Here is a 51,931-nt window from a genome sequence, read left to right on the forward strand (position 1 = left end):
GCGGTGTGACAGGCCGGGACTAGTCGTCCGCCTCGGGCAGCGAGTCGGGCCCGGAGGAGGCGGCGGCCGGGTCCTCCGCGGCGCCTCCCGCCTGACGGCCACGGTGGAAGGCGCCGAACCGGCTCCCGGCGTCGCGCGCCGGACCGGAGGCGCCGGGTTCCGGGCGGTCCGGCTCGGCCGCCGACTGCGGCCGCGCGCGTTCCGCCTCGGCCATGGTGCGGCCGGGGGCGCGGACGGGCAGGCCGTTGGGGGTGGCCGCGCCGCGGCTGCGCGGAATCTCCGCCTCCGGCACTACATCCGCCGGCGCGACCACTTGCGGGCGCTGCGGGGGCACCTCCGCGGCCGGGGCGGGCGGGGCAGCCGCGGCCGCCGGAGCGCCGCTGCGAGGAGGCTGTTCCGCGGTGACCGGCTCGCGCTGCTGGGCCACCAGCTGGGGCGGCAGCAGGACGACGACACCGGTGCCCCCGCGGGAGGAGGGCCGGTAGTTCACGCTTATGCCGTACTTGGCGGCGAGGCGACCCACGACGCCCAGACCCAGCCGGGTGCCCTGGAGCGAGGCGAGGTCGGTGGTCCGGCCAGAGACCGACTCCTCCGCACGGCGCATGGCGGCGTCGGACATCTTCAGACCGCTGTCCTCGATGGTGACCACGAGGCCGGCGCTGCGCTCCTCCACGTACACGTGGACCTCGTCGATGGGCGGCGAGAAGTTGGCAGCGTTGTCAATCAGCTCGGCCAGCAGATGCATCACGCCCTCTGCCGCGAAGCCGGCGAGGGCGGCCTTGCTCGAGTTGTGCAGCCGCACCCGCTGGTAGGCCGCGATACGACCGACCGCTCCGCGCAGGATGCTCTCCATGACGATCGGCTTGTTCCAGACGCGGCTGGGACGGCCCCCCATCAGCAGCGCCAGCCGGTCGGTCATCAGACCGAGCTGGGATGTGCTGTGGTCCAGGCGCAGCAGGTCACCGAAGACGTCCGCGCCATGCCGCTCCTGCATGTCGCGCAGGTCGGCGAGCATGCTGACGGTCTTGGCCTGGACCCGGCTGAGCGCCTTGGCGGAGGCGGCCTGGGCGGCGGCCGAGCGGCGCTCGCTGTAGGCGAGTTCGCGGACGAACGATTCGGCGGGAGCCCGCAGCAAGGGATCAGCCGGCCATTCGAGCTTGGCGAGGACGGTCTCGGCGGAACTGCCCTCACGCAGCAGGGCCACCGCGGCGGGCAAGGTCTTGCCGGTGACGTGTTCGAGTTCCCGTGTCCACCCGGCCACTTCGCGCCGCAGTCCGTCGAGCTCCGACCGCGCGCCGTCGGCCCGTCGTACCGAGTCGGAGAGCTCGGTGGCGTAGACGTGCAGCATCCGCCGCATGTACGGGTCGGAAGGCGTGGGCGATCCGGACAGTACGTCGTCGACACTCGCGCCGCTCTTCAGCTGGCGGGCGATCGTCGGCAGGGTCGTGTTGACCAGCTGATCCGTTTCGGCACCGCCTCGCATCCAGGTGCTCCTGGCGGTCTCCAGCTCGCTGCCGAGAGCGTCCGCCCGGCGCTGGGCCCGGCGCAGGCCCAGGGAGTTGGTGACGCCGACGACCGCGAGACAGACCCAGGCGACGACCGCGGTACCGGCCACCCACGTGCGCGCTCTCTCGGGAGCCAGGACGGCGGCCGCGGCAGCCCCCGCGGCCGCGACGACCAGGACCGCGGGGACCACGGCCCCTGAGGAGCGCTTCGCCGGCGCGGATCGGCGCTGGCGGGGGCGAGCAGGCACTGACATTCCGCGATCCCTCGGTCTGTGAGAGCAGGAGTACGTCGACGACTGGCGCATCACCGAGAACCTGGAAGGCGGTAGGGCGTCCTCCGGTTCAAGCGCGCGCCTCATGCTAGCCACCGCGCCAGGCGTGGTGCCCCCGGCGAGGGGGCCAGCCCAGGGGCAAGTTTACTTCGTCGGGAAATGAACACCGTGACGGGCAGCTGTGATATGTGTGCGCCTTCGGTGGTAACCGCCGTCCCCTGCCCTCAGGTTGTCCCTAACGACGGGTTTGCGGCCTGCTCGCCGTCACGAGTTCTTTTCCCTGGCCGGAAGCGACGGTTCATTTCTAGCCATCTATCGACAGTCAAGGCCAGTTGACATGGCGGAAGGAGCGGCGGTGCGCGGCGGGAGTCGTGTGCACCAGCGGGCGAGCGTGCGGGTGGAGACGGCCGCTTGGGACGCGAGGTCGTCGACAGGAGGGGAAGCGTGGCGTATGGGAGCTGCACGCCCTCGCGGTGCGGAGGCATGGCCATGTGCCGGGCGACCTCGGCTGCGCGGGCGGCGCCCTGACGTGGTGTCGGGTGAGTTCATCGACCGCGGCTGGCGTCTTGGAGCGGGCAGCTACGTGGTGTTCGCGCCGGGCAGCACACATCGTCCGCGCACGAGACCGGTGCGTGCGTGATCGGGATCACCATTCTCGGATGACCGGACGGATCAGACCCGGAGCTTCAACGCCGTGCGTGGCGGATTCTCAATCGGCCGAATCCCATGGTCCCGGAGAGTCGGATCCTCGGTGCGCCGGGGCGGGAACGCAGCGGGGCCTTGTAGCGCAGGTCCTTCCACTCGGTGCGCACACCTTCGACGTCGACGACCGCGTCACGCGGCACCCTGATCCTGGCCCCACCGGTGCCGAGTTGCAGCTCGATGTCGACGACCGGGTGGTCGATGATCGCACGGGACAGATCCAGGCGCACCGTTCCGTAAGCGGACTCGATCTTCAGGGTCCGAGGTACCCGCCATGCGCCCCGCCTTCGGATCCGTCCGCCGGCGGCAGTGATCACGGACGTGGTGCCTGGGTGCTCCTCCGGGAGTGAGGCCAGAGCCGACACGAGTTCGCCGTGCGCCCTGGCCGTGAGCGCCTGGTGGAGGCGCTCGTCCAACTCCGCGTGCGAGATGAGCTCTTCGGTGTACGCCTTCTGAAGGCGCCGCACGGCCGTTTCGCGGTCGTCTTCGCCGATCAGCGGCGGCGAGTCTTCCGGTACGGAGGTCACCGTTTCACCCTACAGCCGTGCCGGCGATGCGAACGCGTGCGAGGGGACCGGGCTGTTGCTCACTTTCGGGTGAGTGCCCAGGGCGGACCTTGGTGGAGTGCGGCGGTCCGCGAGCCCGCTGCCCGGGCAGTGCAAGGGTGGGTGCGGGGGCCACGGATGCACGTGGAGGATTCGTACAGGTCCGTGTAGTTAACATTCGACTGTTACTGAAATGTCCATATTTGGCAACACGGGTTGGTGCCTCGTCTCCGGGGCGGGCGATCGCGGCAGTGTGTGGGTCCTCGGCCAACGCCGGCCGAGAAGCTCGCACCCCAGCCTTTCCCGGATCACCGGAGAAGGCCACGGGTCCTGATCTGAAAGGGATCTCGTGTCTGCTTCCCTGACTGCTCGCCGTATGACGGCCGCCGCTCTCGCCGCCGGGGCACTTGCGGCAGTGACCGCGCTGCCGGCTTCCGCCGACCACGGTGATCGCCGCGACGACCGCGACCGGGTCGTCATCAGCGCCGTGCAGTACGACCCGCCGGGACGTGACGACCGCTCCAACCGTTCCCTGAACAAGGAGTGGGTGGAGGTCACCAACACCGGTCGGCGCAGCGTGAACCTGGACGGCTGGACGCTGTCCGACCGGGACGGTCAGACCTACGTCTTCGACCGTTTCCGTCTGGACGGCCGGTCCTCCGTCCGCGTCCACACCGGCGCCGGCCGCGACAGCCGCACCGACGTCTTCCAGGACCGTCGCCACTACATGTGGGACGACCGCTCCGACAGGGCGACCCTCGCCAACCAGCGCGGCCGTGAGATCGACAGCGAGTCCTGGGGTGGTCGCGGACACCACCACCGCCGCTGACGCCCGACCCGCGCGAGGGGCGACGACAGCATGACCGGGTGTCCTGCCACGGCGCCGTGGCAGGACACCCGCATGTTTCGACCGGCACGGCACACCACGCGCCCTCAGTGCGCATCGGCCTACACCGGGCGTAGTGGGCCCGGTCCGCAGTTGTTCGTCAGTGACTGTGTGCGGGCGATGAGCAGGGCCACGTCGTCATGGCTGGCAGGGGCCCGGAGTTCTTGGAGCAGTCGGTCGCAGGTTTCCTCGACGGAGCGGTGCGGCGATGACAGCAGAGCCACGAGGTCGTCGAGGCGTTCGTCGATGGGGTCGTCACGGGTTTCGACCAGTCCGTCGGTGTAGAGGACCAGCTGATCGCCGGGTCGCAGGTCGAGAGTGGTGGTCTCGAACGGGACGCCGCCGACTCCGAGCGGCGTGCCCGTGGGCAGGTCGAGCAGTTCGGGTGGCTCGTCGGCCCGCATCAGTACCGGGGGCAGGTGGCCGGCGGAGGCCACGTGCAGGCGGCAGTCGTGCGGGTCGTAGATCGCGTAGACGCAGGTGGCGAGGTACGGGTCCAGCCCTTGAATGATCTTGTCGAGGTGGGTGAGGATCCGGGCGGGGTCGAGGTCGAGGTCCGCGAGCGTGGAGGTGGCGGTGCGCAGGCGGCCCATGGTGGTGGCTGCCGGGATACCGCTGCCCATGACGTCGCCCACCGCGAGAGCGGTTCGGTCACCGTCGAGGGGGATCACGTCGAACCAGTCGCCGCCCACCTCGCTGAAGGCCTGTGCGGGCCGGTACCGGGCAGCGACCTCCAGACCGGGATGCCGGGGGGAGAGCTGCGGCAGCAGGCTGCGCTGCAGTGTCTCGGCGGCGCTGCGGATGTGCTGGTGCAGAACGGCGTTGTCGATGCTGAGGGCGGCCGACGAGGCCAGTTCGCAGGCGAGGGTGAGGTCGTCCTCGTCGAAGGCCTGTGGGTTGCGCGCACGGGCCATGCCCATGACGCCGATGATCTGGCCACGGGCGATGAGGGGGACCGCCATGTTGGTGTGGACACCCGCCTGCGCGAGGAGCTGGGCAGCATGGTCGTTCTCGGCGACGCGGGTGACATCGCCGCTGTTCAGATCGGTGATCAGGACCGGCTTACGGGTGCGGACGCAGTGCGCCGCCGGGTGGTCGGTGTGGTACGTGGTCAGGCGCCCGGGGGCCACGATCGCCTCGGCGGCGCCGGTGGGGTAGGCCGTCTTCACCGCCAGGGCCCGGAACAGGGCCGGGTCCTCGCCGGAATCCGTACGACCCGTCTGCAGGACGGAATCGAGCAGGTCCACCGCGACCATGTCGGCCAGATCGGGGACGACGACGTCGGCCAGTTCCTGCGCCGTCCGCTCCACCTCCAGGGTCGTCCCGATGCGAGCCGAGCCGCTGGCCATCAACCGCAGGCGCTGCTGTGCCCGGTCGGCCTGCCGGGCTGCCTGATACCGGTCGGTGATGTCCACCACCACGTTGGCGATGCCCAGTACATGGCCGCGGTGGTCCTCCAGCCGGTACAACGACATGGTCCAGGCATGCTCCTGCTCCAGGTCCCCGGCGGGGCGGCCCACCACCTGCCGGTCCACCACCGGGACGCCGGTGGCCAGCACCTCCCGCATGCAGTCCTCCGCACTCAGGAACGGCTCACCGGGCAGGACCTCCCTGAACCTCCGGCCGATGTGGTCGGCCTCGGACATGCCGTGCATCGACGCGAGGGCCGGGTTCACGGCCAGGTACCGCAGGTCGGTGTCCAGGACGGACAGCCCGATCGGCGCCTGGGTGACCAGGCGGTCGGACAGGGCCAGCTTGCGCTCCACCTGAAGCAGCGTGGACCGGTCGGTGGCCAGCCCCAGCGCGTAGTGATCGCCCAGGTTGTCCGTCAGCCGCATGTTGCGGAACTCCACCAGTCGGGTGCTGCCGTCCTTGTGCCGGATGGGAAAGGGCCCGGCCCAGGCCTGGCCTGTCACCATCACCTCGGCGAAGAGCCCGATCGCCGCCTCCCGGTGCTCGGGGTGGAGGAGCAGGTGCGCCGCGTACTGTCCGACCGCCTCGCCACGGGTGTAGCCGAACAGCTCGTCGGCCTGAGGGCTCCACATGTCGATCCGGCCGTCGGCCTCCACCAGCACCGCGGCGACGCCCAGCAGATCCATCAGCGCACTCGGGTCCGACGCCCCGTCCTCCGGACGATCGGCGTGGTCCACGCGCCGCCGCGCTGGGCTCATCGCACTCATTCCTTCCGCCCGCCGACCCGATCCACCGGCGTACCCGCCCCACCACTGAAGGGCGGCGGTCCTCGAGCAGGGCGGCAACCCGTCTACGATGCGGCACGAACCTGAGGCAGCCGGTGGGACCCGCCGAGGCGCGCCCTGGAAGTTGATCCCTGGTCTCGGGCGACCCGCACAAGAGCCATACTGTGCCCCCCACGCCGGTCTGGCCATCGTTGCGCTCCCACCGTCCCACCACCTGGTCGGCGGAGGGGGAGATCGGGTGGGGGCCCTCTCACTCCCGGACGCCTTGCCGGGTGGCGGACGCCGTTGCCGTCACCGTCCAGATCGCCATGCCCCACAGGCTGAGTGCGCAGAGGAGGCCCACCACCAGACGAACCGTCGTGTCCGGGCTGTCCGTCAGCCATACGGCCACCCCCGCTGGTCCGGCCCCCACCAACAGAGCCGCCGGCACCCGCAGCCTGGGTTGCTCGCACACCGCTGCGAGCGGAAGGAAGTGCAGTCCGACGACGACGGCGACCAGCGGGGGAATGAGCCCCGGCACTCCGGCCCGCGCGCACACCACGGCGATGACGACGATCAGCAGCCACTGGAGGCCGTTGATCTGGTTGAACCGCCGGCGTCGGTCGGCGGGGAGCGGGCCCCCTGCCGACGCGGGGAGAAAACGGCGCGGCGAGCATCAGCCCCAATGTGACGGCGCAGCCGCCCATGACCCCGGCCGGCCGGGCCGATCCGTCGAACCCGCTCGTGCCCAGCAGCCACCAACCGAGCCCGAACAACGCGAGGACCCCCCTGACCTGAACATGATCGACACTCTAGGCCCCGAACGGGGCAGTGGACGGTTGTTGTGACGGGTCCGTGATGCGCACCAGGGCAACGAAGGGTGTCTGTCGGATGTCGGACAGGTGAGTGCTCGGTGACGAGCGCCCCCTCGGAGTTTCCTACGTGCGACAAGGAGGCGTTGATGAGACGTCCCGTCCGCAGATCCGTCTTTCGGACGATGCCAGGGCTCGCGGCGGCTGCCGTTCTGGCTGTCGGCTCCGGTGCTGCTGCCCCCGCGCTGGCCGTCGACGGCGACCCGCTTCCGCTGCCGGTGAGGATCACCGGCGAGTCCCGTGTGGATCTGTCGTTGCAGGGCGACAACGGTGATCCGGCCGAGCCACAGATCATGCTGCGGCTCGCGGCGCCCGGCAGCGACGAGCCCGCGGAGGACGGGGAGGTGCCCGTCGTCCACCAGGGCGACTACAAGATCAAGATCGAGATCGGGGGTCTCGCACAGGTCGCGGAGGCCAAGCTGCCCTGCACCCCGAGCCCGTGGGGCGCCACCTGTGAGGGCGATCAGATCCGCGCGGGGGAGCAGGCCAATGTGATCGGCGGGATCCGCCTAGACGTCGGCGCGAACGGTTCACCACGGCGACTGGGCGAGATCACGGTCAGGGGGGAGGGCGAGGGCGTCGAGTTCGCGCCGCTGCGCATCGAGGTGGTGGTGAGCGACTCGCGGATCGTCAGCCGCCAGTTGTCGCCGCCCGGGGTGGGTGTGGGCCACACCTGGAATGCGCCGCTGGGCCTGCGCAACGCCGGCCGCGCGCCCGCCGACGGTGTTGTGCTGCGCTTCCGTGGGACACGAGGGCTGAGCTTCGTGGATCGGCACGGAAACTGTGCCTACCGGCACACCACCGACGGCCCGCTGCAGGGGCAGGGCACCGACGCGATCTGCGCCTTCTCGGACGTCGTCGAGGCGGGCACGGCCTACGCGGTGGCCGAGCCGCTGAAGGTGAGGACTCTCCCGTTCGCGTTGAACGACCGGTTCACCTACAGTTTCGCCCCCGCCGACGCCGAGAAGGCGAAGGCCCTGCTGGCGACCGACGGCTACACACCGGGCACCGGCGCACCGCTGACGCTGGAAGAACTCACCGGCGCTCCGGGCACCTACTGGACCCAGGGATCGGCGTGGCTGCCCTTCGACACCTCCTACGACATCCTGATCACCGGTGACTCCGCACGCGGCGCCGTCGGGGAGACGGTGACGGTGGACGTCGGCTTCCGCAACCTCGGCCCCGCCTGGGTGCGCGGGCTCGAACCGCCGGACGACGATCCGATGCTCACGTACGTCACCGTCCCGCCGGGTGCCACGGCGACGAAGATCCCCGAAGACTGCTGGCCCGACTCCCACACCGAGGGCCTCTACGGATGCTGGGCGCACGCGCCGGTCCTGGAGGACGCGAACCTGACCTTCCCGTTCGAGTTGCGCATCGACAAGGTCGTGAAGAACGCCAAGGGCAAGATCGAGATGCAGCCCTTCGACTACCCGAGCGAGCCCAACCAGGAGAACAACTGGGCATGGATCGTCCTGAACCCCACCGATGACGGCGGTAGCACGCAGGGGTCCTCGGGTGGTCCCTCGTCCACCCCGAGCGCCAGTGCCTCCGGCAGCGGCGGGACGCCCGGCTCCACCGGCACGTCGGGTGGCAGCGGCTCTTCGTCCTCCGATGGTTCCTCCGGCGGCGGGCTAGCCTCGACCGGTGGGGGCGGCGCGCTCCTGGTCGGGGGCGGCGCGCTCCTGACCGTGGGACTGGGTGCGGTGATCGTCTTCGTCATCCGGCGCCGGTCCGCGGGATGACGCCTCACCGCGTCGTTCGCAAGGGTGCGGCCGGCGGGATACTCCGACCGCGCCAGTACCGGGTCATGGGATGCGAAGGCTGTCCACGGCGTGCTTGTGGGTCGTGGTCACGGACCTCTCGTCCGTCTGGGAGCCGACGGTCAGGACCTGGACGACGTGGTCGTCCGTGACGGTCTCCGTGGCGCTGGCCGTGAGGTCGTCCCTCGTGTTGGTCAGCCGCGCCTCCAGGCTGGGGCGGCTGTCCACGGTGCCGGCCTTCTGGCTGGTGATGGTGCCGTCGCCGTACTCCTCGGCGATCCCCTGGCGGGTGCCTTCGACCAGCCCCTTGAGCTCGGCCGGCCCGGCTCCCTTCAGGTCGACGACGAGGAAGTACACGAATCCGTCAGAGGTCGGCACGGTGTAGAGGCGCCCGTGCAAACCGCCGGATTCCAATTTCTCGGGCGTGGACTTTCCGGGCAGTGCGAAGCTGATGCCACTTGAGGCGTCGACGGACTTCACCCACCTCACGGCGGAGGCGGTGCCGTGACCGGCCTGGTCGCCGTGCGGGACGACTGTCGTGGCCGCTGCTTCGAAGTGGGGTGTCGCCGGAGCGGCGAGGGCGCTGGTGGGTATCAGCACACCTCCCGCAGTCAGGACGGTCGGGGCCAGGAGCATCACGAGGCGCTGTGTCAGCGAACGGCGGGCCATGGAAACCAAATCCTTCGTAAGGCGTGTAAAGAACCGGGCTTTCCGGCCGGTGCGGGCGGGCCGTCTGTTCCGTGTGAGCCCTGTCTCGATTAAGGCCGGTGCGGCCCGGTCACGTCATGCCCCTGAATCACGTGACACGGGAATTCGGGACTTGACGCATGGCCGCGGGCCGTTCCACAGGGCGGCCGGGGCCGACCGTCGAAATGCGATCAGGCCCCGGCCGCTGTGCCATGGGACAGCGGCGAGCCGCGCAGCGCCGACCGCCGCCGCGCGCTACTGAGGGGCCTCACCGGGGCCCTCGACCGGCGGCATTGCGCCCCGCCGAACCGCCTCCCTGAAGGAGAGCCCCGTGCCCGTATCCCTCGGCGAGGACGTGGTGGCGCTGCTGCGCCGCCCCAGTACTTGTTACCTCGCCACGACGATGCCCGACGGCTCGCCGCAGCTCACCCAGACATGGGTCGACACCGACGGCGAGCACGTCTTGATCAACAGCGTCGCGTCGCACCAGAAGACGCGCAACATCGCGCGCGACCCGCGAGTGGCGGTCGCGGTCGCCGATCCCTCGCTACCGACCGCTTACGTCCAGATCCGCGGCCGTGTGGTGCGCCTGACCACGGAAGGGGCGGTCGACCACATCGAGGCGCTCTCACGGAAGTACCTCGGCGGGCCGTACCCCTGGTTCGGCGGCCGTGACCAGGTCCGGGTGATCCTCGTGATCGAACCCGTGAGGATCAGCAGCCCTCGTGGCTGAGGGCCACCTCTGCGCCGACCTGATGCGAACGACGCCCTAGGCGTTCTTCCGTCCGGAGCACCAGTCTGGGCCGGTGACGCGTTCGCAGACTTCGATGCCTTCGACTTCGTTCCTGTCGTGGACACGTGAACCGCACCCGCTCGCGGATCCGTTGGTGTCGCTGATCTCCTCGTACCCGGAGCTCAACCAGACTCGGACGTAGACGCCGTTGCCGTCCGCCTCGCGGTCGCACACCTCGGCCACCTCGGCGATGAACACGCCTCCGGAGTAGATGTGGTAGGCCTGCGCGAAGTCGTCTCCTTGGTAGACGCGGGGGATGATGCCCGCGTGTGCGGAACCGGAGGCCAGAGTGGAAAGCCCGGCGACGGCGGCAGCCAGTGCCAGCACCCTTCCCACTCGCCTCGCGACGGTGGCGATCTTACGTCTGTCCGTGTCCATGTCTCTCCTGAGAGTTGGCGACAAGTACTCTGCCGCGTCGGGAACCACCGACGGCTCGACGCTGTGCGTAAGGTACTTGACGATTCCTTGGTTCGCGGCGGTCAGTTTTTTGACGGAGCGTCAGGTTGCTGTTCGGTCGACAACCGCATGCCGCCCGGCGGACCCACATGGGTTCGCCGGGCGGCTGTCGGCGGGCCGGCCTTACCTGGAGAGTCCGGCGGCGCGAACGATCGTCTGAGTGACGGTGTTGCCCCGGCTGTCACCTGCCTGCACGCGCAGGGTCAGGTAACGGGCCGTGGCGGGGGCGTGCAGCGTCACACTCACCCTGCCGTTGCCCTTGCCGCTGAGGCGCGCCGTCGTCCAGTGGGCGCCGTCGTCGTAGGACACCTCCACCTTCTTGGTGTGCACTGCCGCGCTCGGCCCGCCCTCCAGGTGCAGCGGAGTGACGAGCAGCGAGGAGTCGGCGGCCGCCCTGCCGTCGCCGGACGTCGGCAGGCCGTAGTCCAGCTGGATCAGGGGGAGTTGAACGGCATGCTCCGTGCTGCTGGGCGCGGAGGTGAATGTCCACTCGGTGCGCGTGGCGGTCGAGTACGGCAATGCCTCCGTCGCCGTACGGTCGGCCGTGTGCACCAGCCGGTAGGTGCCCTTCTTCGCCGGCACGGTTCCCCAGACCCCGCCACCTCCCTGGGCGATCACGGTGTCGCCCTGGTAAAGCGTGGTCTCCTGCTGGGTTTCGGCGCTGCCGAAGGGCACGTAGTTGGCGTGATCGCCGCCGGAGTCCCCCCAGGAGGGCACGGCGATGTCGACCTGGTTCCCGGTACGCACCGGGGGCTGGACGCTGCTGTTGATACGGGGACGCACCACGGGTCCGAACCAGTCAACGTCCGTGGTCCTGCCCGCCCGGTACGTGACCGGGCCTGACGCGCTGTAGGCGAGGGACTGGAGTTCGGCCTCTTCGGTCCAGGAGAAGCTGTGGTCGGTGCTGACGTAGTCGGTGCGATGCGTACTGGCGGTGCTCAGCCTGTTCGAGCCGACCCGGTACGTGGTCCAGGGGTGGACGTCGTAGCGGTTCTCGTACACCTCGCGGCCGGTGGGGTTGCGCAAGGAGGTCTCGACGCGAGCCAACTGGTTCGTCTTCGGGGCGTAGACGAGGTCCGCCGGTATACGGCCGGTCCAGGTGCGGACCAGGTCGTAGAGATAGGACGTGTCCGGACGCGAGACGGCTCGCAGGGGCACGCCACCGGTGGCGCCGGCCTTCACGCGCGTGATGAGCTTCTCGCCCTCGGTGCGGGAGAGCCCGGCCACCGCGATGGTCGATTTGATGACGGGCACGCGCAGCCGGCCGTCGAGGTCGTTGACGAACAGCAGAAGCCGCACTCCTGCGGCCTGCGCGGCCCTGATCTGGTCGTCCGAGAAGTCCTCGTCCTCGGAGTTCCAGCGCACCACGGCCGCCTTGCCCGCGGCGTCGACACCCTGGTAGTCCTCGCCGAGACCGGCGCCAGGATGGATGACGTCGAGGTCGTAGTCGCCCTGGGGCAGTTTCGTGGAGCCGGGCATGATCCAGAGATCGTCGAAGTCCTGCCCGCCCGAGGTCACGGACAGCAGTGGCTCCTGGTTGCGCCAGCGGGTGGTGAGGTACTGCTTGCCGTCACCGCCGGGTGCGGTGGGTGCCGTCCATATGCTGTCGAAGCCGTCGCCGACGAGGGTGCTGTCGGTGACCGAGGAACCGTCCTGGAAGGTGCGGTGATAGTCCAGGCGCTGGGAGAAGGTCTCCGTCCGGCGCGGAGTGACCGGCGTGATCTGGCGGAGTCGGGTGCCGTCCAGCACGAGGTCGGTGGGGCCGTTCACCTCGACCTGAGGGATGACCATGCGTGCGTACCCGGCCGATGCCGCCCCGTGCGTGCCCTGCACGCGGAAGTCGGCGTAGACGGTGTAGCGGCCCGGAGGCAGTATCTCGTCGGACTCGCCGCCACCGTAGAGGTAGGTGCCCGCGTACTCGTCGCCCTTGCGGTAGAAGGTCAGCGTTCCGTCCGTGGCCTCGCCGGACCGGCCGGTGATCTTCGTGCGCACGTGGAAGTGCCGCTGGCCCGTGCTGACGCCGAGCAATGTGCGGGTCAGCGCTGTTCCGTCGTGGGAGGCCGTCAGGTGCCCGGTCCAACGCTGCCCCTTGCCGGCCTTGTCGAGGTCCGTTGTGACCGTGGCGGTGGCGGTGGAGCGAGCGGGGACCTCGACACGGCTCGGAGCGACGGTGAACACGCCGGCGGGAGCGCCGTTCGTGTCGACGGTGAGGTCCACCGTGACGGGCGTGTCACCCGTGTTGGTGAAGGTGGCCGTGGACTTCACCGTGCCCTTGTCGGCTCCCGCGGAGTGGATGCCCGCGTCGAGCTTCCCGGTCGCGGTGAGTTCTGCCGTTGCCGCGGCGGCGCTGACCCGGCCGTTGCCGCCGTCGTCCGCGCTGATGGCCGGTGTCGGCTTGACGGTGCTGATCAGCGCGTCCTTGATGCGTGCGCCGGTCCAGTGGGGGTGAGCGGCTGCGACGAGTGCCGCGACACCGGCCACATGCGGGGTGGCCATGGATGTGCCGCTGGCGCTCATGTAGAAGCCCGTACCCGAGCTGCGGTACTGCGATCTCGCCGCCAGGACGGCGACGCCGGGCGCGGTGATCTCGGGCTTGAGGGCGTCGTCGCCGTAGCGAGGGCCGCGGCTGGAGAAATCGGCGATCGCGTCGGCGGAGTCCACCGCGCCGACGGTCAGGGCCGCGTCGGCCGTGCCAGGTGACCTGACGGTCCGGGCGCCGGGACCGTCGTTGCCGGCCGCGATGGTGAACAGGGCGCCGGTCTCGGCGCTCAGTTCGTTCACGGCCCGGGCGAGCACCGTCTCGCCGTCGGCGTTCTCGCTGCTGCCCAGGCTCATGCTGATGACTCGGGCGCGTGCGTCCCTGGCGGCCCATTCCATACCGGCCACGATCCAGGAGTCGTAGCCGAACCCCTGGTCGGACAGCACCTTGCCGACGTGCAGGTCCACGCCGGGTGCGACGCCCTTCTCCTTGCCGTCGGAAGCGGCGCCGCTGCCCGCGATCGTGGACGCGACGTGCGTGCCGTGGCCGTCACGGTCGACGACGTCCTCGCCGGGCACGAAGCTGGCGGAGTCCTCGACGGCGTCCCTCAGGTCGGGGTGCCCGGGGTCGTAGCCGGTGTCGAGGACGGCCACGTCGGTTCCGGCGCCAGTGTTCCCGCCGGCCCAGATCCCGGGTGCGCCGATCTGCGCGACCGTGTCGCTGAGCGTGGCTTCGGCGCGGCCGTCGAGCCACACCTTGGCGACGCCCCCGCGCAACGAGCCGTCGCCGCCGTCGGCCGTGGGCGCCAGGCCCGGTTCGGCACCGGTCAGCGCATTCCACAGGCCATGGGTGTCGTCACGGTCGGCGGCAACGGCCACGCCGTTCACGCTGGTGAGGGGACGGACGTCGGTGACGTCACCGGGGAGGGAGTGAGCGCGCCCGCGCAGTGTCGAGGCGGACGCCTCCCCACCCCCATAGGTGATGATCAGAGGCAGGCGTGCGAGTGAGGCGTCGTCGTAGCCGTCGGCCAACAGGCGCGTGACGTTGAACAGTTGGTCGTCGAGGGCCCCTGACGCCAGGTAGGTGCGCGCGGAGTCGGGATAGACGAAGGTGTCACCTCCCACGGTCAGCACCCGGGCGCCGACGGGCTCGCCGTCAGGGCCTTGGACGCTGAGGGTGCCGGGGCCGCCCCCGGCGTCGGGGGTGACGGTGACCTCGTCACCGGTGACCAGGGTGATGGTGGCAACGTTGTCAGAACGGAGGGGGAGGTCGGCCAGGTGTGTGGCCGGCGGACTGTCTGCGGAGGCGGTCACGAGCGGGGTCGCCGCTGTGGCCAGGAGAACGGCCGCCACGACGAGCAGGCGGTGCCCTCTTCCGGACGAGTGGTGTGCCAACGGAGTCCTTCGACTTGAATGGCTGTACAGGTCGACGGGAATCTATGCCTTGATGCGGGATCTCGGGAAGACCCTGGAGCGCAGGTAGCGTCTCGGCAATGACGGTGCAACACATCGAAGTTGAGGTAATCGGGAGCGCGAGCCCGGTCGCTTGGGTGGGAACCTGGCGGAGGCGGGTGCTGCATGCAATCGCCCCCGCCCACCTGCTGGGCGTCGCGGCGTGCACGGACCCCGGGGTCGCCGAAGGGGTGCTGCCGCTCGCCGATCACCCGGATGGGCGGATCAGATCGCCTGGGCGCAGTGGAACAGCCGGGGCAGGACGGCGCTGCCGACGGCGGCGATCGCGTCGATCTCCTCCTCGGAGGGGCGGGAGTGTTCCGGCAGCAGGTGGCCGAAGCCTTCGACGGCTGCCGCGTCCACCTCGATGTGGAACTGCAGGCCCCATGCCCGGGGGCCGAGCCGGAACGCCTGATGCGGGTACCGGTCGCTGGAGGCGAGGAGAAGGGCGCCCTCGGGGAGCGTGAAGGTGTCGTGGTGCCAGTGGAGCACCGGCATCTCTCGGCCGACGCCATGGAGCAGGGGGTCGTTCGCTGCGGCCGGGTCGAGGGTGACGCTTCCCGGGCCGATCTCCGGCTCGGACCCGCGTGTCACGTCCGCCCCCGCCGCCGAGGCCAGCAACTGGGCTCCGAGACACACGCCGAGCACCGGTACCTGTTCCCGCAGAGCCTGCCGCAGCAGGCGGCGTTCGGCGGCTAGGTGCGGGTGGCGGCGGTCGTCCAGGGCGTTCATCGGCCCCCCGAGGACGACGAGTCCGCCGGTGTCACGCAGGCCGGGTACGGGATCGCCGTCCCACAGGTGGTGCACCTGCAACTCCGCACCGGTCTCGGCGGCGGCGCCGGAGAGGAGGCCGGGGCCCTCGAAAGGGACATGCTGCAGGACGTGCCACGGACGGTCGGACATGCGGGTCTCCTCCGGTGTGGGTCAGCGGGGCCCGATCGGGCCGGTGAGGCCGTGAGCGGCACCCGGACGGACGGGGGACCGGGCGCCGCTCGATCCGGGGTGTCCGGATCGCCGGCACTACTTCACGGGGAGGGGGACCGGCGGGAAGTCGACCTCCGTGCGGCCGACGGAGTTGAAGTAGTTGGTGAAAACGTTCAGCGCCACGTTGGCGACGATCTCGCCGATCTCCCCGTCACCGAGCCCGGCGGCGCGGACCGCGTCGAGGTCCTCGTCACTCACGAAACCACGGGTCTCCAGCACCGTCCGGGCGAACTTCAGGGCCGCGGCGGTCTTCGGGTCGGACGCCTCGGCCCCGCCCGCGGTCTCGAGGTCCTTGGTGCTCACGCCCGCCCGCTCACCGAGCACGTGGTGCGCGGCGTAGCAGTACTCGCAGGAGTTCTCGGCGGCGGCGACCAGGGCGATCTGCTCGCGCGTGGCACCCGAGAGGGAGCCCTTGGAAAGCGAGCCGCTGAAGGAGAGGTACGCGTCGAGCACCGCGGGCGAGACGGCCATCGCGCGCATCATGTTCGGCGTCACGCCGAGAGCGCGGTCGACCTTGGCGAGCAGGGCCTTGGCCTCGTTGCCTGCGGTGGCGGGGTCGACGACGGAGAGTCGGGGCATGGGGTGTCCTTCCAGGGAGTGTGCCACGCACACGCACTTATTTGGCACTGCCAACTTAGATTGGCAGTGCCTACAATTGCAAGTACCGATTTCCAGGAGGCTCGCCATGACGGACGTGCCGGGCATGCCGCCCCACGAGCAGCTGATGGTGGGCCTTACGCGCCTCGGCCAGGCGCTGCGCATCAGCAGCTACCGCAACGCCGGTCCGTACCGGCTCTCACCGCTGCAGGCGGACATCCTCACGCTGCTCGCTGGAGACCCCAGGCCGCGCCGCCAGAGTGAACTGACCCGCACCCTGGCCTCCACGGCCCCCACGATCAGCGACGCGGTGAAGACACTCACCGCGAAGGAACTGGTGGAGCGCCGGCGCGACCCGGCCGACGCCCGCGCCGTCACCCTGACCCTCACCGGCGCGGGGCGTGCCGAGGCCGAGCGGCTGGTCCGCCTGCCCGAGGAGTTCGCCGAGGCCATGGACACCCTGACCGCGGACGACCTCGCGGCCATGCTGCGCGGCGCCAGCAGCATGATCAGGTCGCTGCAGGACAGCAAGGCCATCCCCGTGTCGCGGATGTGTCTGACCTGCGACCACTTCCGGCCCGAAGCGCACCCGGGCACGGACCGGCCCCATCACTGCGCCTTCGTGGACAACGCCTTCGGCGACGCGGAGCTGCGCCTGGACTGCCCCGACCACGCAGAGGTCGCTGGACCGGGGCAATGACGGCTGTCGGAGCTCCACGGACCCGCGCGCCCGTACGGCATCGGCCGTACGCGGCGTACGGCATCCTCAAACGTACCTCTGAAGGCGGCCGCGAAGGCTTCGAGCGCCCCTTACGGCGGGCACACTCCGGCGTACATGGGGTTCGCCGGCGCGGGGGTGGCGGGCGCCGGCTGAGGGGGTGTCACGCCATGACGGGTACGGGGAGCGTGCGGGAGACGCCGCACGAGATCGCGCTGTTGTCCGGCGGCCCGCGGGCCGCGGTCACGGTGGCCGTTGTCGCCCTGCATCTGCGGGGCGCGGTGGAGGCGGGGGTACCGGGCACGATAAGGGCGGCCGAAGGCGAGGCGGGGCGGGGCCTGCCCGCGCTTCCGCCGCCGGGCGTGTCGCTGGATGCGCCGGCGGACTGCGTCGGAGGTCAGGCGACGGCCGTTACGGGAGTGATGCGGGCGTCGTACCTGGAGAGTGCGGTGTACCACTGCCTGGACGAGCCCCGGGAGATGGGGGAGTTGGTCCGGCACGCGGATGTCCGGTGGGCGCTGGCGGAGGTGCGGGTCGGTCTCGCGGAGGCGGGGCTCTTGCGGTATCCGCTGCTGGGACCCACCAGGGCCGCCCGGCGGCGGCTGAAGCTGCTGCGGAGTGCGTACCCGTCGCCGACGAGCCGGCGCGGTGTGCCGGACCAGGACAAGCTGATCGCCGTTGCCCTGCACGGTGAGCCGGCCCTGCGTGTACTGGTGCCGCGTTTCGCCTTCCGGGCCGGTCTGACCGACCGGGTCAAGATCACCGACAAGGACTTCTTCCGTGGCTCGCCGAGTGGTGGCACCTACGGCGGCAGCGGAGGTTACCTCTACTGCGGCAGCGGTGGAGGCGGAGGCGGAGGCGGCGGGGAGTGAGCACGCCTGCGCCGGCCCGGACGCGCCGTGGGAGGGGCGGTGAACCGCCGTCTCTCCCACGACCACGCTCTGCGAGCGGTGCCGGTCAGGTGCCGGCCTTGGGGTAGAGCTGGTTGAGCACGGCGAAGTCGTTCGCCGACGGGTGCTGCGGGAACTCCGGTACGGACAGGCAGCTGTTGGTGGATCCGTTGTGGTCGAGTCCGAGGGCGTGACCCATCTCGTGACAGGCCACGCTGCGCCGGGCCGCGTAGGTGTTCGGGGTGACCTGGTCGTTGAGCTTGACCGTGACGGTGCCGTCGACGAAGTAGCCGCCGGACGTGGACGCTTCGGTCACGCCGTACCAGGCGGTCCCGTAGTTGCCGCTGTACACGTGCACGCAGTGCCGCCCGCCGCCGGGGCAGCCGGCGGTGTGCCACCGGTAGTAGGCGTCGATGCCGGGGGCCTGGTACCAGTCGACCCGGGCGTCGGTCACGGGCCAGGAGTCACCGCTGTGGTCGAGGAAGTAGACCTGCGGGTCGTTGAACGGGCCGTAGGCCCACTTGTGGCCGCACCAGGCGGAAGCGGTGCCGACGATGGGCGCGCATCCGGCGATGCCCACGTCGTTGAAGGTGTTCGCGTCCTGCACGCCGCGGACACCCTGGCGACGCAGGGTGCTGCGCAGTTCCTCGGACGTGACGCCCGGAGCGGGTTCGTAGATCGCGGTGTACGTGGTGCCGTCGGAGCGTGGCTGAATCACGTAGACGGCGTCGTCCGCCTCGGCGCGGGCGGGCGTCGACCCCGCCGAGGTGGTCGTGTCCGCCTGCACGGCCGGAGCCGAGAGCGCGACCACCAGAGCGGCCACCGCCACCCCGATCGCGGATCTCGTTCTTCGTAGCATTGGATCCCCCTGTCGCCCGGGGCCGCCTCCCACCGCTTCAGCGCGGCGGGATGCAGGAACGGCCGTGGACAGGGAGCAGACTGGCATGGCCTCGACAACTCAGGAACGGCGTGAATCCGCCAACCACTGGCGTGCCACAAACGCCGGAACGGCCTACCTCCCCTGGTCCACCACCGAGCTGGGGAGTCAGGTGCCGCTGATCACGGCCGCCGTCGCACGGCCGAGGCGCAGCGGTACGAGCTGTTACCCCTTGGCCCCGCTGGTGACGGCATGGCGAAGGGCGTCGCCGCGTTATCGTCGACTGGGTGAACGAAAGAGCGCTCGACGGGCTCCGGGCCTCCGGCGACGGCCACCGTCCCATGGCCGCGGTGGTGGCTCTCGGCCCGACCACCACCACTTCCGGCGCTCCGCCGCCTTCCAGCCGCCCGCGGTCTCCACCCCGGCGGAACAAGTCCTGCCGACCGCATGTTCACCCCACTCACCAGGGACGGCACCACGCCGGTAGCCGCACCGCACAGGCCCCCCACCGGAGCACCGAAGTGAGCACTGCCACCACCGCGACCTTCCCGGTCACGCTGCTTCGCGCCTTCCGGCGGCTGATGCCGCACCCCCCGTGGCTGCTCGGGCCCCTGCTGCTGATCGTGGCCATTCCGGTGGCCGACGCCTTCCTGCCCCCCGACATCCATCTGGCACACCTGCTCACCGTCGCCACCGCGGTCACCGCCGTCGGTGCGGGGCCGCGCGCCACGGCGCTGGTGGGCGCGGCCGCGCTCCTGGCGCTGACCGCCGCCGGCCTGGAGCGGCACACCCTGACGAGCGAAAGCGTGGTGGTCGAGTGGTGCGCGCTGGTCGCGGTCTCCGCCGTCCTGGTGGCGTTCGCCCATCTGCGGGACCGGCACGAGCGGGCGCTGCGGCGGGCGCGCTCGGTATCCGATACGGCACAGCGCGTGGTACTGCGGCCGCTCCCGGAGCGGGCCGGACCCGTGCGGCTCGCCTCGGAGTACCGCAGTGCCGACGCCGACACCCACGTCGGCGGCGACCTGTACGCCTCGGCCCGCACCGTCGGCTCCACCCGACTGATCATCGGCGACGTCCGCGGCAAGGGACTCGCCTCGATCAGCGACACGGCGATCGTGCTGGGTGCCTTCCGTGCCGCCGCCCACCGGGAGATGCCGCTGGCGGAGCTGGTCTCCTACGTCGAGGACGCGGTCCGCTGGGGACTGGCCGAGTTCTCCCCGTCCGAGACGGAACTCGCCGAACGGTTCGTGACCGCCGTCCTTGTGGACATCCCCGACGACGAGCCGGTCGTGCACATGGTCAGCTGTGGGCATCCGCCGCCCCTGCTGGTGCGGTCGGGCGGCACCGTGACGACGCTGCACGTGGCGGATCCCGCGCCGCCGCTCGGTCTGGCCGTCGGCGCGGCGTCCGCGCTCTCGTACGTGCCCGCCAGCTTCCCCTTCCGCGACGGTGACCGCCTGGTCCTCTACACCGATGGGGTCACCGAGGCCCGCGACCCGGGCGGCCGGTTCTATCCGCTCTCCGAACGTGTCGCGATGCGGGCGGACCATCAGCCGGCACCGCTCGTCGACGCCATCACCGCCGACCTGCGGGACCACGTCGGGGGCCGGCTGGGGGACGACATGGCCCTCGTCGTGGCGCAGAGGGGTCCGGGACCGGCCGGCGGCTGACCGGGGCGGTGACTCCGCGCACCGGGCAGCGGTCGTCCGGCGGATCATGTCGATGGTGTCCGGCATCTTCTGGACGTGCCGACCCGTCGCGAGGGATCGGCGTCCGCGCGTCATCGCTCAGCAGCCGGCGGCGCGATCCGCGCGGCCGGAAGCGTCCGTCCCAGCCGTGCCAGCGGGGACAGAGCCATCACGACCGGGGACAGCACCATGCCTGCGGCCGTCGCCAGGAGACTGGTGCGCAATCCCCACTCCTCGGCGAGGAATCCGCCGAAAAGAGAACCGAGCGGGGACATCCCCATCCCGACGAATGTGATCGTCGCGGCCGCGCGGCCTTGCATCCCGTCCGGTGTGACCGTCTGCCGGACGGCCATGATCGCCACGTTCACCAACTGGCCGCCGGCCCCGAACACGAAGTTGACCGCGAGGAGCGCGGGAACGGTCACCGCGGAGGAGCCGTGCAGCGCGGGGACACACAGGAACACGCCGTCGCCGAGTGCCGCCGAGGCCAGGAGTACCGGGCCGTACCCGAACCGGTTCGGCAGGCGGGCGGCCAGCACGGATCCCAGGAGCGCGCCCGGTCCCGTCGCCGCGAGTGCCAGCCCGACGGCGGTGCCGGACAGGTGCAGTTCCCGCGGCAGGAAGAGCAGATAGACGGTCATCACGGCCGCGAAGGAGAACTGGAAGGCGGCCGAGGCGAGGCACACGGCCCGCAGCGCGGTGTCGCCGACGATGAAACGCAGACCCTCGTGGATCCGCCGCCCGACCCCACTGGGGCCTTCCAGGCGCTCCGGAATCGATTCGACCCGGCGGATTCTGCGGATCGACAGGAACGACAGCGCGAAGAACAGAGCGCTGGAGGCGGCGGCGATCGGCGCCGACAGCAGGGACACCAAGGCACCGCCGAGGGCAGGACCGCCGATCTGAGCCGCGGACCGGCTGCCCTCCAGCGCGCTGTTGCCCCGCACCAGCTGATCGCGTCGCACCAGCCGTACGAGAGAGGCCTGGTATGCCACGTCGAAGAACACGGAAAGGGATCCGATGGCGAAGGCGGTCATGAACAGCGCGGGCAGTCCGAGCCAGCCGAAGAGGCCGGCCACGGCGGCGGCACCCAGGGCAAGCGTCCGGCCGACGTCCGTCAGCACCATCACGGTGCGAGTGCGCCACCTGTCCACCCACGCGCCGACGAAGAGCGAGAGCAACAGGATCGGCGCCTGGCCCAGGGCGCGCAGGACGCCCAGCTGGGTGGCACTGGCGTCGAGCGTCACCACGGCGAAGAGCGGAAGGACGACCAGACCTGTGTGTTCACCGAGTTGGGAGGCGGTCTGCCCCAGCCAGAGTCCGCGGAAGTCGCGGTCCCGCCACAGGCCTGCCGGAACGGGGCGACCGGAATCGGATGCAGCGGATGAGGTGGACGGCACAGGGATCCCTCGGGTTGCCGACAACGAAGCCCGCCCCCGGACACATGACAGGTGCGCCGACGGTTCAGGCGGGAGATGGCTCGCTGTGCCGCAACACCTTGGGCAGCACGCGATGACAGGCCGATCGGCCTACGACGTCAACGCGCGCTCGGAAGACCGGGCATGTCCGCAACTCCTCGTGGGTCAACTCGACGCACCCGGACATTAGCGCTCGGCGGCTCGACGTGAAAGGGAAATAAGGGCTCGGCACAGGCGGTCAGGTGAGCCCATATGTCCCGGCGAGTGCAGCGACCGTTTCGGCTATGCCTTGGCGTAGTTCCGCCAGGGCCACGACCTCGACACCGAGCCGTAGCAACTCGCCGCAGGCGTGCGCGGTGCTCTCCGTCGGGATGACCGCCTCGATCCATCCGTCGTCACCGACGGTCGTCGCGGTGGACTCGACCCCCGCACCACCTCCGGGGGAAGGTTGTCGGGCAGGCGTCGGCGGCCTCGTGGAGACAGGCGGATGGTGGCTGTGCCGGTGTAGCGACGCGACTGGAATTTCGTCGAGGTAGGAGGTCCAGTGCGCGCCCAGGTCGAAGTCCCGCGGTCGGTCGAACCGTTCGTCGCCAGGTGGAACACCGCCGTGGTCCGCCTCGTCGCGCAGTGCCGCCGGCAGCGCGGCCAGCAGCTTCAGCCGTGCTGCCGTCACCTCCGCCGAGAGCCCCAGGTCGGCGGCGGGGCCGGGCAGCCCGGCAAAGAACAGTGCCCGTGCCTCTCCCTGGCTCATCCCGGTCAGACGGGTGCGGTAACCGTCGAGGAGTTGGTACCCGCCGGCACGGCCCGGCTCCGCGTAGACCGGAACCCCGGAAGCCTGCAGACCCGCCAGATCGCGGTAGGCGGTCCGGACCGACACCCCCAGTTCGTCGGCGATCCCTCGGGCGGAAACGCGGCCACGGGATTGCGGCAACAGCAGCACCGACAACAGCCGACCAGCAGTCATGCGCGCATTCTCCCGGAAAACACTGACAGCCTCTGGCACACGGCTGCTCTACCGTCTGTCCCCTCCCGCCGCGAGCGACCGCCGGGAACCCGTGCCCGGAAGAGAAACGAACAGGAGCCTGCCGTGACTTCCGACGATCCTGCCGACCCCCCGCCGTGATCGAGCTCCGCCAGTACACCCTGCGTCCCGGCCGCCGCGACGAACTCATCGAGCTGTTCGACCGGGAGTTCATCGAAACCCAGGAGGAGGCCGGGATACTCGTGCGCGGCCAGTTCCGGGATCTCGACGACCCCGACCGCTTAGTCTGGCTGCGCGGGTTCCGGGACATGGCGGCACGGCACAGCGCACTGACGGCCTTCTACGACGAACCCGTCTGGGCAGGCACGGCCCGCAGGCCAACGCAGCCATGATCGACTCGGACGACGTCCTGCTGCTGCGACTTCTGTCGGACCGGAACAGCTTCGCCCTCTCACCGTCCGAGCGTCCCCATGTCGGCGCACCCGCACCGGACCGATACGTCGCCATCGCCGTCTGGTCCTTCCCTCCCGGACGGTCCGACGGCGTGACACTGATCCGGGACGGGCTCCTCCCCGTGCTCCGCGAGACGGACCCCGCGCCGCTCGCGGTCCTCACCACCGAGCCGGCACACAACACGTTCCCGAGGCTGCCCGTCCGCACCGGGGAGAACGTCGCCGCAGTCATCACCTCGTACCCCGGCGAGAGGGCCTGCCGACGGCACTTCGCCGGTCTTCGGGCGCACCCCCTCGTACGGGACGAGGTACTCCCGGGCATCGAGCGCGAACAGACGGCACCACCTCGGACACTGCGGCTGGCGCCCACCGGCCGTTCGCTCCTCTCCTGACCTCTCGCCTCGGGAGGCCAGGGAGGTGGAAGCAGCAGGCCCCTGCGGACGAGTGAACGCTCAGACGAGCCGCCACAGGTGGTCCGCGGTGCCGTTGTCCGCGAACTGGACCACCTGTGCGCTGTCGGCGGTGGACATCCGGTCCACTCCAAGGACCTTGCCACTGTTCTGGTTGCGAAGTCTGAACCAGCCGTCGCCGTCCTCGACGCGGGTCCACAGGTGGTCGGCGGTGCCGTTGTCCTCGAACTGGACGACGATGGCACTGTCGGCGGTGGACATCTGGTCCACCCCCAGAACCTTGCCGCTGTTCCCGTTACGGACGAGGAACCAGCCGTCGCCCCGGTCCACGAACTGCCAGGCGTGATCGGCGGTTCCGGTGTCGGAGAACTGCACCACCCGGGCGCTGTTGGCGAGAGACATGCCGTCCACGGCGAGCACCTTGCCGCTGTGCTTGTTCTGAATGCGACGGAACGGCGGCTCCGGGGTCCACGGTCGACCCTGCGCAGTAGCCACGGGGAAGGCGGTGATCCGTAGCCGGGCGGCGCCCATCGGGACGAGGGTGACCCGTTCGACGGCGGCGGTCGAACGGGCCGGGCCGTCCTGGAGCGGGGCGACGACGTTCTCGCTGTCGGCGATCCATTCCGGGATGCGGCGGGCGTCGGCGGTGATCCGCACGGGCACCGTCTCGTGGGTGAAGGGGTTGTCGGCGACGGGCCCGCCGGTGCGCGTCACGACCGCCCGGATGTCGGAGGCCAGACCGTAGTTCCATGGGGTGGTCGCGTGCACCTCGTACTCGGGGAAGGCCTCGGTGCCGGCGTACCGCACGTACCGCTCGCCGATCAGCAGCGAGTACGTCAGGGGTCCGTGGTCGACGCTGACCGCGCCGTGGTTGCCCGGCCAGGTCCGCAGCGTGGTGCGCTGGGGCAGCCGAAGGGTGACGGTGTCGCCGTCGCGCCAGGTCCGGTCGACACGGGCGAAGGCCGGTCCGTCCGGGGCGGCGACTCGCTGTCCGTTCACCGTGAGCCGCGGCCCCCGGCACCAGCCGGGCACCCGCAGCCGCAACGGGAAGGCCACGGGTGTCGGGGTGGCGACGGTGATCGTGACGGTTTCGCCGAAGGGGTAGTCCGTCTCCATGGTGAGCGTGACCGCCGTACGGGACGCCCCTGCGCCGGCGCGCACCTGGCTGGGCGCGTACATGGCGGCGACCAGACCGTTGTCGGGGCTGCCCAGCCACAGTTCCTCGGTGAAATAGGGCCAGCCCATCCCGTAGTTGTGCGGGCAGCAGCGGTAGTTGTCGACGCCGGGCTGGAACGCCTGCATGGCGAAGCCGTTCTGGAACTGCCCCTGGGTCTTGGCGCGGTTGTCGAGGTCGACGCTGTTGGCGCTGGTGACGTAGTGGATGGCCTTGCCCTGCGGATCGAGCGCCGCCGGCAACGTGTTGAACGCGAGGTCCTCGCACCGGTCCGCCCATACGGGATCACCGGTGATGCGCGTCAGCAGCTCGTGACTGGCCATGAACTCGACGACGCCGCAGGTCTCGAAGCCCTGCCGGGGGTCACCGAAGCCGGGTCGGCAGTTCTCGTCGCCGGCGAAGCCGCCGCCCGGGAAGTGCCCGTAGGCGCGCAGTACGTCCTCGTAGGCCCGGTAGGTGGCGCGGGTGAGGTCGGCGGAACCGGTGAACTGTGCGTACTGGGCCGGTTCACGGAAGCCCTGGGCGATGTTGACGTTGTGCGGACTGGGACTCGCCCCTGTCCAATTAGCGCCCCAGGTATGCATCTTGCCGGCGAGCTCCACCAGGAAGACCTCTCCGGTGCGGCCGTGCAGCCAGTGTGCGATGTCCAGCCCGTCGCCCCAGCGGTAGGAGACCCAGCTGGAGTCGAACGCCGGCTTGCCCTGCGCGTTCATGAAGCGCAGGAAACGGGTCATGAAGGGCACGATCCGGCTGTCGCCCGCGTACTCCTCCCAGGTGCGCAGCGCCATCAGGAGCGGCAGGAAGGGCCAGAAGTCGGGACCGCCGTTGAGTGAGGTGCGCAGGGCGCGCGGGCCGAAGAACCCGTCGCTCGCTTGCGTGGCCACAATGCCGTCGACCCAGCGGCGGGCGTTCGCCAGAGCGGCGGGATCCCTGGTCGCCACCGCGAGAGGAACGTAGCCGCGTAACCAGTAAGTGACTTCCTCCCAGCCCTGCTTGTCAGGGTTCACCCAGCCGGTTTCGGCGAAGTCAAGGAAGTGCGAGCGCTGCTCGAATCGGCCGAACAGGCCCGTCAGCAGCAGCCGGAGCTGGCCGGCCAGCCAGCCGCGCGCGGTGACGCTGCCGACGGGCAGTTTGCGGAAGGCGTCCTCGACGGCGAGCGGCGCGGCGGCCGAAGCAGGCTGGGGGACGCGGACGTCGAGCGTGACGGCACCCAGCGCCAGTGCGCTCGTGGTGAGGAAGGCGCGGCGGTCGACGGTCATGGGGAAGCTCCTGTCCGTGCGGGGGAGAGGGGAGCGTGCCACGGTCGTTTCCAGAGTCGTCCCGGAGGGGACGGGCGTGACCGCACGTGCGGTCACCTGGCTCCGTATATCGTTGTAAAAAATTCGTTGGTGACATGACAACACCTGGAGCGGGGCCTGTCCAGACGCCGGATCGGCCCTCCGCCGAGCCTGCCGAGGTGGCCGGCGGACGGGTGCGCGGGCGAGCGGGGTGCCGAACGGCTGGATGACGCCGCGTCAGCGCAGTGCGGACAGGACGCCGCGCGCCGCGTGCTCACCGAGCGTGCGGGTGATCACCCACGCGGCGAGGTACTGCGAGGCCAGGCAGCCGCCCGCCGTGGCGATGTTGCCCTCGCTGTGGAACGGCGTGTCCAGCACGGTGACGCCACGTGCTTCGACGAATGGCCGGGTCTTGATGTCCGTGCAGGCGGGCATGTCCTCCAGGAACCCGAGCCGGGCGAGCACGAGCGCGCCGGAGCACTGGGCGCCGACCGGCTGGCGCGAGGGTCGAGCCGCAGCCTGAGAGCAGCTGGTCGTCGGCGACGACGTCGCGAGCCTTGACACCGCTGCCGATCAGTCGAAGGCGACCACGGCTACCTGCATCACAACCCCTGGTACCGGCCACTTGCCCTTTGCAAGTGCTCTGGCCCTCACCGCATCGGTCTGTGGGGGGCGCCAGCTGCGCCACGGTTCCGCCGCGAAGCTCCGCGCGCCGTGGCCCTCGTCAGCAGCGATCCCGCGGTATGAGCACCTCATATGACGGCGAGCCCCCTGCCTGGCCGTACGGTCAGGTACTCAGGTGGGCCGCAGGGTCGGCGTCGACCTCGCGCACCGGTCGGAACTCCACGGCCACCACACCGTCGACGTTGCGGCACAGTTCCTCCAGCGCGGGGATCGTGAGCCGGGAGGAGAGCCGTCCGCTCAGGACGACCTGTCCGTGCGTCACGTCGACCTGGACGTCCGAGGGGGCCTGGCCCAATGCCTTGACCAGGACCTCCTCCACGATCTCCGTACGGATCGCCTGATCCTTGCGGAGGAAGACCCGGAGCAGATCGCTTCGGCTCACCACGCCGATCAGCCGCCGTTCGTCGTCGACCACCAGGAGCCGTTTGATGCCGTGCCGGGCCATCACCCGGGCGGCCTCGACGACGCTCCAGTCCTCACGTGCGCAGACGGCGGGTGACGTCATCAGCCCCGCCGCGTCGGTGGCGAGAGCCTTGTCGGGCCGCAGGCGGACGCTTGGTTCCGCCGCGTCGTCATCCTGCCCGCCCCATATCTTGTGCAGGAGGTCCGCCTCCGAGACCACTCCCACCGGACGGTCCTCGTCGTCCACCACGGGCACCGCGGTGATGTCGTACTCCTGCAGCAGATGAGCGATCTCCTTGAACGGCGTACCGCCCTGTACGCGCACGACGGCGCCGCTCATCAGGTCGCGGACCTTCAGGTGGTTCATGCGGACCCGTCCCTTTTCTGATCACCGAAGGAAGAGCCCAGTGGCGCCTGGGTGATGCGTCTGACTCGCATACCTCCACTGTGCCGGACGCGGGGTCGGCAGGCGATCAATGATCGTGCCGCCGGAGGGCGCGACACGGGGAAGGAGCCGACGCGACACCCTGAGGTGGGGATCCCGATCTGTCGCGTTTCGTGTGTATATGATCACACTGAGTAGTCGAGCCGGGCGCCATGCCTGGACAGGAAGGGGTTACATCATGTTCAAGTTCAAGCGTGCCGCGGTGGTGGCCGTGGCGGTCGCGGGGCTCTCCACCCTCGGTGCCGGGGTCAGCTTCGCCGGTGACGAGGAAGGGATGCCGCCGGTCATCGCCGAGGCCAACTCGACGGCCGACGCCACGGCCGTCGGTGGCGACTTCGTCCTCGAGCCCGAGCAGGAGCAGGAGCACGGCGAGCACCACGAGGGCGAGGGCGAGTAACGACGTACTGAAAGCTCATCCTCTCGGTACCGGTCAGGGCACCTTCTTCGGAAGACAGATGTACTTGGCACAGCCGCGACGTCTGATCAGGTACCGACTCGGCCTGGGCGACAGTGCACTGCCCCGGGCGCACACCCCGTAAGGGCGTCTGCGCCCGGGTTCCTGTCGGAGCGGATGTGTGCGAGTCCCCGCGCCCGAGCGGGCAGAGCTCTTGACCGTGCGTCGCGGTCAGGGGCGCCGGCTGGATCGGCGTCCCGACCGGCGGGCGACCAGGAGAAGCGCAACCGTGGCCAGCAGCGCGGCGATGCCCGGTGCGGTGAGGCGAGCCCATCGGATGGCCATGCCCCCGAGGGCGGCCCCGACGGGCATACAGACGATGATCAGCGCGACGTTTCTGTCGAACCGCCGGTTCTGCACCAGCTCCGCGATCACGCTGGTCATCGCGCCGGTCAGGTAAGAGGTGCTGGCGGCGCCCCTGGTCGCCACGCGGACCCCGCCACCCTGGCAGCCCATGGCCAGCGCGCTGGCGGCGAGCAGGACTGCCCGCTGGACGCTCCCCGGCTCGCCGTCCACGATCATCCAGGTCACCGACACCGACCACAGGACAAGGGTCTCGACGGCCAGCGCGCCTTTCAGACCCATCGCGTCCGGGCGCCGACGGAAAGAACTCACGGCAACCTTGCTGCCGACCGCCGTGCCCGCCCAGTATGCGAGGATCGCCAAGGCCGCGAGCCGCGCGACGGAAGGGTCACCGACGCCCGATGCGAGGCCCAGCAGGGCCAGATTGGCGGTCATCACACTGGTGAAGACACCGCCGAGGGCCAGGTACCCGACGGTGTTCACACATCCAGCCGTCGTGGTGAGGAGCACCTGCCCCGTGAGGTCCAGGACCTGGGTCGGTGCGGCGTCGTGGGAGGTGTTCATCGGCCCGTTCGTGCGTGACTGGTCAAGGCTTGTCCCCCCGCGTGGCAGGCAGGGCGGGCGGTCCGTGGAGGACGGCGCTTGTGTGGGAGCGACCAGATTCTCACCGGAGCGGCGGAACGCACGGCATGCGGAGCCCGGACACGCCGTGGCCGCCTGTCTCCCGACCGACCGGGCCGAGCTGCTCCGAGGATGCGGCTGCCGCCCGCGCGCCGATCGCCCGAGTCGCCGCTAGGGCTCGACCAATTGCTGTTCGGCCCAGATCGTCTTGCCGCTGTCCCCGTAGCGCGTGCCCCAGCGGCCGGCGAGGGAGGCGACGAGGAACAGGCCCCGTCCGCCTTCGTCCTGCAGTCGCGCATGCCTCAGGTGGGGCGCGGTGTCCGCGTCGTCGGACACCTCGACGGTCAGCGTCCGGTCGAGGATCAGCCGGAGCCGGATGGGTCCCTGGGCGTGGGTGACGACGTTGGTCGTCAGTTCGCTGACGACGAGTTCCATCACGGCGGCCTCCTCCTCCAGCCCCCAGTGCGCCAGCCGCTCCCGTGCCGCGCGCCGCGCCTCGCCGACCGAGGAGGGCTGCGCGGGGAAGGTCCAGTACGCGACGTGTCCGGGATCCAGGCGCCGGGTCCTGGCCAGGAGGAGCGCCGCTCCGTCCTGCGGGATCGTGCGCAGGACCTTGTACGCGGCCGCGTCGCAGATCTCCGCGGGACGGGCCGAGACGTCGTTCACCACCTCCCACAGCCCGCGCAGCCGGTCGTCCGCCTCGGCCGGGTGGCGCTCCGCGCTGCCGTCGGAGTAGAGAGAGAGCAGGCTGTCGACCTTGATGTCCGTGGTGGACGACTCGTAGGGGATCCCGCGGCCGAGTGCGGGACCGACGGGCACGTCGAGCTGGCTCACCACGCCCTCGGGGCTGGTGATCAGCGGGGCCGGATGGCCGGCCGATGCTGCCGTGCACTGCTGGCTGACCGGGTCGTAGACCAGGTACGCGCAGGTGGCGCTGAAGGGGGGCCGTGCCTGGTGGAGTGTCACCGGGTCGTCGTCCTGTTCGCGTGCCAGGCGCTGGGTGGCGTCGTCGAGGTGCGCCAGCAGTTCGTCCGGTGGCAGGTCCATCTCGGCCAGCGTGGAGACCGCGGTGCGCAGGCGGCCCATCGCCACCGAGGCGTGGAGATCCTCGCCCGGAACGTATCCGATGACCAGTCCGACGCGGCAGCTGGGGAGCTCGAGGACGTCGAACCAGTGGGCCCCGTAGCGTCCGGGCACGTAGCAGTGCGAGGGCTCCACGGCCGTCACCTCGGGCGGGGTGCGCGGCAGGAGGCTGCGTTGCAGCGCGGTATTGACCGTGCGCTCGCGGGTGAAGCGACGGGCGTTGTCGACGCACAGCGCGGTGCACGCCGTCAGCTGGGTCGCCAGCGCCAGGTCCTCCTCGTCGAAGGTGTCCGAGCGAGAACCCTCCCGGTAGTAGCTGACCAGGCCGAGCAACAGCCCGTGGACGGTGAGCGGTGCCACGATCAGTGAGTGCACTCCCGCCCGGGTGAGGAACTCGGCCCGCAGCGAGTCGTGGTCCAGCCAGCCGTCGGCCGAGCGGACGGAGTCCACCAGTCGTGGACGCAGATCGGCGAGCGCCTGCGTGTAGGGCGTGGGGGAGGTGAAGGAACTGGCCCCGCCCACCGGGTAGGCACCGTACCCGCCGTCCTTGGCCCGGAACGCTGCCCGCCGCATCGGCAGCAGGGTGCTCACCGGCCCGATCGGCGCGTCACCGGCGAGAACGGATTCCAGCAGGTCGACCGAGACGCCGTCCGCGAAGCGGGGGACGGCCATGTCGGCGAGCTCCTGGGCCGTCCGCAGTGCGTCGAGGGAGGTGCCGATCTGGGAACGGGCGACGTTCAGGAGATCGAGTTCGTCCTGCTTGCGGACCTGTTCGGTGATGTCGTGGACCATGGCGGCCGCGCCGATCGCCTGGTCCCCGTCGTGCAGCAGGAAGCCGCTGACGGCGTACACGTGCCGGTGGTGGGGGTCGTCGCTCGGGCGGCCGGGCACCCGCTGGTCGACGACCGGACTGCCGTCCCGCACGACCTGATCCATGATCGGCCAGACCGGGATCCCGGAGTCCATAGTCCTCAACTCCGCCCCGAGCACCTCTTCCTCCGGTTGGCCACGCATGGCCAGAGCCGCCGCGTTGGACCGCAGCACGCGCAGGTCCAGGTCGTAGACCTCAAGACCCGCCCGCGCCTGGCGGAACAGGGCCGTCTCGAAGATCTCGGCCGCGGCGGACCCGTCGGTGGTGCCCGTCATGGTGTGGCCCGCCGATGTCGTTGTGCATGAGGCATGATCCACCTCATTTCTCCTCGACATAGGCCAGTTAACCCGCCGACCACGCCGCCGCGCCACCGGGGCCGCACCCCACGCGTCGGCGCGGCGGACCGTCAAGGGCCCCGCGGGGACGCCCCAGGGTTTCGAAGTAAAGGACCAGCCCGCCGCGGGACGGTCTGTGGTCACCTGCCGTCGGTTGCCGATCCCGGGGCAACCTCCTGCGGGGGCCGATGGTCTGACCCGTTGCCCGGAAGTCCACTGGAGGACACCCACTGTTTCCCCGTGTGAGGACACATGCGTATGAGACCCGTAGTCGCCGTGCTGGGCACCACCGCCGCATTGGCGACTCTCACCGCACCCGGCGCCCACGCCGACGAGGGGCGCGGCAACACGAAGATCACCAACGTCGTCGTCAACGGCGGCAAGGGCATCCCCGTCGGCACCGGCGGCAGGTTCTTCGGCTACAGGATCAGCGCCTCCGACAACTCAGGCCTGCGCAGCGTCGAGGCGTGGCTGTGGCGGGGGACGAGCTTCGACAAGCGGACCGCCCTCACCGGCGGGGCCGGTGCGCACTGCGACCGGAGCCCGTGCGTCGCCGGGTCCGAGATCGAGCCGAGGCGCGAGGGGCTGACCAACGCCGACGCGGGCACCTGGCGTGTCCGGGTCTCCGCGTACGCTCAGGACGGGGACCACCGAACCCTCGACCAGGCGGCCACGGCCCAGGTGCTGCGCATCGCCAAGGTCACCACTCACGCCTTTCCGACGTCGGTGAAGAAGGGCTACCCCGTCGTCCTCAGCGGCGACCTCATCCGGGCGGACTGGGAGCGGCAGAAGTACGTCGCCTTCGGCGGTCAGCCTGTGCGGGTGCAGTTCCGCGCCGAGAACTCGGGCAGCTTCACAACGGTCAAGGTCATCAAGGCGGACAGCAAGGGCTTCCTCAGGACAACCGTCAGGGCCACGGCCGACGGCTACTGGCGCTTCCGGTTCTGGGGCTCGTCGACCACCGCCGCGGCGGCCAACGCCGGGGCGTACGTGGACGCCAAGTAGCTTTCCCGCACCGGCCCTCGTGGCCCGCACACCGAGATCGGAAGGCGACCGAAGTCGGTTCCACAATGTTCTTGTGCATCGTCGCGGCGCCGAACACCATCTACGCGACATCGCGCTGCGGGCGTGGGTGTATCGCGCGCTCCTCGCCGCCGCGCTGCTGACCGTTGCGCTGACGACGGCCGTGCTGGCCGCGCTCACCGCGTACTCGGGAGCGATAGGTGACGCGGCAGTGCGGCGGTCGCTCGCCGAGCAGGGCACCGCTGCCGAGGCCGCGCTGGTCGTCAAGGCCGACGTGCCGGGCGGCGAACGGCAGGCGGCCGAGGACGCCGTGCGGGCCGGGGGGGGGCGCCACATTCGCCGGGCTGCCCGTGCGGGTGCAGGCACCCCGTGTCCGGGAAGCGGGGTGACGATCACCGAGCCGACCGGCCCGGCGAAACCGTCCGGGATCACCCAGTCGGGAATGGCGGCCGGGTCGATCCAGCGGGCCGGGACAGGGGGATAGCCCTGCAGTGCCTCGGCCAGGCCCGGCACGGTGGCGACATCGACCCTCCGGATCGTCTCCGTCACGGGGCCGCCCTGACGGGCGTAGGAGATCTGGTGGCCGCGCCCCTGGGGCGGGGCGACGAGGACGGCGGCTTCGGCGAGATGCTCCGCGGCCATGGAAGCAGCCATTTCCATGCAGCGCGGCACGTTCAGCGTGGACAGCAGTGCGCTGGAAGCCTTCGAGAGGACCTCCGAACGCGTCTGCGCGGTGTTCAGCGCCGTCTCCGCCACGTGCCGGTCGGTCTCGTCGAACGGCACCGGCGCGTCCCGATGCGGGCCGCCGCGCGCAGGATCGACGAAATGGGGGCCGAGCTGATCGCCGAACAGCCAGTGGTGGGTACCGGACTCTTCCTCAGTCATGCCGCGGGCTCCGTCGACGTTCCGTTGCCGCGCCGGCGCCCTGCGCGGCGCGGCGGCTCCTTCGCAGATCAAAGCGCACGACAAGCACGGGCGGTACGCGGCACACGCCGGGGGCCTCGCTGCTGCCGGCCTCGACGGTCTTCGGGCCGCGGCCCCGCCGCCATGTTGTGTTCGCGGATTGCCGGGAAGACGAGATGAGCACGGTGACCGGCCGAAGGAGAGACAGTGGCGCAGGACTCATCGCTCAGGGCAGTGGGATGGGCGCGTTCGCTGCCTGTCAGCAGCGGAGTGAAGGCGGCAAGGGACTGGACGCGGACGCATCTGGCGGCGCTCGACTGGGAGCGGACGGCACCGGATCTGGTGGACTCGGTGGTGCTGGCCGTGTCGGAACTGGTGACCAACGCGCACGTGCATGCCCGCAGCACGGCGCAGCTCATCCTCACCTGGGACACGGAATGCCTGCACGTGACCGTGCACGACGCGTCGAGTCGGCTCCCCGAACAACGCGGTTCGGACGATGGGGCGCTCGGAGGGCGCGGGCTGCTCCTGGTCGATGCCCTCGCCGATGACTTGCAGGCCCACCCTTGCCCTCGTGGCAAGGACGTCACCGCCTGCTTCCAGCCGCCGCCCGCGTCTGCCCGGGCCGGCACAGAGGGCGAAGGGTGAGGGCGGGGGTTGGGGGGACGCGGCAGGGTGTCTCGTCCACGGGAGATGAACGGGCTCTCGCCGCCGATCCGGCGGCAAGGTCCTTCTACGGGGCCTCAACTGCCGACGGGCCCCGCGTGTGCCCCGTCTCGACCGTCTTCCCTGTCGCCGTCTCCCTCGCCCCGGGGAGACGGATCCCCCACGCACGGGACCCGGCCGTGCTCGTCCGCGGATGGATTGGACGCGACGCACGCACGACGACGACATCGTCCGGCGGTTGCGCGCCCCGTGGACCACGCCGACCACTCCGCCGGCACCTTCGAACAGCGCCTCACCCTCCTGCACACCGGCGCGGAACGTCCCACGATCCTGGCCACGACCGGCTACGAGGTCCCGCTCTGGCCCCGCCGCACCGAGCCGGCGATACCGCCGGCCGGCGGTGAGGACGATGCCCTGATGCCGGTAGCGAGGCGAGCCGGCAGTCACACGAGGGCCTTCAGGGGCCGGCCACCTCCTCGAAGCGTTGTTCCAGGAGCACTTCACCGTCCTTTCCGTACGCCCTGACCGTGTAGTCGGTGTCCACGGTCGAGGCGTCGGAGAAGGCGTAGTACGTGCCCCATCCCGTATCCCCGGGCAACGTCAGTGCCGTGGCGGTCCGGCGGAGTCCGGAGTCGAAGACGAGTTCTATCCACGCGGGTGGAGTTCTGGCGCGGAAGGCTCCGAAGTACAGAGGCGGCCCGTCGCCCACGTCGAGGCCTGAGCTGAGGCTGTCGGGGCCGAGGCTGTCGCCGATGGAGTCCCTGGCTTGTTCGATGGCGGCACTGATGTCGCCGTTGCTCACCACGAAGTTCTGCCGCCCCTCCGGGAGCAGCGCCATCCGGTGGCCGTGGCCGATGTCCACGGGCGTGTACGGGGAGACGGTGCGAGGGCCCCGGGGTTCCGGTGACGGAGCGGGGCGGGGTGTCGCCGTGGCCGTGGCCGTGGCCGTCGGAGGCGTCGGCCGAGTCCGGGCCAGGTCCGTCAGGCCCACGGCCGTGAGCGCGACCACCGCGGTGACGGCGCCGGTCGCGACGACGGTACGGCGGCGGCGTGCGACGCGGCCCCTGCGCACGACGTGGTCGACCGGGGCGGGGCTGGTGGGGAACGTGTCCGCCTCGTGGCGGAGGAGTTCGCCGAGTCGCTGGTCGTCAGTCACGACCGCTCCCTCTCGTGCCGCGGCCACGGCCGAGTGTGGCCGGTTCGGACATGACCGCGTGTTCGCGAAGCTTCTTCAGTGCTCGGGCCGTATGGCTGCGCACCGTGCCGACGGTGGTGCCGAGCAGTCGCGCGACCTCGCTCTCGCTGCGGTCCTCCAGATACCGCAGCACGGTGACCGCTCGCTGTTTCGGCGGAAGCCGGGAGAGCGCGTCGAGTACCGCGCTGCGCTCGGCGAAGCCGTCGGTGTGGTCCGGGGCCTCCGGCTCCGGGAACCGCGTCGTCAGCCATTCACGGCCCTTCATCCGGCGCAGCCGGTCCACATTGATATTGATCATGATTCGCCAGACGTAGGCGTCGGGATCGTCCGTGCGCCGTATGCGTTCCCACTTCACGTAGGCCTTGGCGAGGGCTGTCTGGACCAGGTCCTCCGCGTCGTGGTGTTGCCCCGTCAGCAGGTGCGCGGTGCGCAGCATACGGGGCCAGCGGCTGACCATGAACGCCCGGAACTCCGCCTCCGTGCTCGTCTTCAATCGAGTCCTCGGGTTGGCCGCCGCCGGTCCGGGCCACACCGTCGTGCCGGCGCCCGCAACGCGGGACGGCACGACGGCGTGACCTCAGCTCCAGGCGTGCGGAAAGGGCGTCAGCGGCTTGCGGGCGAGGCGTCGTACGTCAGGTCGGCGAGGACCGAGCCGTCCGCGCCGTACGCGGTGACCGTGACCGTCCCCTGTGGCCTGCCGGTGCCGGCCGCGTCGTGGAAGTACGTGCCCCAGCCCGGCCTGCCGGGCAGTCTCAGCATGCCGGCCTCCACCTCGGCGCCGGTGCCGAGGCGCAGGGTGATGCGCGCCGGTACCTCGTCGGTGCGGAAGGCGCCGGTGAACAGTACGTCGTCCCCGTCGATGCCCATCCCGCCGCTGAGGCTGTTGGGGCGGATGTCGTCACCGACGAGGCTCTTGGCCTGCTGAACGGCCTCCTCGAAGTCGTTCCACGCCACCACGTAGTTCTGCTTGCCCTTGGGCAGGAGTCCCATTTTCGCCCCCTGACCGATCTCCACCGGCTGGTACGGGCGCACGACCCGCGGACCGGTGGTAGAAACGTCGGCGCGCGCGGGCGTTGCCGCCCCCGCCTGTTCCTGGCGGCCCTCGGCCGCCGTGCCCGCCGCGACGGTCAGGCCTTCCGCGTCGGCACCGCCGGAGGCCTGGCCGCCCCCGGCGAGAGCCGTGCCCGTCCCGGCCGCCAACGCCGCCGTCACGACCGCCGCCATGACGACCCTGTTCATCCTCATGAATCCTCCGCTGATCCGTCCGCTCGGTGAATGGCTACACGTCTCAGACGCCAGACGACCCCTGCACCTATGTCGCAACGGAGGGATTTTTTCCACGGAGTCGGACTCGAAGTCGGAGGGCGGACCGGAGCCAGGGTCGCGTGCGAGGAGTGGCCGGAGTGCCTGGACCGCAGGAGGGCCCGAGCGAGTCCGAGGGCGTCGGTGCGCCACAAACCGCGGTGCGGCGGGTTCGGGCGTGTTCAGGCGTGGAACTCGGTGAGGTCGATGTGGTGCACGCGCAGCGGGAAGCCGCATTCCGGGTGGGTGGTGTCGCGGACGGGTGTCATTCCGAGCTTGTGGATCACGTTCTCGGAGGCGTCGTTGCCGATGCGGTTGATGCTGATGACGCGGTCGAGGCCGCGGTCCTGGAGGGCGAACTCCAGTGTGGCGTGGGCAGCTTCGGATGCGTATCCCTGGCCCCAGAACTGTGAGCCGAACTGCCAACTGATCGCCACGGCGGGCAGAACCTCGGGCAGGAACTCGGGCACGGACAGTCCCGTGAGTCCGGCCAGTTCACCCGAGGCCAGCAGTTCGACGGCGAAGAGGCCGAAGCCTTCCTCGTCCCATTCCTCCTCCCACTGCTCGATGTCCTGCGCCGTCTGCTCCAGGCTGCGCGTCGAGCCGTCGCCGATCCAGCGCATGACTTGCTGATCGGCGTTGATCTCGGCCATGGGCACGAGGTCGTCGTCGTGCCAGCGGCGGAGGATGAGGCGGGGGGTCCGGATCTCGATCATGGCGCCCATCCTGCCGAAGTCGACGGCCTCATGGGTAATCAGTTGTCCTGGCGGTGCACCGCACAGCCCGGTGTCCGCAGTGACCAGCATCTCCGCTTGCGTGATCCTGTTCACCCGATTGCATCGCGTGAGCTGGCTCGGCGCCACGGACGCGTGAAGCGTGTTGCCGTAGAGCCCGACGGAAGGCCAGAACGGCATGAGCGCGGTCCATGGCATACGACGCCGCACACGGCGTCTTCACGGTGCGGTGGCTGGATTCGCCGTCGCCCTCCTGTGCGCTGCCCCGGCGGGGTCAAGGCGCTGGTCTACGTCGCCGCCTTCAGCCCGGCGGTGGGAGAAAGTGCTCTGGAACTGTCCAGCAAGTTCCCCGGGAGCACTCTCGGGAGCGCCCTCAAGAACGTGCCGTTCCCCCTTCCCGGCGGTGGCACCGGTACCGACCAGTACATCAAGGACGAGAAGTTCCACGACCAGTTCGCCGCCGACGTGCCCAGGTCGGTCACCGACCTGATGGCCGCCACTCAGCGTCCCGTGGCCGCCTCGGCCCTGCAGGACAAGGCCACCGAGGCCGCCTGGAAGACGATCCCCGCCTGGACCCTGGTCACCACCGAGGACCGCAACATCCCGCCGGCCTCGCAACGTTTCATGGCCCGGCGCGCCCATGCGCACACCGTCGAGGTCAAGGCGTCCCACGCCGTCGCGGTGTCCCAGCCGGGCGCGGTCACCCGCCTGATCGAGCAGGCCGCACAGACCGTCGGCCCCTCGATGACCGCTGACGATTCTTCGGGCAGGTCCCTCGCCGATACCGGCTCCGGGCGGCGGACCACGCACGCCGTCCTTCTCGGCGGCATATCCGCCGCGTCCGTGACCACAGGTGCGGCTGTCGTCCTCCTCGGCCGACGGTGGCGATCGCAAGCGAATCGCGGTCGCTGATGCTGCCGGCGGCGCGGCCGGAGCCGAGACCGGAGGCGCACCGTGAGTAGTGTCCTCGGCGACCCCACACTCTCGATCGAGTTCCTCACGGAGAACGTCGGCGAGGGCAGCGAGCGCCTCCGGCCGAGGCCGATGCCGCGCCCGCGGGGTCCTTCGCCGCACTTGAGGAAACGCCCGGAGTTCCTGGCCTTGACCTGCCCGGCCTCGACATCGCCGCCCTCGCGCGCGGCTTCGGGTGCCGGGCCCTGGACGTCACCGACACAGCTGACCCGGAACGCGAGTTCCTGGCCGCCGTCGGATCGGACGGCCCGACAGTCACTGTCGTGGCGACCGAACCCGAGAAGACGGAACCGGGCTGAGAGCTCAGGTGTCCACAGGTTCCACGGGCGGGGCGGGTGGACGACGCCGCCCGATCCGTCCCTACTTGCTGAGCCAGAGGTCTGGGCCGAAGACCTCGTAGTGGATGGCGGAGGGGTGTATGCCCTTGGCCAGCAGCTCGCCGCGCACAGCGCGCATGAAGGGCAGCGGCCCGCAGAGATAGGCGGCGGTGCCGGCGTCGGGGGTGAGGTGGTCGAGCGAGGCCCGGCCGGCGAAGACGTTGGCGGCGGGGGAGTGGTGGTGGTCGTTCTCGTACCACAGGTGCAAGTCGGCGTTGGCCAGGCGGTCGACGAGATCGGCCTGCTCGTGACGGTGCACGTGGTCGCGCGGCGTACGGTCGGCGTGGACGACGGTGACGGGGCGCGTGGAGGAGGTGAGAGCGAGGTGGTCGAGCATCGACAGCATCGGGGTGATGCCGATGCCCGCGGACGCGAGGAAGAGCGGGGAGCCGGTGTCGGGCAGGACGAGGTCACCCGCCGGCAGCGAGACCTCCAAGGGGTCTCCGACCTCGGCGTGGGCGTGCAGCCATGACGAGACCTCCCCGTCCGGGACCCTGCCGTCGGCGTCGCGCTCACGCTTGACGGTGATGCGCCAGGTCTTCTGGCCGGGGGCGGTGGACAGGCTGTACTGGCGGATCTGGTGGGCACCGTCGGGCAGGGCGACACGAACGCTGACGTACTGGCCGGGCCGGAAGGGTGTGGCGGGACGGCCGTCGGTCCGGCGCAGGACCAGGGAGACGGCGTCGTCGGACTCCTGGTGCCGCTCGGTGATCTTCATACGCTGCCATACGTCACCGTTCTCGACGCCGGCCTGGGCGTACAGGCGGGCCTCGATGGCGATCAGGGCGTTGGCCATCAGCCAGTAGACCTCGTCCCAGGCGGCGGCGACCTCGGTGGTGACGGCCTCACCGAGGACCTCGGCGACCGCGCCGAGCAGGTGGCGTCCGACCAAGGTGTACTGGTCGGCGGTGATGCCCAGCGAGACGTGCTTGTGGGCGATGCGCGACAGGAGGGCGTCCGGGCGCTCGTCGGGCCGTTCCACCAGCATGGTGGCGAAGGCGGCCACCGAACCGGCCAGGGCCTCGCGCTGGGAGCCGGTGACCTGGTTGGTGCGGTTGAAGAGGTTCCGCAGCAGTTCAGGGTGGTCTTCGAACAGGCGCTCGTAGAACCGGGCCGTGATCGACGTCAGTGAGGCTCCGACCACGGGAAGCGTCGCCCGGACAATGGGCTCCGACTGCGCAGAAAGCATCAGGCACTCTCCTCTTTCGGTGTTGGCTTTAACTGGTATTCAAAATGCGTATTTTTGGTCGCGCAGGGCCTGTGCGACGGTCGTCGTTGCGATGGTGTGAGACGGTCGGGGGGCTACGGCGCCGCCGGCGGCCGGGGTCGGTCAGTCCGGGGGAGCGCCCAGCGACAGCAGTACGGGCCCCGTCGGCGCCGTCACCAGATCGGCCACGGTCACGCCGTTCAGTGAGGAGTAGAAAGCCTCCTGCGCCTCCAGTAGTGCCCGTCGCAGTCGGCAGGCACCCGCGAGGGGGCAGGGGGCGTCCCCCTCGCAGACCACGGCTTCCCGGTGCCCCTCCAGGGTCCTGACCAGATCGCCCACGCGCGTACGGCGGCCCGTGTCGGTGAGTGAGAGCCCGCCGTTACGTCCGCGACGTGCCTCGATCACCCCCAGTCTCTGCAGCTGCGCGATGGCCTTGGCCATGTGCGTGTAGGGGACATTCATCGAGGCGGCGATCTGCCGTGTGGTCAGCAACTCCTCGTCGTCCACGACGGCAAGGCGCATCACCGCCCGGAGTGCGAGGTCCGTGTACCTGGTCAGTCTCACGAGCCACACGCTAGCAATGTTGCATCCCCGATGCGTATTTGGCGGGGGAGTGACACTCGTCTCGCCGCCGGCGGGGCGGGCGAGGTGTTGTGAGCGCGTAGGAGGCGGTCGGTCGGTCTGGGGGCTTCGCCACACCTGAGCCGCGTCATTACTCCCAGCCGGCCGCCCCGGTTGCTGCGATCGGGCGACGCGCGGCATGTGGAGCGTCGCCCGGCAAGGCTTCGGCACCATGCTGAGTGCCATGTCTCAACAGCTGGGCCGGGTGTCGCCGTGCCGCTCTGGTTACCCGCTCCGGCCCGTCCCGGCCGGTGGCCCGTCACGCCGCCGGGCTCGGGTACCCGGCCGGTTCCTCGTCTCGGCCCTCCTCGGCCTGCTGGTCTTCCTGGCCCCCGCCCTCACCCCGGCCGGCTTCACCGGCCAGGCGGCGACCGGTACGCCGGCCCCCGCCGTGGTCACCGTCGGTCCTGACTCCAACAGGGCGCTGGCCGGGTTCATGATCCAGTCGACCGCCTCCGTGCAGGACCCGGCGGCCGACGTGTCCAGCCCCGGCTATCGGACGAAGGACTGGTACCAGGCCGGCCCCCGCTCCACCGTCCTCGCCGCCCTGCTGGTGGCCGGCGTCCACCCCGACCCGTTCCACTCCACCAACCAGAAGCGGATCCCTGCCGCCGACTTCACGGTCCCCTGGTGGTTCCGGTCCGACTTCTCGGTCGAGGACAGCGGGGCAGGTCGCACGTATCTCGACTTCAGCGGGGTGACCTCCGCCGCCGACGTCTTCGTCAACGGCCGTCGCATCGCGACGGCGAGCACGGTCGCCGGGACCTACACCCGACACGAGCTGGACATCACCGCGCTGGTCAGGCCGGGCACCAACACGGTCGCCTTCCGGATCCAGCCCAACGACCCGCGCAAGCACCTCACCGTGGGCTGGCTGGACTGGCTGCAGCCACCGCCGGACGGGAACATGGGCATCGTGCGCGACGTCGTCGTCCGCCGCAGCGGCCCCGTGGTCCTCCGCGACGCCCACGTCGTCACCGACCTGGCCGTGCCGTCGCTGGCCTCCGCCGACCTGACCGTCAAGGCCCGCCTGCGCAACGACTCACCCGACACCGTCACGGCGCGCCTCTCCGGCAAGGCGGGGCCCGCGGCCCTCGGCCGGCAGGTGACTCTGAAGCCCGGGGAGAGCCGGACCGTGGTCTACTCTCCCGCCGACCACCCCGCACTCCATGTGCCCTCGCCCCGCGTATGGTGGCCCGCCGGGATGGGCAAGCAGCCCCTGTACGACCTCGACCTGGCCGTGACGGTCGACGGGGTCACCTCCGACACCGCACACACCACCTTCGGCATCCGCGACGTGCAGGCACCGATCAATGCCGACGGCGCGCGCCAGTACCGGATCAACGGCCGCCCGCTGCTGATCAAGGGCGCCGGCTGGTCCCCCGACGAGTTCCTGCGCTGGGACCCCACCTACGTCGAGGACCGCCTCCAGTACGTCCGTGACCTGGGCCTGAACACACTGCGCCTGGAAGGCCACCTGGAGCCCGACGAGTTCTTCGACCTCGCCGACCGGTACGGGATCCTCACGATCGCCGGCTGGGAGTGCTGCAACAAGTGGGAAGGGGAGGTCAACCCCGCGGAGTCCGGGGAGAAGTGGGACGCCGCCGACCACGCGGTCGCCCAGGCGTCGATGGCGGCCGAGGCGGCCCGGCTGCGCGACCACCCCAGCGTGATCTCGTTCCTGATCGGCAGTGACGCGGCGCCCAACGCCAAGATCGAGTCGGGATACCTCAAAGCGCTGCGGGCGGCCGACTGGAAGGTGCCCGTGATCCCTTCCGCCTCCGGGAAGCCGACCCCCGTCACCGGCCGCTCCGGGATGCGGATGACCGGCCCCTACGACTGGGTTCCGCCCGGCTACTGGTACGACAAGCGCGAGGGAGGAGCCACCGGCTTCAACTCCGAGACCAGCGCCGGCCCCAGCATCCCCACGCTCGACACACTGCGGCGGATGCTGACCCCGGCCGAGCTGGAGACCCTCTGGAAGCAGCCCTCGGCTCCCCAGTACCACCGCTCTCCCTCAGCCACGTTCTCGACACTGAAGCTGTACAACGCCGCGCTCGCCGGCCGCTACGGACGCCCGAAGGATCTCGGCGACTACGTACGCAAGGCCCAGCTCGCCCAGTACGAGAACGTCCGGGCGCAGTTCGAGGCGTACTCCCGCAACGCCAAGGACGCCTCCGCCCCGGCGACCGGCGTCATCTACTGGATGCTCAACAGCGGCTGGACCTCCCTCCACTGGCAGCTCATCGACCGTTATCTCGACCAGAACGGGTCCTACTTCGGCGCGAAGAAGGCCAACGAACCCCTCCACATCCAGTACGGCTACGACAACCGCAGGGTGAGCGTCGTCAACAACCGCGCGACCGCCGTCACGGGGCTGAACGCCCGGGTCACGCTCTTCAACCCCGACGGGGCCGTGAAGTACGACCGCACCGTGAGCGGTGTCGACGTCGAGGCCCGCGGCGTGACGACCACCTCGCCGGCCCTCCCGGCCAGGGTGCCCGGCCTGGCGAAGACCTACCTGGCCCGACTGGTGCTCACCGACACCAACGGCCGGGAACTGAGCCGCAACGTCTACTGGCTCTCCACCCGCAACGATGTCCTCGACTACGCCAAAGCTGACTGGTACTACACCCCCACCACCTCCTACGCCGACCTGACGGGACTGAACGCGATGCCTCAGGTCGCCCTGGACGTGACAGCCACCACGACGGACACCAGAGCCGGCACGTCGACGACGACCGTGACCCTGCGCCACCCGGGCACCACGAAAGCCCCCGCTCTGCTCACCGACGTCGACCTGATGTCGGCGGACGGGAGGACTCCCGCATTGCCCGTCCGATGGAACGACAACCAGATCAGCCTGTGGCCCGGCGAATCGGCGACTCTGGTGGCCTCCCACCGGACAGCCGACCCGGACCGCGCCCCGCGCGTGCGTGTCTCCGGATGGAACGCCCGGGCCGTCACCGTCCCGTCCAGCTGACGAGGCGACAGCAGGACCCCGAGAGGCACGGGGTCCTGCGCCAGTCGGCAGGGCACGACGCCGTGCTTCCTACTTGAGGCCGCTGAGCATCACACCGCGGATGTAGTACTTCTGCAGCAGCAGGAAGAGGATCAGGACCGGCAGGATGCTCAGGACGAGACCGGCCATGACGATCGGCATCGTTCGGGTCGGGTCCACGTAGTCCTGCAGGAACTGGATGCCGACGGGCATGGTCATCACGTCCGGATTGGCGGTCGAGATGAGCAGCGCCCAGATGTACTCGTTCCACGCCTGGACGAAGGTCAGCAGACCGAGCGTCAGCACGACCGGCCTGGTCTGCGGTACGACGATCCGCCACCACACGGCGAACTCGCCGGCACCGTCGATGCGCGCGGCCTCCAGGACCTCGTCCGGGATCGAGACCATGAACTGGCGCATCAGGAAGATGCCGAAGCCGTTGACGAGGAACGGCATGGCGAGCGCCGCGATGCTGACGGTCAGGCCCGCGCCGCCGCGCCCGAACAGGTCGTTGCCGCCCGCGAGCGGCCAGTGCACCAGGATCAGGAAGTGCGGGATGAAGAAGAGGAACGGGGGGAACATCATCGTCGACAGCACGAGCCGGAAGATCAGGTTCCGGCCGGGGAAGCGGAGTTTGGCGAGCGCGTAGCCGGCGAGCGATGACGTGATCAGCACCGAGCCGGTGATCACGAGGGTCGCGACGACGCTGTTGCGGAAGAGGACCGGCAGATCGAGCTGGTCGATCGCCGCCCGGTAGTTCGACAGGTCGAACGCCTTGGGCAGGAACCGGTACGGCAGCGTGCCGGCCTCACCGGCTCCCTTGAACGACGTCATCACCATGTCGAGGAACGGAACCACCGTGAGCACGGCGCCCGTCACGACCACCAGGTACGACAACCACGGGAAACGGCGGCGGATCATACGTCCTCCTCCCTGCGTCGGAAGATCCACAACTGCGCCAGGGTGACCACGAGGACCACCACGAAGAGCACGAAGGCGGCGGCGCTCGCAGGGCCCCACTGGCCGTACGAGAAGGCCTGCCGGTACATCTCCAGGGCAGCCACGTTGGTCGCGTCGCCCGGCCCGCCCTTGGTCATCACGGTGATCAGCGCGAACGACTGCAGGCCGCTGATGAACTGGGTGACGCACACGAGCAGCAGGGACGGCCGCAGCAGTGGAAGCGTGATCGTCCAGAACACGGTGACCGGCCCGGCGCCGTCGAGCGCCGCGGCCTCGTAGTACGACTCGGGAATGGACTTCAGCCCGGCAGTCAGGACGAGGATCGCGGAGCCGACCGAGGCCCAGGCATGGACGACCACGACCGAGGGCAGCGCGGTGTCCGGGTCCTGGAGGAAGGCAACGGAGCCGAGCCCGAGGGAGTTGAGCACGCCGTTGACGAGGCCGCCCGGCTCGTACATGTACTTCCACACGTTGCCGACGGCGACGACGGTCGTGACGATCGGCAGGAAGTAGAGCGTGCGCCACAGACCTTGGAACCGCAGGTTGTCGATGCAGGTGGCGACGACCACCGAGCCGGCGAGCGAGAGGACCACGGTGCCCAGGGCGAACAGCAGCGTGTTGGTGAGGATCGGTGCCAGGAACGTCGACCCCTGCGCGAAGAGGCCCGTGAAGTTGTCCGTGCCGACCGGTTCGATACCGCCGAGGTCGAACCCGGCCCAGCGGGACATCGACAGCAGCAGGGCGAAACCGAGCGGCAGGAGCAGGAAGACGGCGAAGAACAGCAACGTCGGCGCGAGGAAGAGATAGGCGACGACGGCCTGGCGGCGCCGGGCCCGGGCGTGGCCGTCGACGGCGGGCGAGGCGGAGCGCGTGCTGGGTGCCGCCCGCTCGGTCGTGGCCGGCGTCAGCGCGTTCACCATGAGCGTGACACCTCTCGGTCGACCTGACGGCGGGTGGTGCGCAGAGCCTCGTCGACCGTCTGCTGACCGGTCCACAGCGCCTCGACGTTCTTGCGCAGCAGCGATTTGGCCTGTTGTGCGCCGGGCACGTTCGGTTCCGGCACCGAATACGCCAGCGCGTCCACGAACGGGCGCAGGTTCGCGTCACTGTGCGCGCCCAGGAGCGTGCGCATGTCGTCGGCGCGGCCCGTCAGGGAACCGGCCGAGACCTGCAGGGAGCTCATCCGGGTCGCTCTCCCGCCCCCCTGGGCGCCTTCGACGTTCACCTTCTCGGTGTTGAGCCAGCGCAGGAACTCCCAGGCCGCGCGCGGGTGCTTGCTGTCCGCGTTGACCCCCAGCATGAATCCGGTGGAGAGCGTGGCACGCTTGCCGTCCGCCTCGGGGAGGGGCAGCGGCGCGACGCCGACGTCGCGGTAGTCCTTGCCCATGAGGGATTTGAGGCTGCCGGTCCACCAGCCGGCGCTGACCACCATGGCCACCTGCCCGGACCGGAACGCCTTGTAGACGTTGACGCCGGGGGCGCTGGCACCTCCGACGACGAGGCGGTGCTCCAGCTCCAGCACGGCCCGTCCGGCCGGCGAGTCGATGGCGGTGCTCCTGCCGTCCTCGGAGACGAACATGCCGCCGGCGGCGTTGAGCAGGGCGAGTGTCTGGCCGACCGTGGTGGAGTCGTCGACGGTCGACAGCCCGAAGCCCTGGACCAGGGTGTTGCCGTAGCGGTCACGCCTGGCGGTGCGGTAGGCGGTTTCCTCCAGCTCCCGCCAGGTGCGTGGCGGGCCGTCGACGCCGGCTTCGCGCAGCAGCCGTTTGTTGTAGTAGAGGGCGTACGTCTGCACCTCGGTGGGATAGCCGTAGACCTGGCCGCCCACCGAGGCGGCGTCGACCGCGGCTTCGCTGTAGCCGCGTGTGATCTCCTCGGCGTGCTCCCGCGGTGCGGGCCGCAGGACGCCGGCCTGGACCAGTTGGCCGTTCCACAAGCAGTACGGGTGGAGGATGTCGGCGCCCTGGCCCGCGGCCTGCCGGACCATGAACGTGGTCAGCAGGTCGGTGAACTCCACGGCCTTCGTCTGCACCTTGACCCGGTCGTGGCCGGCGTTCCACTCGTCGACCGGTCCCTGCAGGGCCTCCTTGAGCACCCCGCTTGCGTAGTGGGTCAGCAGGGTGAGGACGACCGGGTCCCCGGGCCGCCCGGTGCCCTGATGCGGCGCGGCGCATCCCGAGGCGAGCAGTGCCGAGGGGAGCGCAAGCGCGAAGTGGCGGCGGCTCAGGCCGCTGGTGCGGTGGGCCGGCGTCATCCAGCGGCCTCGCGGCGCATCACGCGGAACACGCGGGTCGTGGTGAAGCCGGTCTTGCGGTACATGTGGCCTGCCGGGGACTGCGCGCCGGTCCACAGGAACCACGCGCAGTGCGCGCGGCGCGCCCGCATCCTCTCCAGGATCAGGTGCAGGAGGATCTCGCCGAGTCCGGTGCCGCGCATCTCCTCCAGCACGCCGATCGGGCCGAACCGCTCGTCCACCGCGTCGAACGCGCCGTGCATCGCCCAGCCGACCAGGCGGCCCGAAGGGTCCCGGACGACGACGATCCGGTCGAGCGACGTGCCGGCGGCCAGACAGGCGCGGATCGTGCACGCCCAGTCCGGACCGAAGTGGCTGCCGGCGAGCGCGAACAGGTCCACCAGGTCGTCGTCGGACGGGGTGGCGAACCGGTAGCCCTGCGCCGTCAGTTCCTCGACGCGGCGCGCGACGTCCTGGGGGAAGCGATAGCCCACCAGGACGCGGTCCATCGCCTCCGCCTCGTACAGCGTGCGAAAGCCCAGGGACTCCAGGAGCAGGGCCGCTTCCGGGTACGTCTCGGCGTCCAGGCCGGGCAGAACGTAGTTGGGGGTGTACGAGGAGAAGTCCACCCGGGTGCGGCCGTGGCCGTGCAGCCAGTCGAGGGCGTCGGCCAGGAGCCGGCGGCCGAGGCCCCGCCTGCGAACGGCCGGGTCGACGAAGAAGAACGGGATCCAGCCCTGCTGCGGCTCCAGGTCGGTGCCCGTCATCGGCGTCAGACGGCGCACCGCGTAGGCGGCACCGACGACACGGTCCCCTTCGACGGCGACCCGAAGACCCTCCGGATCGAAGTTGGCGTCGAGCAGCACCAGGGAACGGAAGCGGTCCGCAGTGACGGCGTCGGCCGGCGCGCTGCGCCGCCACACCTCCACCACCTGCGGTCCGTCGCCGGCGCGAAAGCCACGGATGTCGGCCCGGGATGTCGTGGTGCGATCGGTCATCGGCGGGGGTCCTTCCTGGTGCGCCGCCGGTGTGATCCGGGTCGTCACCGCGACGCGGTCGTCCGTTGTCATCCGTTGCCCGTCTGTCAGTGACATCTCGAAGTCAAGGCTGAAATTTACTGGGATGTCCAGTAATTGCGCAATTATCCACCAGCGGGCCCCGCCCAGGGCGGCGTGGCTGGGCGTGGTCGACAGGAGTTGGGGCTGCGCGCAACCACCTGGCGGCGACGGTTGTCGCAGTTTTGACATGGCGCATTCGTGCCACCTGGAGAACGGTGACACGCCAGGTGGCGGGGCGCATGATCTCGGACAGGTTGTGAACCCCGGTTGACGAAGGGCTTTTGCGCATGGCACCGAACCGCCTGCTGGCGTGGAGAGCGACAGGATGGACGCCGGCCGCCGGTGAGGGACCGAGCACGGCCCGCACGGCTGCGTCCGGCCCGGACTCCGCGCAGGCCTGACCGGCAGCGCCGCCACCTGAGGCCGACCGGGGCGGCACCGCCTCGCCTCGAGCCCGGCAGTCCCCCGATGTCGTGGCCGGCTGCCGCTCGTCCCGCAAGTCCCCTGTGTCACAGGCCGGTCGGTGCCGCCCTGATTCCGATGCCGGGAAATGACAAGAGAGGCTGTAACCACCCATGAGACGCATCCGCCTTTGGGCGGTGATATCGATGTCGGCCGTAGTGGCGACGGGCGCGATCACGCCCGTTGCCGCCCAGTCTCCGCCGGGGGCCGACACTCCCACGCCGGCATCCGGCGATCGCACGAGCACCGTGCGGTTGATCACCGGTGACGTGGTCACCGTCAGCGACGCGCCGGACGGCAGGAAGACCGCCTCGGTACGGCGCGCGCCGGGGCGCGAGGACGTCTTCTTCCAGGTGACCGAAAGCGACGGCGGCCTGACCGTCCTGCCGTCCGACGCGGCGCCCCTGGTCCGCAGCGAGCGGCTGGACGCGGGGCTCTTCGATGTCGGCGCTCTCATCGCCCAGGGGTACGACGAGGCGCACGCCGACGCCCTGCCCCTGATCGTGTCCGCTCCCAAGGGTTCGGCGCGTGCAGCGGCCGAACGGGTGGACGCGCTCGCGGAGTTCCACGAGGGGTCAGGCGAGCCGCGGCACCTGAAGAGCATCGACGCCCAGGCACTGAGCGTCGCGGACCAGGACCTGGCCGCCTTCTGGAAGCAGCTCGCACCGGCGACGGACGCGTCCGTCGCGAGGGCGGTGGCGGCCACCCCGAAGATCTGGCTGGACCACAAGGTGCGTCCGACGCTGGATCGCAGCACCGCGCAGATCAACGCACCGGCCGCATGGGCCGCCGGTTACCACGGCGAGGGCGTCAAGGTCGCGGTCCTCGACACCGGTGCCGACCAGACGCACCCCGACCTCGCCGGCCGCGTCTCCGAGGCCGAGGACTTCTCCGGCAGCGGCTCGACCAAGGACCACTTCGGGCACGGCACACACGTCGCCGCCACCGCCGCGGGCAGCGGCGCCGCCTCGGACGGCCTGCGCAAGGGCGTCGCCCCCGGCGCCGACCTGCTGGTGGGCAAGGTCCTCGGCGACGACGGCTACGGCACCGAGTCCCAGGTCGTCGCGGGCATGGAGTGGGCCGCGGCCCGGGGCGCCAGGGTCATCAACATGAGCCTGGGCGCGGACATGCAGACCGACGGCACCGACCCCATGAGCCTCGCCGTCAACGAGATCTCCCGCAGCAGCGGCGCGCTCTTCGTCGTCGCCGCCGGAAACAGCGGCGGGCAGGGCGAGATGACGGTCGGGTCGCCCGGCGCGGCCGATGCCGCCCTCACCGTCGGCGCCGTCGACCGTGACGACTCGCTGGCCTCGTTCTCCAGCCGCGGCCCGCGTGTCGGCGACAAGGCCGTCAAGCCGGACATCACGGCTCCGGGCGTCGGCATCGTCGCCGCGCGCGCCGCCGGTACGACCATGGGCGCCCCGATCGACGACCACTACGTCGCCGCGGACGGTACGTCCATGGCGACGCCGCACGTGGCCGGTGCCGCGGCGCTGCTTGCCGGGCAACACCCCGACTGGACCGGGCAGCAGCTCAAGGACGCGCTGATCAGCACGTCCCGTACGGTGTCCGGCCAGGTGCCGACCCAGCAGGGCGGCGGCCGCGTCGACGTCAAGGCGGCCTTCTCCGCACCCGTCACCGCCACCGGCACGATCACGATGGGCCCGTTCGGCAGGGACGGCTCTCCGACGGAGCGGGCCGGGGTGATCCGCTACACGAACCACACCGACGCCGAGGTCTCGCTGAACCTGCGCGCCGCGTTGGCCACCAACGGCGGCAGGGAACTGCCCGCCCAGGGACTGACGCTGGGAGCGGGCACCGTCCGGGTCGCCCCGGGGGCGACCACCGAGGTTCCGGTCGGCGTCGACCCGGTCAAGGCGGGCCGCGGTTCCTACTACGGCTACGTCACCGCCACGTCGTCCGACGGGGTTTCCGTCCACACCACCGTCAGCCTGGTCGTCCGTGGGCCCATGCACAAGGTCACCATCGAGTCCCACGGCCCCGACGGTGAGGCAACCGGCTGGAACATCGTGGACGTCTTCGGAGGAGAAACGGACGTCCAGTTCGTCAGCTGGGACCCCCTGGTCTTCGAGGTCGAGGAGGGCACCTACCAGTTCGGCGGCACGCTGCTGCACCACGGCGGCGGCGACACGCGGCTCATCCACGCCGTGGAGCCCGAGGTGAAGGTCGACGGGGACACGACCGTGACCCTGGACGCGCGCAAGGCCAAACCGGTGCGTGTACGCACGCCCATGCCCGCCGAGCGGCGCAACAACGCGACGTTCCAGACGTACCGGAAGATCGACGGCGCGGCGGCGGCCCGGACCACCTACTACGAGGACGGCGGCGGGTCGGTGGACCTGTACGTCACCCCCACGTCCAAGGTCACCGAGGGTGAGTTCGAGTTCAACACTCGCTGGGAAATGGCGGCTCCCGACCTCAGGACCGAGGTCCGCGGCGCGGACTTCGACCTGGATCCGTACTACCTGGCACGTTCCGCCCCGTTCGACCCGAAGGGCGAGCGGCTCACCGCCGTGTACGCGGGGACCATCGAGAACCCGGACCTGCGGCCCGGCACCGTGCGAGGCAAGCTCGCCGTGATGCGCGACGACACCGCCTCGGGCGAGTACCAGCTCGCGGAGATGGCCGCGCGGGCCGGCGCCAAGGGTCTCGTGATCGTCCTGCCCGAGGGGCTGGTGGCCTGGACCCGCTGGCAGCCGACGGACACCCGCTCCGCCGTCCCCGTGGTCCGGGTGACGGCGGCCGACGGGGCTGAGCTGCTGCAGTACATGAAGAAGCACAAGGCCCTCGTCGACGTCTCCGGCACGGTCGAGAGCCCTTACCTGTACGACATCAGAGCGATCTGGAAGAACCAGATCCCGCAGGACGCGACGTACACCGTCTCGGACCGCAACACCGCGCAGGTGAAGGCGTCCTACGCGGACAACAGCGCGCTGGACTGGACCGCCGAGCAGCGCTTCAGCTGGCGCCCCTTCGCGAAGGTCACCATGGAGACCACGCGCGCGGTGCCGACCGGTCTGACGCGCTCCGAGTACGTCTCCTCCGGGGACACGGAGTGGATGCACCACGTCGACTTCATCACCAGCCCGTACGCGGACTTCGCCATGCGGTCGGGCCTGCGGGACGCCCCCCGCACCTACGAGCCGGGGGAGAAAGCCAAGGAGGAGTGGTACAAGGCCGTTGTCCGGCCCTCCATCCCGCGTGGCTGGAGCAGTCCCTCCGTTCGCACCGGCAACGTCCTGAGCCTGGCGATCCCGGAGTACACGGACGCGATGGCCGGCCACTGGGCCCGCAAGCAGGCCCCCGGACTGTCGGGCGGCATCGGCAGGGCCGGATCGCCCGGAACGATGGACGAGCCGACCTACCCCGCGGGTGACACGGTGACGGCTGTCCTCCACCGTGACGGCAAGGTCGTGGGCCGTTCCGACGCCGCCTGGGGGAACTTCCCGGTTCCCGCCGGCCAGGCCGACTATCGGCTGGACTTGGCGACGGAGCGTCTCAGCGACTACTGGCGGACCGGCACGCGGACCGCCACGTCGTGGACCTTCCGCTCGGACACCGCGGCCGAGGAGACGCTGCTGCCTCTCCTCCAGGTCGACTACGGGGTCGAGGCCGACCTGTGGAATCGGGTCGACGGCGGGAAGAGCCACCAAATCGACCTGACCGTCAGGCATCAGGACGGGCTCGCCGCCCCCTTCGGTGTCCAGCTCAAGGTCGAGGCGTCCTTCGACGACGGCAGGACCTGGAAGGGGCAGGTCCGCACCAAGGACCGCGGCCAGAACCGGTTCACCGCCACCGTCGAGCGGCCGGGCGACCGGCAGGGCGGGTACGTGACCCTTCGGGTCACGGCCTCCGACAAGGCGGGCAACACGGTCCAGCAGACCGTGGAGCGGGCGTACTTGATCGGTAGGTGAGTGAGCGCGCCTCCGCGGGAAATCCCGCG

At 70.5% G+C, this 51,931-nt stretch carries 42 protein-coding genes and 3 pseudogenes; 18 read left to right on the plus strand and 27 right to left on the minus strand.

Annotated elements, in window-relative coordinates; genetic code table 11:
* Positions 1-19: 19 nt before the first annotated feature.
* Positions 20-1,759 (minus strand): ATP-binding protein, encoded by a 1,740-nt coding sequence (locus tag AB0O67_RS03230; protein WP_365445249.1) that lies wholly within the window; start codon positions 1,757-1,759, stop codon positions 20-22.
* 547 nt (positions 1,760-2,306) lie between these two features.
* Here AB0O67_RS03230 and AB0O67_RS03235 point away from each other — a divergent pair.
* Positions 2,307-2,440: pseudogene (locus AB0O67_RS03235) on the plus strand (anti-sigma factor); the annotation flags it as partial.
* Positions 2,441-2,463: 23 nt separating this feature from the next.
* On the opposite strand, the gene AB0O67_RS03240 reads toward AB0O67_RS03235, so the two are convergent.
* The gene (locus tag AB0O67_RS03240; RefSeq protein ID WP_365445252.1) at positions 2,464-3,006 is read right to left on the minus strand and encodes a DUF1707 domain-containing protein; all 543 of its coding nucleotides are present in this window, start codon (positions 3,004-3,006) and stop codon (positions 2,464-2,466) included.
* Between the two features lie 394 nt (positions 3,007-3,400).
* On the opposite strand from AB0O67_RS03240, the gene AB0O67_RS03245 reads away from it, so the two are divergent.
* The gene (locus AB0O67_RS03245) at positions 3,401-3,853 is read left to right on the plus strand and encodes a lamin tail domain-containing protein (RefSeq protein WP_365445255.1); all 453 of its coding nucleotides are present in this window, start codon (positions 3,401-3,403) and stop codon (positions 3,851-3,853) included.
* Between the two features lie 119 nt (positions 3,854-3,972).
* On the opposite strand, the gene AB0O67_RS03250 is transcribed toward AB0O67_RS03245, so the two are convergent.
* Positions 3,973-6,081 carry a SpoIIE family protein phosphatase gene (locus AB0O67_RS03250; protein WP_365445258.1) on the minus strand — a complete coding sequence of 703 codons (2,109 nt, stop codon included), beginning with the start codon at positions 6,079-6,081 and terminating at the stop codon, positions 3,973-3,975.
* Positions 6,082-6,358: 277 nt separating this feature from the next.
* On the minus strand, positions 6,359-6,649 hold the full coding sequence (locus tag AB0O67_RS03255) for a hypothetical protein (RefSeq protein ID WP_365445261.1): 291 nt from the start codon (positions 6,647-6,649) through the stop codon (positions 6,359-6,361).
* 399 nt (positions 6,650-7,048) lie between these two features.
* Here AB0O67_RS03255 and AB0O67_RS03260 point away from each other — a divergent pair, with 399 nt between their 5' ends.
* A complete protein-coding gene (locus AB0O67_RS03260) occupies positions 7,049-8,704 on the plus strand; it encodes a hypothetical protein (RefSeq protein WP_365445264.1) in 1,656 nt (551 codons plus the stop codon).
* Positions 8,705-8,767: 63 nt separating this feature from the next.
* Here the strand turns inward: AB0O67_RS03260 and AB0O67_RS03265 are convergent, their stop codons facing one another.
* Positions 8,768-9,391, minus strand: a complete 624-nt coding sequence (locus tag AB0O67_RS03265; protein ID WP_365445267.1) for a hypothetical protein — start codon at positions 9,389-9,391, stop codon at positions 8,768-8,770.
* A 349-nt stretch (positions 9,392-9,740) separates the two neighbouring features.
* On the opposite strand from AB0O67_RS03265, the gene AB0O67_RS03270 reads away from it, so the two are divergent.
* The gene (locus AB0O67_RS03270) at positions 9,741-10,142 is read left to right on the plus strand and encodes a PPOX class F420-dependent oxidoreductase (RefSeq protein ID WP_365445270.1); all 402 of its coding nucleotides are present in this window, start codon (positions 9,741-9,743) and stop codon (positions 10,140-10,142) included.
* A 36-nt stretch (positions 10,143-10,178) separates the two neighbouring features.
* Here AB0O67_RS03270 and AB0O67_RS03275 read toward each other — a convergent pair whose 3' ends face one another.
* The 4 genes from AB0O67_RS03275 to AB0O67_RS03290 form a co-directional block, all read right to left on the minus strand.
* Positions 10,179-10,580 (minus strand): hypothetical protein, encoded by a 402-nt coding sequence (locus tag AB0O67_RS03275; protein WP_365445273.1) that lies wholly within the window; start codon positions 10,578-10,580, stop codon positions 10,179-10,181.
* 201 nt (positions 10,581-10,781) lie between these two features.
* Entirely contained in the window at positions 10,782-14,489 is a 3,708-nt protein-coding gene (locus AB0O67_RS03280) for a S8 family serine peptidase (protein ID WP_365445276.1), read from the minus strand.
* 324 nt (positions 14,490-14,813) lie between these two features.
* Positions 14,814-15,491 carry a type 1 glutamine amidotransferase gene (locus tag AB0O67_RS03285; protein ID WP_365445279.1) on the minus strand — a complete coding sequence of 226 codons (678 nt, stop codon included), beginning with the start codon at positions 15,489-15,491 and terminating at the stop codon, positions 14,814-14,816.
* A 117-nt stretch (positions 15,492-15,608) separates the two neighbouring features.
* On the minus strand, positions 15,609-16,151 hold the full coding sequence (locus tag AB0O67_RS03290) for a carboxymuconolactone decarboxylase family protein (RefSeq protein ID WP_365445282.1): 543 nt from the start codon (positions 16,149-16,151) through the stop codon (positions 15,609-15,611).
* Between the two features lie 106 nt (positions 16,152-16,257).
* Between AB0O67_RS03290 and AB0O67_RS03295 the strand changes: the two genes are divergently transcribed.
* Complete coding sequence (locus tag AB0O67_RS03295; RefSeq protein ID WP_365445285.1) at positions 16,258-16,869, plus strand: MarR family winged helix-turn-helix transcriptional regulator; 612 nt, start codon at positions 16,258-16,260, stop codon at positions 16,867-16,869.
* A gap of 188 nt (positions 16,870-17,057) precedes the next feature.
* On the plus strand, positions 17,058-17,759 hold the full coding sequence (locus tag AB0O67_RS03300; protein ID WP_365445288.1) for a TIGR04222 domain-containing membrane protein: 702 nt from the start codon (positions 17,058-17,060) through the stop codon (positions 17,757-17,759).
* Between the two features lie 85 nt (positions 17,760-17,844).
* Here the strand turns inward: AB0O67_RS03300 and AB0O67_RS03305 are convergent, their stop codons facing one another.
* Positions 17,845-18,636, minus strand: coding sequence for a hypothetical protein (locus AB0O67_RS03305; protein ID WP_365445291.1), 792 nt, complete (start codon positions 18,634-18,636; stop codon positions 17,845-17,847).
* A gap of 539 nt (positions 18,637-19,175) precedes the next feature.
* Here AB0O67_RS03305 and AB0O67_RS03310 point away from each other — a divergent pair.
* Entirely contained in the window at positions 19,176-20,324 is a 1,149-nt protein-coding gene (locus AB0O67_RS03310) for a PP2C family protein-serine/threonine phosphatase (RefSeq protein ID WP_365445294.1), read from the plus strand.
* 110 nt (positions 20,325-20,434) lie between these two features.
* Here the strand turns inward: AB0O67_RS03310 and AB0O67_RS03315 are convergent, their stop codons facing one another.
* Both AB0O67_RS03315 and AB0O67_RS03320 read right to left on the minus strand, forming a co-directional pair.
* Positions 20,435-21,742: an MFS transporter gene (locus tag AB0O67_RS03315; protein ID WP_365445297.1), complete on the minus strand. Its 1,308-nt coding sequence runs from the start codon at positions 21,740-21,742 to the stop codon at positions 20,435-20,437.
* A gap of 256 nt (positions 21,743-21,998) precedes the next feature.
* Positions 21,999-22,724: an HTH domain-containing protein gene (locus tag AB0O67_RS03320; RefSeq protein ID WP_365445300.1), complete on the minus strand. Its 726-nt coding sequence runs from the start codon at positions 22,722-22,724 to the stop codon at positions 21,999-22,001.
* A gap of 155 nt (positions 22,725-22,879) precedes the next feature.
* On the opposite strand from AB0O67_RS03320, the gene AB0O67_RS03325 reads away from it, so the two are divergent.
* Together AB0O67_RS03325 and AB0O67_RS03330 are read left to right on the plus strand one after the other, a co-directional pair.
* Positions 22,880-23,134 (plus strand): NIPSNAP family protein, encoded by a 255-nt coding sequence (locus AB0O67_RS03325; RefSeq protein WP_365445303.1) that lies wholly within the window; start codon positions 22,880-22,882, stop codon positions 23,132-23,134.
* Positions 23,131-23,586 carry an NIPSNAP family protein gene (locus tag AB0O67_RS03330; protein WP_365445306.1) on the plus strand — a complete coding sequence of 152 codons (456 nt, stop codon included), beginning with the start codon at positions 23,131-23,133 and terminating at the stop codon, positions 23,584-23,586. The genes AB0O67_RS03325 and AB0O67_RS03330 overlap by 4 nt, the downstream gene beginning before the upstream one ends.
* Before the next feature lie 60 nt (positions 23,587-23,646).
* Here the strand turns inward: AB0O67_RS03330 and AB0O67_RS03335 are convergent, their stop codons facing one another.
* From AB0O67_RS03335 to AB0O67_RS03345, 3 genes and pseudogenes are all read right to left on the minus strand, one after another.
* Positions 23,647-26,037 (minus strand): RICIN domain-containing protein, encoded by a 2,391-nt coding sequence (locus AB0O67_RS03335; RefSeq protein ID WP_365445309.1) that lies wholly within the window; start codon positions 26,035-26,037, stop codon positions 23,647-23,649.
* Positions 26,038-26,307: 270 nt separating this feature from the next.
* A pseudogene (locus AB0O67_RS03340) lies at positions 26,308-26,638 on the minus strand (AraC family transcriptional regulator); the annotation flags it as partial.
* 204 nt (positions 26,639-26,842) lie between these two features.
* Positions 26,843-27,508, minus strand: a complete 666-nt coding sequence (locus tag AB0O67_RS03345; RefSeq protein WP_365445311.1) for a CBS domain-containing protein — start codon at positions 27,506-27,508, stop codon at positions 26,843-26,845.
* Between the two features lie 256 nt (positions 27,509-27,764).
* On the opposite strand from AB0O67_RS03345, the gene AB0O67_RS03350 reads away from it, so the two are divergent.
* Positions 27,765-27,983, plus strand: coding sequence for a hypothetical protein (locus AB0O67_RS03350; protein WP_365445314.1), 219 nt, complete (start codon positions 27,765-27,767; stop codon positions 27,981-27,983).
* A gap of 228 nt (positions 27,984-28,211) precedes the next feature.
* Here the strand turns inward: AB0O67_RS03350 and AB0O67_RS03355 are convergent, their stop codons facing one another.
* Both AB0O67_RS03355 and AB0O67_RS03360 read right to left on the minus strand, forming a co-directional pair.
* A complete protein-coding gene (locus AB0O67_RS03355) occupies positions 28,212-28,907 on the minus strand; it encodes a YoaK family protein (RefSeq protein WP_365445317.1) in 696 nt (231 codons plus the stop codon).
* A gap of 228 nt (positions 28,908-29,135) precedes the next feature.
* Positions 29,136-31,193, minus strand: coding sequence for a SpoIIE family protein phosphatase (locus tag AB0O67_RS03360; protein WP_365445320.1), 2,058 nt, complete (start codon positions 31,191-31,193; stop codon positions 29,136-29,138).
* Between the two features lie 318 nt (positions 31,194-31,511).
* Between AB0O67_RS03360 and AB0O67_RS03365 the strand changes: the two genes are divergently transcribed.
* The 5 genes from AB0O67_RS03365 to AB0O67_RS03385 all read left to right on the plus strand — a co-directional run bounded on the left by AB0O67_RS03365 (position 31,512) and on the right by AB0O67_RS03385 (position 34,370).
* On the plus strand, positions 31,512-32,258 hold the full coding sequence (locus AB0O67_RS03365; RefSeq protein WP_365445323.1) for a calcium-binding protein: 747 nt from the start codon (positions 31,512-31,514) through the stop codon (positions 32,256-32,258).
* A 73-nt stretch (positions 32,259-32,331) separates the two neighbouring features.
* Positions 32,332-32,760 carry a hypothetical protein gene (locus AB0O67_RS03370; protein ID WP_365445326.1) on the plus strand — a complete coding sequence of 143 codons (429 nt, stop codon included), beginning with the start codon at positions 32,332-32,334 and terminating at the stop codon, positions 32,758-32,760.
* 156 nt (positions 32,761-32,916) lie between these two features.
* Entirely contained in the window at positions 32,917-33,117 is a 201-nt protein-coding gene (locus AB0O67_RS03375) for a hypothetical protein (protein ID WP_365445329.1), read from the plus strand.
* Positions 33,118-33,386: 269 nt separating this feature from the next.
* Positions 33,387-33,827, plus strand: coding sequence for an ATP-binding protein (locus AB0O67_RS03380; protein ID WP_365445332.1), 441 nt, complete (start codon positions 33,387-33,389; stop codon positions 33,825-33,827).
* 45 nt (positions 33,828-33,872) lie between these two features.
* Positions 33,873-34,370 carry a hypothetical protein gene (locus tag AB0O67_RS03385; RefSeq protein ID WP_365445335.1) on the plus strand — a complete coding sequence of 166 codons (498 nt, stop codon included), beginning with the start codon at positions 33,873-33,875 and terminating at the stop codon, positions 34,368-34,370.
* Here AB0O67_RS03385 and AB0O67_RS03390 read toward each other — a convergent pair.
* From AB0O67_RS03390 to AB0O67_RS03405, 4 genes are all read right to left on the minus strand, one after another.
* Complete coding sequence (locus AB0O67_RS03390) at positions 34,303-35,001, minus strand: hypothetical protein (RefSeq protein ID WP_365445338.1); 699 nt, start codon at positions 34,999-35,001, stop codon at positions 34,303-34,305. The genes AB0O67_RS03385 and AB0O67_RS03390 overlap by 68 nt on opposite strands.
* Positions 34,994-35,605, minus strand: coding sequence for a SigE family RNA polymerase sigma factor (locus AB0O67_RS03395; protein WP_365445341.1), 612 nt, complete (start codon positions 35,603-35,605; stop codon positions 34,994-34,996). Before AB0O67_RS03395 ends, AB0O67_RS03390 begins: the two co-directional genes overlap by 8 nt.
* 38 nt (positions 35,606-35,643) lie before the next feature.
* Complete coding sequence (locus AB0O67_RS03400) at positions 35,644-36,285, minus strand: hypothetical protein (RefSeq protein ID WP_365445344.1); 642 nt, start codon at positions 36,283-36,285, stop codon at positions 35,644-35,646.
* 239 nt (positions 36,286-36,524) lie between these two features.
* A complete protein-coding gene (locus tag AB0O67_RS03405) occupies positions 36,525-37,058 on the minus strand; it encodes a GNAT family N-acetyltransferase (protein ID WP_365445347.1) in 534 nt (177 codons plus the stop codon).
* 291 nt (positions 37,059-37,349) lie between these two features.
* Between AB0O67_RS03405 and AB0O67_RS03410 the strand changes: the two are divergent.
* Positions 37,350-37,808: pseudogene (locus AB0O67_RS03410) on the plus strand (alpha/beta hydrolase); the annotation flags it as partial.
* Positions 37,809-38,408: 600 nt separating this feature from the next.
* On the opposite strand, the gene AB0O67_RS03415 reads toward AB0O67_RS03410, so the two are convergent.
* Together AB0O67_RS03415 and AB0O67_RS03420 are read right to left on the minus strand one after the other, a co-directional pair.
* Positions 38,409-39,614, minus strand: a complete 1,206-nt coding sequence (locus AB0O67_RS03415) for a globin domain-containing protein (protein ID WP_365445350.1) — start codon at positions 39,612-39,614, stop codon at positions 38,409-38,411.
* A 141-nt stretch (positions 39,615-39,755) separates the two neighbouring features.
* Positions 39,756-40,196 carry an Rrf2 family transcriptional regulator gene (locus AB0O67_RS03420; protein ID WP_365445353.1) on the minus strand — a complete coding sequence of 147 codons (441 nt, stop codon included), beginning with the start codon at positions 40,194-40,196 and terminating at the stop codon, positions 39,756-39,758.
* Positions 40,197-40,437: 241 nt separating this feature from the next.
* Here AB0O67_RS03420 and AB0O67_RS03425 point away from each other — a divergent pair, with 241 nt between their 5' ends.
* Positions 40,438-43,236: an exo-beta-D-glucosaminidase gene (locus AB0O67_RS03425; protein WP_365445356.1), complete on the plus strand. Its 2,799-nt coding sequence runs from the start codon at positions 40,438-40,440 to the stop codon at positions 43,234-43,236.
* 69 nt (positions 43,237-43,305) lie between these two features.
* Here AB0O67_RS03425 and AB0O67_RS03430 read toward each other — a convergent pair whose 3' ends face one another.
* The 4 genes from AB0O67_RS03430 to AB0O67_RS03445 are packed head-to-tail and all read right to left on the minus strand — an operon-like array spanning position 43,306 to position 47,445.
* Entirely contained in the window at positions 43,306-44,175 is an 870-nt protein-coding gene (locus AB0O67_RS03430) for a carbohydrate ABC transporter permease (RefSeq protein WP_365445359.1), read from the minus strand.
* On the minus strand, positions 44,172-45,134 hold the full coding sequence (locus tag AB0O67_RS03435; RefSeq protein ID WP_365445362.1) for a sugar ABC transporter permease: 963 nt from the start codon (positions 45,132-45,134) through the stop codon (positions 44,172-44,174). Before AB0O67_RS03435 ends, AB0O67_RS03430 begins: the two co-directional genes overlap by 4 nt.
* Positions 45,128-46,468, minus strand: coding sequence for an ABC transporter substrate-binding protein (locus AB0O67_RS03440; protein WP_365445365.1), 1,341 nt, complete (start codon positions 46,466-46,468; stop codon positions 45,128-45,130). Before AB0O67_RS03440 ends, AB0O67_RS03435 begins: the two co-directional genes overlap by 7 nt.
* Positions 46,465-47,445 (minus strand): GNAT family N-acetyltransferase, encoded by a 981-nt coding sequence (locus AB0O67_RS03445; RefSeq protein WP_365445368.1) that lies wholly within the window; start codon positions 47,443-47,445, stop codon positions 46,465-46,467. The genes AB0O67_RS03440 and AB0O67_RS03445 overlap by 4 nt, the downstream gene beginning before the upstream one ends.
* 770 nt (positions 47,446-48,215) lie before the next feature.
* Between AB0O67_RS03445 and AB0O67_RS03450 the strand changes: the two genes are divergently transcribed.
* Complete coding sequence (locus tag AB0O67_RS03450) at positions 48,216-51,902, plus strand: S8 family serine peptidase (RefSeq protein WP_365445371.1); 3,687 nt, start codon at positions 48,216-48,218, stop codon at positions 51,900-51,902.
* The last annotated feature ends 29 nt before the right edge of the window (positions 51,903-51,931 follow it).

It is taken from the genome of Streptomyces sp. NPDC086077 (assembly GCF_040686175.1).
Taxonomy (GTDB): Bacteria; Actinomycetota; Actinomycetes; order Streptomycetales; family Streptomycetaceae; genus Streptomyces.

What these genes read in the sequence shown, in the direction of transcription:
- AB0O67_RS03230 (WP_365445249.1), bottom strand. Translation starts at nt 1,759, where the DNA reads ATGTCAGTGCCTGCTCGCCCCCGCCAGCGCCGATCCGCGCCGGCGAAG.
- AB0O67_RS03245 (WP_365445255.1), top strand. Translation starts at nt 3,401, where the DNA reads ATGACGGCCGCCGCTCTCGCCGCCGGGGCACTTGCGGCAGTGACCGCG.
- AB0O67_RS03250 (WP_365445258.1), bottom strand. Translation starts at nt 6,081, where the DNA reads ATGAGCCCAGCGCGGCGGCGCGTGGACCACGCCGATCGTCCGGAGGAC.
- AB0O67_RS03260 (WP_365445264.1), top strand. Translation starts at nt 7,049, where the DNA reads ATGAGACGTCCCGTCCGCAGATCCGTCTTTCGGACGATGCCAGGGCTC.
- AB0O67_RS03265 (WP_365445267.1), bottom strand. Translation starts at nt 9,391, where the DNA reads ATGGCCCGCCGTTCGCTGACACAGCGCCTCGTGATGCTCCTGGCCCCG.
- AB0O67_RS03275 (WP_365445273.1), bottom strand. Translation starts at nt 10,580, where the DNA reads ATGGACACGGACAGACGTAAGATCGCCACCGTCGCGAGGCGAGTGGGA.
- AB0O67_RS03285 (WP_365445279.1), bottom strand. Translation starts at nt 15,491, where the DNA reads ATGTCCGACCGTCCGTGGCACGTCCTGCAGCATGTCCCTTTCGAGGGC.
- AB0O67_RS03290 (WP_365445282.1), bottom strand. Translation starts at nt 16,151, where the DNA reads ATGCCCCGACTCTCCGTCGTCGACCCCGCCACCGCAGGCAACGAGGCC.
- AB0O67_RS03295 (WP_365445285.1), top strand. Translation starts at nt 16,258, where the DNA reads ATGACGGACGTGCCGGGCATGCCGCCCCACGAGCAGCTGATGGTGGGC.
- AB0O67_RS03300 (WP_365445288.1), top strand. Translation starts at nt 17,058, where the DNA reads ATGACGGGTACGGGGAGCGTGCGGGAGACGCCGCACGAGATCGCGCTG.
- AB0O67_RS03305 (WP_365445291.1), bottom strand. Translation starts at nt 18,636, where the DNA reads ATGCTACGAAGAACGAGATCCGCGATCGGGGTGGCGGTGGCCGCTCTG.
- AB0O67_RS03320 (WP_365445300.1), bottom strand. Translation starts at nt 22,724, where the DNA reads ATGACTGCTGGTCGGCTGTTGTCGGTGCTGCTGTTGCCGCAATCCCGT.
- AB0O67_RS03330 (WP_365445306.1), top strand. Translation starts at nt 23,131, where the DNA reads ATGATCGACTCGGACGACGTCCTGCTGCTGCGACTTCTGTCGGACCGG.
- AB0O67_RS03335 (WP_365445309.1), bottom strand. Translation starts at nt 26,037, where the DNA reads ATGACCGTCGACCGCCGCGCCTTCCTCACCACGAGCGCACTGGCGCTG.
- AB0O67_RS03345 (WP_365445311.1), bottom strand. Translation starts at nt 27,508, where the DNA reads ATGAACCACCTGAAGGTCCGCGACCTGATGAGCGGCGCCGTCGTGCGC.
- AB0O67_RS03350 (WP_365445314.1), top strand. Translation starts at nt 27,765, where the DNA reads ATGTTCAAGTTCAAGCGTGCCGCGGTGGTGGCCGTGGCGGTCGCGGGG.
- AB0O67_RS03355 (WP_365445317.1), bottom strand. Translation starts at nt 28,907, where the DNA reads ATGAACACCTCCCACGACGCCGCACCGACCCAGGTCCTGGACCTCACG.
- AB0O67_RS03360 (WP_365445320.1), bottom strand. Translation starts at nt 31,193, where the DNA reads ATGACGGGCACCACCGACGGGTCCGCCGCGGCCGAGATCTTCGAGACG.
- AB0O67_RS03365 (WP_365445323.1), top strand. Translation starts at nt 31,512, where the DNA reads ATGAGACCCGTAGTCGCCGTGCTGGGCACCACCGCCGCATTGGCGACT.
- AB0O67_RS03375 (WP_365445329.1), top strand. Translation starts at nt 32,917, where the DNA reads ATGGAAGCAGCCATTTCCATGCAGCGCGGCACGTTCAGCGTGGACAGC.
- AB0O67_RS03385 (WP_365445335.1), top strand. Translation starts at nt 33,873, where the DNA reads ATGAACGGGCTCTCGCCGCCGATCCGGCGGCAAGGTCCTTCTACGGGG.
- AB0O67_RS03400 (WP_365445344.1), bottom strand. Translation starts at nt 36,285, where the DNA reads ATGAGGATGAACAGGGTCGTCATGGCGGCGGTCGTGACGGCGGCGTTG.
- AB0O67_RS03405 (WP_365445347.1), bottom strand. Translation starts at nt 37,058, where the DNA reads ATGATCGAGATCCGGACCCCCCGCCTCATCCTCCGCCGCTGGCACGAC.
- AB0O67_RS03415 (WP_365445350.1), bottom strand. Translation starts at nt 39,614, where the DNA reads ATGCTTTCTGCGCAGTCGGAGCCCATTGTCCGGGCGACGCTTCCCGTG.
- AB0O67_RS03425 (WP_365445356.1), top strand. Translation starts at nt 40,438, where the DNA reads ATGTCTCAACAGCTGGGCCGGGTGTCGCCGTGCCGCTCTGGTTACCCG.
- AB0O67_RS03430 (WP_365445359.1), bottom strand. Translation starts at nt 44,175, where the DNA reads ATGATCCGCCGCCGTTTCCCGTGGTTGTCGTACCTGGTGGTCGTGACG.
- AB0O67_RS03435 (WP_365445362.1), bottom strand. Translation starts at nt 45,134, where the DNA reads ATGGTGAACGCGCTGACGCCGGCCACGACCGAGCGGGCGGCACCCAGC.
- AB0O67_RS03440 (WP_365445365.1), bottom strand. Translation starts at nt 46,468, where the DNA reads ATGACGCCGGCCCACCGCACCAGCGGCCTGAGCCGCCGCCACTTCGCG.
- AB0O67_RS03445 (WP_365445368.1), bottom strand. Translation starts at nt 47,445, where the DNA reads ATGACCGATCGCACCACGACATCCCGGGCCGACATCCGTGGCTTTCGC.